Below are 57,671 nucleotides of genomic sequence, written 5' to 3'. Positions count from 1 at the left end.
CCGCCGGCACCGAGCGGCTGCCGCTGCTGACCTGCGACGAGGTCTGCGTGCTGCCGCAGGATCATCCGCTTTGCGCGCGCGCGGTGCTGACGCCGCGGGATTTCGCCGGAGAGAACTACGTCAGCCTGTCGCGCGCCGACAGCTATCGTCAGCTGCTGGATACGCTGTTTCATGAGCAGGGCGTGGAGCGCAGGCTGGCGCTGGAGACGCACAGCGCGGCGTCGGTGTGCGCCATGGTGCGTGCGGGCGTGGGGATTTCAGTGGTGAATCCGCTGACGGCGCTCGACTATGCCGACAGCGGCGTGGTTATGCGCCGCTTCAGCGTCGCGGTGCCCTTTACCGTGAGCCTGGTGCGGCCGCTGCACCGCCCCGCGTCGGCGCTGGTAGCTGCCTTTGTCGACCACCTGCAGGCGCAGGTGGCCGATTTTCCTCAGCGCATCGCCGAACGGCTGGCTTAAGCGCGCACTGCGGCGGCGTTGCCGCCCGATTTACGGAAGGTGATCAGGCAGATAATCAGGCCAATAGCGGCCAGCGCGGCGGCGGCCACCGGCACGGCGGTCAGGCCGTAGCCTCGACCGATCACCGCGCCGCCGACCCATGCGCCCAGCGCGTTGCCGACGTTAAAGGCGGAGATATTCAGCGTCGAGACCAGATTCGGCGCCTCTTTGCCGTGGCGCACCACGTTGATCTGCAGGCCCGGCACGGTGGCGAACGTCGCCATCGCCCACAGGAACAGCGTCACCTCCGCCAGCCACAGCGCATGGCTGGTCCAGCTAAACAGCAGCGAGAAGATGGCGATCAGCGAGAAGCTTAAAATCAGGCTGAAAGAGACTTTCCAGTCCGCCAGCTTGCCGCCGAGAATATTGCCGACGGTCAGACCGGCGCCGATCAGAAACAGCGTCCAGCTGACGCCGCGCGCGCTGATGCCGGTCACCTGCAGCAGCAGCGGCGCGATATAGCTGAACAGCGCAAACATCGCCGCGGCGAAGAAAACGGTCATCAGCAGCGAAAGCCACAGTTTGCCGTTGGCCAGCGCGCTGATTTCGCTCGCCAGATGCACCGGCTTCTCTTCTTTATTCGTAGGCAGGCTGACGATCAGCGCGATAAAGGCGAGTACGCCGATAATGGCGACGCCCCAGAAGGTGGCGCGCCAGCCGAACAGCTGACCAAACCAGGTGCCGAGCGGCACGCCCAGCACGTTCGCCAGCGTCAGGCCGGTGAACATCAGCGCCACCGCCGACGCCTGACGGCTCGGGGCCACCAGGCTCGACGCCACCACCGCGCCGATGCCGAAGAAGGCGCCGTGACAGAGCGCGGTTATCACGCGAGCCATCATTAGCAGGTTATAGGTGTAGGCGAGCGCGCAGAGCACGTTGCCGATAATGAAAATGCTCATCAGCAGGATAAGCGTCTTTTTACGCGGCAGCTTTGCGGTTAACAGCGCCATAATCGGCGCGCCGATGGCGACGCCCAGCGCATAGCCGCTTATCAGCCAGCCCGCTGACGGGATCGAGACCTGCAGATCGCCCGCCACGTCGGGCAGCAGGCCCATGATGACGAACTCGGTGGTTCCAATCGCAAACGCACTCAGCGCCAGCGCCAGTAAAGCAACAGGCATAACACACTCTCCCAATCGATATGCAGGTGAACGCCGCAGCGGACGCCGGGCGCGGACGGTTATAAAAATTTGAACTTCGTCACGGCGAGTATTAAATCATAGCCGTCAGCCTGCATACACCCTGCGGGCGGCAAGGATCTTTTGCCGCAGATGCAACAATGGCGCGCCGTACGCGTGATGGAATCTTAACAATCCCCTCCCTTTTCACGCGCTACGCTTGACGGTAAGCGTCAGGCGCGTGGCGCGAAGGGGGGCTTTGCGTGTAGATTCAATCAGGTAAAGGAATAGCGCGCGCTGCCGATACCCCAGTTGCCCTATCCGGTAATGTGAAGCCATTCTTATGCGGGGAGAGACTATGCAGCGGCTAATCGCCCTGACGGCGCTCTGTCTCAGCGGCTGCTCCGTCGGCCACTACGAGTACAGCAGCGAAGCGCAAAAGCGCGTCGATATGACCTATACCGGAATTCCTACCGCGCTCGGTCTGGGGACGCTGGGCACCACGATTCCGCTGACGGCGGAGTACAGCCTGACCGCCGCGCACGTCGCCAAATTTTCGCTCTATCGCGTTAAGGCCTGGCATCCAGAGTGCGATATTGCCGTGGTGTACCACAAGAATGCCGAAGCGAATTTGCCGCCGCGTTTTCGCAACAGCCACATCGGCGACAAGGTGAATCTTTACGGCTATAGCTTTATTAGCGCGATGCCGGTCAGCTCCAGCGGCGAGAATCTGATTAATACTTCGCTGGCGAACAGCTGGAACAAGGCGCAGTGCGTGGTGGTGGCGGCCAGTGCGGGCGTGGTGAAAGGCATGTCGGGCGGCGCGGTTTATAACGCGTCGGACGATACCCTGGCGGGCGTGATTGTCGGCTACAGCAGCCGCATTGATGATAACCGGAGCGGGAAGACGCTCTATCGCGACGTCGCGCTCTACGTGCCCTATGCGCGTTTTGAGGCCTGGCTGAACGGCGTAGTGAAGTCTTAAAGAAAAGGCCGGGAAAGCGGCCTTAGTGGCTGTTAGCCTGGTGCTGACGCGGCTGGCAGGGCCAGATCGCAAAGACGCAAAAAGCGGCATCCCTGCCAGCTCGGCCCGCGTAATTACGCACCTCATCCTTGAGGTGCGCCCGTAAACGGGCCAACGCGCCGCGTTGTTCAAAAACGCTCCCGGCGTTTTTGTCCATGGCGCGGGACGCTTTGCTCCTCTGCCCCTGCCAGCCGCGTTTTAAGCTTATGCGCCGTCTGGAAGGATCAGAAGGTTCGCGTGCTTTTACTTCGCGGTCGGACGCAGCGCCGGGAACAGGATCACGTCGCGGATGGTATGGCTGTTGGTGAACAGCATCACCATGCGGTCGATGCCGATGCCCAGACCCGCCGTCGGCGGCAGACCGTGCTCCAGCGCCGTCACGTAATCTTCGTCGTAGAACATCGCTTCGTCGTCGCCTGCGTCTTTGGCGTTGACCTGCTGCTGGAAACGCTCCGCCTGGTCTTCCGCGTCGTTCAGCTCGGAGAAACCGTTGCCGATTTCGCGGCCGCCGATAAAGAACTCAAAGCGATCGGTGATTTCCGGATTCTCGTCGTTGCGGCGCGCCAGCGGCGACACTTCCGCCGGGTACTCGGTGATAAAGGTCGGCTGGATCAGATGCGCTTCCGCCGTCTCTTCGAAAATCTCCGTGACTACGCGGCCCAGACCCCAGCTCTTCTCGACCTTGATGCCGATAGCATTGGCGATCGCCACCGCCTTATCGAAATCATCCAGGTCGGCCAGATCGGTTTCCGGACGGTACTTTTTGATCGCTTCGCGCATGGTCAGCTGCTCAAACGGCTTGCCGAAATCGAACTCCTGGTCGCCGTAAGGCACTTTCGTGGTGCCGAGAACCTCCTGCGCCAGGGTGCGGAACAGGCTTTCGGTGAGCTCGATCAGGTCTTTATAGTCCGCATAGGCCATATAGAGTTCCATCATGGTGAACTCAGGGTTATGGCGCGGCGAGATGCCTTCGTTACGGAAGTTGCGGTTGATTTCGAACACGCGATCGAAGCCGCCGACCACCAGACGCTTCAGGTAGAGCTCCGGCGCGATACGCAGATACATATCGATATCGAGCGCGTTGTGATGGGTGATAAAGGGACGCGCGGAGGCGCCGCCCGGGATCACCTGCATCATCGGCGTTTCGACTTCCATAAAGTCGCGGCCGACCATGAACTGACGGATGCCGGCCATGATCTGCGAACGAATTTTAAAGGTGTTGCGTGACTCGTCGTTAGCGATAAGGTCCAGATAACGCTGACGGTAGCGGGTTTCCTGATCGGCCAGGCCGTGGAATTTGTCCGGCAGCGGACGCAGCGCTTTGGTCAGCAGGCGCAGCTCGTGACAGTGGATCGACAGCTCGCCGGTTTTGGTTTTGAACAGCTTACCGCGCGCACCAAGGATATCGCCGAGATCCCACTTTTTGAACTGCTCGTTATAAAGGCCTTCCGCCAGATCGTCGCGCGCAACGTAGAGCTGAATGCGGCCGCCCACGTCCTGCAGCGTGACGAACGACGCCTTGCCCATAATGCGGCGGGTCATCATACGACCAGCAACGCTGACCTCCACGCCTAAATCTTCCAGCTCTTCGTTGCTCTTCTCGTCATACTGCGCGTGCAGCGCATCCGAGGTGGTGTCGCGGCGGAAATCGTTAGGAAACGCCACGTCGTTTTCACGCAGCGCGCTGAGTTTTTCGCGACGCGTTTTCAGTTCGTTATTTAACTCAAGGGCGGCATCAGCGCTCTGCGGTTGTTGTTCAGACATGTCGGTTCCTTATAGCCCGGCTTTTAAACTTGCTTCGATAAAACGGTCGAGATCGCCATCCAGCACCGCCTGGGTGTTGCGGGTTTCAACGCCGGTGCGCAGATCTTTGATGCGGGAGTCGTCCAGCACATAGGAGCGGATCTGGCTGCCCCAGCCGATGTCGGACTTGTTATCCTCCAGCGCCTGCTTCTCAGCATTTTTCTTTTGCATCTCAAGCTCGTACAGCTTCGCCTTCATCTGTTTCATCGCCTGGTCTTTGTTTTTATGCTGAGAGCGGTCGTTCTGACACTGCGTCACCGTGCCGGTGGGAATATGGGTGATACGCACCGCCGATTCCGTACGGTTAACGTGCTGACCGCCCGCGCCCGACGCGCGGTAGACGTCAATGCGCAGATCCGCAGGATTGATGTCGATATCGATATCGTCATCCACTTCCGGATAAATAAACGCAGAGCTGAATGAGGTGTGGCGGCGGCCGCCGGAGTCAAACGGACTCTTACGCACCAGGCGATGCACGCCGGTTTCGGTACGCAGCCAGCCAAAGGCGTAGTCGCCTGAGACGCGAATGGTAACGGACTTGATGCCGGCCACTTCGCCTTCTGACTCTTCGATGATTTCGGTCTTAAAGCCTTTGGATTCGGCCCAGCGCAGATACATACGCATCAGCATGCTGGCCCAGTCCTGCGCTTCGGTGCCGCCAGAACCGGCCTGCAGATCGATATAGCAGTCGGCGCTGTCATACTCGCCAGAGAACATGCGGCGGAATTCCAGCTCGCCCAGCTTGCTCTCCAGCTGATCGAGCTCAGCGACCGCTTCGTCGAATGTCTCTTCGTCTTCTGCTTCTACTGCCAGCTCAAGCAGACCCTGCACATCTTCCAGGCCCTGCGACATCTGATCCAGCGTCTGCACGATCGCTTCCAGCGACGAGCGCTCTTTGCCCAGCGCCTGGGCGCGTTCAGGCTCGTTCCAGACGTCTGGCTGCTCCAGTTCGGCGTTTACTTCTTCGAGGCGTTCTTTCCTGGCATCGTAGTCAAAGATACCCCCTAAGAACGGCGCTGCGCTCGGTGAGGTCCTGGATGCGGTTTTTAACCGGATTAATTTCAAACATGGCTTCGGGTCTTTTCGCTGAATGTCGGGATGGAAACCCCGCAGTCTAACTGAAATAGCCGTGAGATTGTAGGGTTTCAGTCGCGCGCCGGCGGCGGCGGATCGGCAGCAGATCCGCCGCTAAGGCCCGTTAACTCAGCGGCCAGAGGTGATCGATAATCAGCTGCACCGAGCGATTGCCGCGGTATTCGTTGATATCGAGCTTAAAGGCCAGCTCGACCTGACGCACGCTGTTGTCGGGCCACAGGGTGGTGTCGACGTTAAAGGCGATGCCGTCGATCAGCGGGCCGCCGCCGAGCGGCTCCAGCATCACTTTCAGATGCCGCTCGCCCACCAGCCGCTGCTGCAGCAGCTTGAACTTGCCGTCGAAAGCGGGCTCGGGAAACGCCTGTCCCCAGGGGCCCGCTTCGCGCAGCAGTTCGGCGGTCTGCAAACTGAACTCGCCCGGCTGCAGCGCGCCGTCTGACCAAATAACGCTCTGCAGCGACTCCTCGCTCAGCCACTCGCCCAGCAGGTCGGCGAAGCGCTGGCGAAACGCCTCAAACTGCGTCTCTTCCAGCGACAGGCCCGCCGCCATGGCGTGCCCGCCGAACTTCAGCATCATGCCGGGATAGAGCGTATCGAGCCGCTCCAGCGCGTCGCGCAGGTGCAGACCGGGAATCGACCGTCCAGAGCCTTTTAGCGTGCCGTCGCCCGCAGGCGCGAACGCGATAACCGGGCGATAAAAGCGCTCTTTCAGCCGCGAGGCGAGAATGCCTACCACGCCCTGATGCCACTCGGGATGGTAAAAAGCCAGCCCCAGCGGCAAATCGGTCTGCTTGCGCTCCAGCTCCATGCAGAGCGCCAGCGCCTCGCTCTGCATGCCCTGCTCAATCTCTTTGCGCGTCTGATTGAGGGCATCGAGTTCGTTGGCCAGCATGCGCGCCTGGGTAATGTCGTCGGTAAGCAGCAGCGCGACGCCGACCGACATATCGTCGAGCCGTCCCGCCGCATTAAGGCGCGGACCGAGGGCGAAGCCGAGATCGCTCGCGACCAGCTGGCGCGCGTCGCGATTGGCGATCTCCAGCAGCGCGCGAATGCCGGGACGGCATTTTCCGGCGCGAATGCGGCTCAGCCCCTGCCATACCAGGATGCGGTTATTGACGTCGAGCGGCACCACGTCGGCGACGGTGCCGAGCGCCACCAGATCCAGCAGCTCCGCCAGATTCGGCTCCGCGCGCGTGGCGCCGAACCAGCCCAGCTTACGCAGATGCGCGCGCAGCGCCATCATCAGGTAGAAGGCGACGCCGACGCCTGCCAGGGCGCGCGACGGGAATTCGCAGTCGCGCAGATTGGGGTTCACTATCGCTTCTGCCTCAGGCAGGGTGTCGCCAGGCAGATGGTGATCGGTGACCAGCACCGGAATGCCGTGCTGATGGGCGCAGGCGACGCCGCTATGGGACGAGATGCCGTTATCCACCGTCAGGATCAGCTGCGCGCCGCGCGCGCGCGCCTGCTCCACCACTTCCGGGCTCAGGCCGTAGCCGTCGTCGAAGCGGTTAGGCACCAGATATTGCACGTTGTGGCCGCCCATGCTGCGCAGCGCCAGCACCGTCAGCGCGGTGCTGGTGGCGCCGTCGGCGTCGAAATCGCCCACCACCATAATGCGGCGTCCGTCGAGCAGCGCCTGATGCAGCAGCTCGACCGCGGCATCCAGCCCGTTGAGCGAGGAGAACGGCAGCAAATGCTTCGCGCCGCGCTCCAGCTCGGCCGCGCTGCGCACGCCGCGCTGCAGATAAAGGCGTTTAAGCAGCGGCGGGAGATCTGCCGGGAGCTGGTCCTCGACGCCGATCTCGCGCCGCCGCAGTTCTACTGTTTTGATCACGGCCAATTAGCCACCGCGCTTCTGCTGATCCAACACCTGCTTCAGCTCCTGCGGCCCCTGATAGCCCGGGATCATCATGCCGGAGTCGGTCAGGATCGCCGGAGTGCCCTGGATGCCGTAAAGAATGCCCAGCTTGTAGTGCTGATCGAGATCGATTTTGCAGCTGTCCGGCGCGCTCATCTGCGGCGCGTTGCCCTTCATCGCTTCGTCGAACGCTTTGTTGCGATCGGCGGCGCACCAGATCGCCTTCATGGCGTTTTCCACCTGGCCGTGCAGCCCTTCGCGCGGGAAGGCGAGATAGCGCACCGTAATGCCCAGCGCGTTGTAGTCGGCCATCTGCTCATGCAGCTTGCGGCAGTAGCCGCAGGTGATGTCGGTGAAAACGGTAATGACGTGCTGCTCTTTCGCCGCTTTATAGACGATCATCTGCGGTGCCAGCGCCTCGACCTTTTTGTCGAGCAGCTGGTTGGTGACGTTGACCGGCTGCGCGCCGCTAACGTCGTAGAGCGGCCCCTGAATCATGTGCTTGCCGTCTTCGGTAACGTAAATTACGCCGCTTTCCGTCAGCACGGTTTTAAATCCCGGCAGGGGCGACGGCACGATTTCCGTCTGCTTCAGTCCCAGCTTTTTCAGCGACTGCAGGATCGCGCCGTCATCGGCCTGAGCTACGCTGCTAAAGGCGCCAGCCAACAGGGCCAGCAGGAGAAATTTCTTCATCTTCTTTCCTTAATGTCCGCGTCAGGCGCGCGGATGATGCTGTTGATGCAACTGACGCAGCCGCTCGGTCGCGACGTGCGTATAAATTTGCGTGGTAGAGAGATCGCTGTGTCCCAGCAACATCTGTACGACACGCAGGTCGGCGCCGTGGTTCAACAAATGGGTGGCGAAGGCGTGCCGCAGCACGTGCGGCGACAGTTTTTCGCTGTCGATGCCCGCCAGCACGGCGTAGTGCTTGATGCGGTGCCAAAACGTCTGGCGCGTCATCTGCTGCGCACGGCTGCTGGGAAACAGCACGTCCAGCGTCTGCCCGTTGAGCAGCCAGGGGCGGCCGTGTTCCAGGTAGTGCTCCAGCCAGTAAACGGCCTCTTCGCCCAGCGGCACCAGACGCTCTTTATTGCCTTTGCCGATGACGCGCACCACGCCCTGGCGCAGGCTGACGTCGCTCAGGGTCAGGCCGACCAGTTCAGAGACGCGCAGACCGGTGGCATAGAGCAGCTCCAGCATCGCCTTGTCGCGCAGCTCCAGCGGAATATCGGCGCTGGGCGCCTGCAGCAGCCGTTCCACCTGCGCTTCGCTGAGATCTTTCGGCAGCCGCTGCGGCAGTTTCGGCGCGGCCAGCAGCGTGCTGGGATCGTCGCTGCGCAGCTTCTCACGGTAGAGATACTGAAAAATGCGGCGCATGGCGCTGAGCAGCCGCGCCGAACTGCTGGCTTTATAGCCGCCCTCCAGCCGTTCGGCGAGAAACTGCTGCAAATCCTCGGCCTGCAGCGTCAGCAGCGTCAGCCCGCGATGCGTCAGCCAGTCGGTCAGAGTTTTTAAGTCCTGACGATACGAAGACAAGGTATTTTGCGCCAGATTGCGTTCAATCCAGAGCGCATCCAGAAACTGTTCTGTCAGATCGCTGTCTTGCACGGTATCCCCGCCTTGAGGTGAAATCGTGCTCATTATGCCTGAATCCGCCCTGCTTCTGATACAATTGCGCCAAAGTCAGTCTTAATCCGAGCATTATCTGCATGAAAATTGGTCTTTTTTACGGCTCAAGCACCTGCTATACCGAAATGGCCGCTGAGAAAATCCGCGACTTTATCGGCGCTGAGCTGGTCACGCTGCACAACGTGAAAGATGACGATCCGCTGCTGATGGAGCAGTACGACCTGCTGATTTTAGGCATCCCTACCTGGGATTTCGGCGAGCTGCAGGAAGACTGGGAAGCGATCTGGCCGCAGCTGCCGACGCTCAACCTACGCGGAAAAATCGTCGCGCTCTACGGCATGGGCGATCAGCTTGGCTATGGCGAATGGTTTCTCGACGCGCTGGGCATGCTGCATGAGCTGCTGCAGCCGATGGGCGTGAAGTTTGTCGGCTACTGGCCGCTGGAAGGTTATGAATTTACCAGCCCGCGTCCCCTTAGCGCCGACGGCACGCAGTTCGTCGGCCTGGCGCTGGACGACGTGAATCAGTTCGACGTCACCGACGAACGTATCGAACAGTGGTGCGAGCAGATCCTGACCGAGACCGCCGCGCTACTGTAGCGCCCGTCCTATTGCCTCTCGGCGCGGCAGAGCAAACGGGCGCGCAGCTGACGCCACCGCGCGCGCGGCATCATATCCTGCATCAGCCAGAGCCTGCGCGTCTCTCCTCTCTCGCTGCGCAACACCAGCAGCGCCGCGCCCGGCAGCCAGCGTATCGGTCCGCTGATGCGCCAGCGCGCGCCCTGCCAGCGCCAGCTGTCGTCGCTTTTATGCTGCAGCATGCCGCGCCGCTGCGCCAGTTGGCGCTGCTGCCGCCCATTCTCGCGCAGCATCAGCAGCAAAAGCGGGATTTTAATCAGCCAGAACGCGGCGGGCAGCGGCGCGCTCGCCACGATCAATAGCGCGCAAGACGCCAGCGCGCCGTGCAGCAGGCGCGCCTGGCGCGACGGCCGCAGCTTACAGTGCCACGGGGCCGCGTTCACGGTTGCGCTGCTGGATCAGCTGAACGATGCGCTTCAGCTCCGGGTCGGCCGGTTCGCCGTGATTCATCATCCAGTTGAAGAGATCGGGATCGTCCGCCTTAAGCAGCGCGACGAAAGCCGTTTTGTCGCTGTCGCTGAGGCTGTCATATTCATATTTGAAGAAAGGCATAATAGCGACATCCAGCTCCAGCATGCCGCGGCGGCAGGCCCAGTGAATGCGCGATTTATCATGAATATCCATGTGTGTGATTTCCGCATTTCAGACAGGCGGCTAGTGTAACCTGGTTTTCTCACGCCTGCAGGCACCCGTTGCGGGGCTGTGCGACGCGCCGCGCGCGTCGGCCTGGCGTTGCCGCGCCGGCTCGCGATTTGTGCGCCCGATTCCGTAAACCTGTTGCAAAGCCAGTGCGCTCTTTTAACATTGGGTTCAGGATTCACCTTTTAATCAGGACAGCCAATGCCTATTTTCAGCTTACCTCCGCGCCAGCCCGTGGCCGCCTCTCGCCTGCCGTTAACCCTGATGTCGCTGGACGGCTGGGCGCTGGTCTCGGTGCAGGGCGCCGACAGCACCTCTTATCTGCAAGGCCAGCTCACGCTGGACGTCGCCGCGCTGGGCGCGGATCAGCATCGCCCGGCGGCGCACTGCGACGCGAAAGGCAAGATGTGGAGCAACCTGCGCCTGTTCCATCGCGGCGAAGGTTACGCCTATCTGGTGCGCCGCGAACTGCGCGACACGCAGCTGACGGAACTGAAAAAATATGCGGTGTTTTCGAAAGTGACGCTGGCGCCGGACGACGACGCGGTGCTGCTCGGCGTGGCGGGGTTCCAGGCGCGCGCGGCGCTGACCAGCCTGTTCGACGCCCTGCCGGACGGCGATCATCCGGTGGTGCAGCAGGCGGAGAGCACGCTGCTGTGGTTCCCGACGCCCGCGGAGCGTTTCCTGATCGTGACCACGCGCGAGCAGGCGCAGGCGCTGCAGCAGAAGCTGGCCGACGACGCGCAGCTGAACGACAGCGCGCAGTGGCTGGCGCTCGATATCGAAGCGGGCATCCCGGTCATCGAGCCGGCGACCGCCGCGCAGCTGATTCCGCAGGCCGCTAACCTGCAGGCGCTTGACGCCATCAGCTTCAAAAAAGGCTGCTATACCGGCCAGGAGATGGTGGCGCGCGCCAAATTTCGCGGCGCTAACAAGCGCGCCCTTTACTGGCTTGCCGGTCAGGCGAGCCGGGTACCCGCGGCGAACGATTCGCTGGAGCTGCAGATGGGCGAGCGCTGGCGCCGCACCGGCACGGTGCTGGCCGCCGTTCAGCTCGACGATGGCGAAGTGTGGGTGCAGGTCGTGATGAACAACGATCTGGAAGCGGACAGCGTACTGCGCGTCGAGGGCGATGAAGGTGGACGGCTGCTGATTAAGCCGCTGCCCTATTCGCTGGAGGAGTAATGCCCGGCCGCGCCCGGCTCCCGCCGTCAGGGTGCCGGGCGCGCCAGATTAGGTCACGTAAAAGTAGATGGCGCAAAAGTGGCAGGCGCTGCCGCCCAGCACAAAGGCGTGCCAGATAGCGTGGTTATAGGGGATACGCCGCGCCACGTAGAAAATGACGCCGAGCGAATAGATAATGCCGCCGGCCGCCAGCAGCCAGACGCCGCCCGGCGAAAGCGTTAGCGCCAGCTGATAGATCACCACCAGCGACAGCCAGCCCATACAGAGATAGGTCACCAGCGACAGCGCCTTGAAGCGGTGCGCGATGGTGAGCTTAAAGATAATGCCCGCCAGCGCCAGCCCCCAGATCACCGCCATCATCCCATGCGCCAGCGGCGACTTCAGCCCCACCAGCAGAAAAGGCGTATAGGTGCCGGCGATCAGCAGATAGATGGCGCAGTGATCGAGCTTTTTCAGCCAGCGTTTGGCGCGCTGGTGGGGAATAGCGTGATAGAGCGTAGAGGCGAGAAACAGCAGTATCATGCTGCCGCCATAGAGGCTGTAGCTGGTGATGGCGATAGCGTTAGCGCCCGCTTCGGTCGCCTGCGCCAGCAGCAGCACCAGACCGACAATGCCGAACAGGCAGCCGAGACCGTGGCTGACGCTGTTGGCGATCTCCTCAGCGAGCGAGTAGCCCTGAAGGGCTAAGCGATTTTTCATGATGGCGCGTTCCTCAACGTCGTGATGGGTGCGGATTTTCTGACCTCCAGCATAGCCAGGAATATTTTGAGAGTACACGTGTACGCCAAAATTAATCTGTGAATGCGTGTTACCGTCTGCGCAGCGCGCAAATCTGCTACACTGCGCGCAGTTTCGTTTTTTATGAGCGCGCCCGCAGATGTTCTCTCATCACGATCTTGCCAGCCTGAATGACCTCGAGATGCAGGTTTATCACGACATCATTAAACACCCGGAAAGCGTCAGCTATATGACCATCCGCGAGCTGGCGGAACGGGCGGGCGTTTCGACCACCACCGTGCTGCGTTTCTGCCGCAAGATGCAGTGCGACGGCTGGTCGGAATTTCGCATTCGTTTCCGACTGGCGCAGCAGCAGGCGCAGCCCGCGCAGGCGAGCGTCGGCGTCAGCGAAATGCTGAGCTTTTTCAAAAGTATTAATAACGACGAATTCAGCGAGCTTATTTCCCGCGCCGCGCAGATGATTAATCGCGCCGACCAGCTTTTCTTTATCGGCGCCGGCACCTCGGGCAGCCTGGCGAAATATGGCGCGCGCTTTTTTTCTAACGTCGGGAAATTCAGCCACTCTATCGACGATCCCTATTATCCCGTCAGCGGAAACGTGGATGAAAATACGCTGGCGATATTGCTCTCCGTCTCCGGCGAAACGCCGGAAATATTGCGCCTTGCCAGCCAGTTCAGCCTGCGGCGCTGTCAGATCATGGCGATAACCCACTCAGAGAGCAGCTCGCTGGCGAAAATGAGCGATTTTACTCTCGCCTATCATGTGCCGGTAATCCGCCTGAGCGACAATTCCGACATCACGACGCAGGTGCCGGTTATGTATATTCTCGAAGCTATCGGCCGCCTGCTGAATAAATAAAACAGGCTGTTTTACCGGCGTAACATATTACTCTGGCGTGCCGGTGTTATAGCGTGACTTCCTTTTTCGCTTTGCTACACTCGCGGCAAGATCTATTTCGCTGAGAGGGACGTATGCATAACGAATCAGGCTTTCCGCAACACTTTTTATGGGGCGGCGCGGTGGCGGCGCATCAGGTCGAGGGCGGCTGGGATCAGGGCGGCAAAGGCGTCAGCATCGCCGACGTGTTGACCGGCGGCTCGCACGGCGTCAGCCGCGTTATCACCGACGGCGTGCAGCCGGGGAAGCACTATCCCAACCATCAGGGCGTGGAGTTCTATTCGCGCTACAAAGAGGACGTCGCGCTGTTTGCCGAGATGGGCTTTAAATGTTTTCGTACCTCTATCGCCTGGACGCGCATCTTCCCTGAGGGCGACGAGCAGGAGCCGAACGAGGCGGGCCTGCAGTTTTACGACGATCTGTTCGACGAACTGCTGAAGTATGGCATCGAGCCGGTTATCACCCTCTCCCACTTCGAAATGCCCTATCATCTGGTGAAACAGTATGGCGGCTGGCGCAGCCGCAAAGTGGTGGATTTCTTCGTGCGCTTTAGCGACGTGGTGATGCGCCGCTATCAGCATAAAGTGAAGTACTGGATGACCTTTAACGAGATCAACAACCAGCGCAACTGGCAGTATCCGCTGTTTGGCTACTGCTGCTCCGGCGTGGTGTTCACCGATCATGAGAAGCCGGAAGAGGTAATGTATCAGGTGATGCATCACCAGTTTGTCGCCAGCGCCAAAGTGGTTAGCCTCGGCCACGCCATCAATCCCGATTTCCAGATCGGCTGCATGATCGCCATGGTGCCGATTTACCCCTACTCCTGCCATCCTGACGACGTGATGCTGGCGCAGGAAGCGATGCACCAGCGCTATGTCTTTAGCGACGTGCAGATGCGCGGCGCCTGGCCGGCCTATACCCTGAAAGAGTGGGCGCGCAAAGGCTATCAGATTCAGATGGATGCGGACGACGCCGAGACGCTGCGCAACGGCTGCGCCGATTACGTCGGATTTAGCTACTACATGAGCAACGCGGTAAAACATGACGCCAGCGGCGTTGACGATCCCATTACCGGCTTTGACGGCGTGGTAAAAAATCCGCACGTCGGTGCGTCGGACTGGGGCTGGCAGATCGATCCGACCGGGCTACGCTATGCGCTGAACGCGCTTTATGAGCGCTACCAGAAGCCGCTGTTCATCGTCGAAAACGGCTTTGGCGCTATCGACAAACCGAATGAGAACGGCGTGATTGAGGATGACTACCGCATTGACTACCTGCGCGCGCATATCGCCGAGATGAAAAAAGCGGTGGCGCACGACGGCGTCGAGCTGATGGGCTATACGCCGTGGGGCTGCATCGACTGCGTCTCGTTTACTACCGGTCAGTATGACAAGCGCTACGGCTTTATCCACGTCAATAAAAACGACGACGGCAGCGGCGACTTCGCCCGCTCGCGCAAGAAGAGCTTCGGCTGGTATCAGCAGGTTATCGCCAGCAACGGCGAAACCCTCTGATCCTCGAGGGCCGCGCCGCAAGGGGCGCGGCCTCGCGGTTAGCGGCCGCCGGCGGCGTCGATAAAGGTGCCGGTAATATAGGACGCCGCTTCGCTCGCCAGCCAGGCAATCGCTTCAGCAATCTCTTCCGCTTCTCCGCCGCGCCCCATCGGGATGACGCCCGCTGTGGCCGCCACGCGATCGACGCGTCCCGGCTCGCCGCCGTCCGCATGCATTTCGGTATAGATAAAACCGGGCCTGACGCTGTTGACGCGAATGCCCTGCGCCGCGACCTCCAGCGATAATCCTTTCGTCAGCGAATCCATCGCCCCTTTCGACGCTGCATAGTCGACATACTCTCCCGGCGCGCCAAGACGCGACGCGGCGGAAGAGACGTTGATAATCGAACCGCCCTGGCCGCCGTGCTGCGTGCCCATGCGTTTCACCGCTTCGCGGCAGCAGAGAAAGGCGCCGGTGACGTTGGTGGCGAAGACGCGCTGCAAACGATCGGCGCTGAGATCCTCAACCCGACACTGCGTAAAGAGGATGCCCGCGTTGTTGACCAGCACGCCAAGCGGCATCGCCTCCTCATCCAGCCGCTGAAACAGCGCCATAACCTGCGCCTCCTCGGCGATATCCGCCTGCACGGCAAAGGCTTCGCCGCCCTGCTCGCGGATCTGCGCCACCACCTGCTGCGCCTCGTCTGCGCGCTTCAGATAGTTAACCGCCACGCGATAGCCCTGCTGCGCCAGCTTCAGCGCCGTCGCGCGGCCAATTCCCCGGCTTGCGCCGGTCACCAGTGCCAGTGTCATCTTTTCTCCATAAAAAAGGGCCGGCTAAGCGGCCCTTGAAAACAGCGTTGCGCGGCGTTTACTGATAATCGCTCATCGGCACGCAGGAACAGAACAGGTTGCGATCGCCGAACACGTCGTCGAGGCGCTTCACCGTCGGCCAGTACTTATTGTCGCTGCCCGCCGGGAAGACCGCCAGCTCGCGGCTATAGGGATGGCTCCACTCGCCAATGATTTCGACCTGGGTATGCGGCGCGTTCACCAGCGGGTTATCGTCCGCCGGCCATTCGCCGTCGGCCACGCGATCGATCTCCATGCGGATAGAGAGCATCGCGTCGATAAAGCGATCCAGCTCGATTTTGCTCTCAGACTCGGTCGGCTCGACCATCAGGGTGCCGGCGACCGGGAAAGACATGGTGGGCGCGTGAAAGCCGTAGTCGATGAGTCGTTTAGCGATATCCAGCTCGCTGATGCCGGTCTGCTCTTTCAGCGGACGAATGTCGAGAATACATTCGTGCGCCACGCGGCCGTCGCGGCCGGCATAGAGGATCGGATAAGCCGACTGCAAACGGCTGGCGATATAGTTGGCGTTGAGTATCGCCACCTGGCTGGCGCGCTTCAGCCCCTCCGCGCCCATCATGCGGATATACATCCAGCTAATCGGCAGAATAGAGGCGCTGCCGAACGGCGCCGCCGATACTGCGCCTTGCTGCGTCAGCATCTCCTCGATCTGCACCACGCTGTGGCCCGGCACAAACGGCGCCAGGTGCGCTTTCACGCCGATCGGGCCCATGCCCGGGCCGCCGCCGCCGTGCGGGATGCAAAAGGTTTTGTGCAGGTTGAGGTGCGACACGTCCGCGCCGATATAGCCTGGCGTGGTAATGCCCACCTGCGCGTTCATGTTGGCGCCGTCGAGATAGACCTGGCCGCCGTGCTGATGCACGATCTGGCACACTTCGCGGATGGTCTCTTCATAGACGCCGTGCGTCGAGGGATAGGTCACCATAATGCAGGAGAGCTGCTCGCCCGCCTGCGCCGCTTTTTCGCGCAGGTCGCCGAGGTCGATATTGCCCTGCTTGTCGCAGGCCACCACGACCACTTCCATGCCCGCCATCTGCGCCGAAGCGGGGTTAGTGCCATGCGCGGAGCTGGGGATCAGGCAGAGGTTGCGCGCGCCTTCGTTACGGCTTTCATGATAGCGACGGATCGCCAGCAGCCCGGCGTATTCGCCCTGTGCGCCGGAGTTCGGCTGCATACAGAGCGCGTCATAACCGGTGAGCTGCACCAGCCACTGCGACAGCTGGCCAATCATCTGCAGATAGCCCGCAGCCTGCTCCGCCGGACAGAACGGGTGAAGTTCGGCGAACTCCGGCCAGGTGATGGGGATCATCTCCGCAGCGGCGTTCAGCTTCATGGTGCAGGAGCCGAGCGGGATCATCGCCTGGTTCAGAGCCAGATCCTTTTTCTCCAGGCTGTGCATGTAGCGCATCATCTCGGTTTCGCTGTGATGGCGATTAAAGACCGGATGGGTCAGGATGGCGCTCTGACGCTGCAGCGCTGCGGGAATCGCCTGGCTGTCGGCCGCAACGGCGGCGTCCAGCTTGTCGATATCCTGCCCGTGCTCGTCGCCCAGCAGAATGGCGAACAGCGCCTGCACATCTTCGCGGCGCGTGGTTTCGTCCAGCGTAATGCCGACCGCGTGATGAATATCGCTGCGCAGGTTAACGCCGAAGCTCTGCGCGCGGTTGAGCACCGCGCCTTTATCCTCCACCTCGACCGTCAGGGTGTCGAACCAGCTGCTGTGACGCAGCTTCAGCCCGCCGTTTTGCAGCCCGGCCGCCAGAATAGTCGTCAGACGATGGATGCGAGAAGCGATACGCTTCAGCCCTTTGGGGCCGTGATAAACCGCATAGAGTCCGGCGATATTGGCGAGCAGCACCTGCGAGGTGCAAATGTTGGAGTTCGCTTTCTCACGACGGATATGCTGCTCTCGCGTCTGCATCGCCATACGCAGCGCGGTATTGCCTGCGGCGTCGCGCGACACGCCGATAATGCGGCCCGGCATTGAGCGCTTATGCTCATCGCGGCTGGCGAAAAAGGCGGCGTGCGGACCGCCGTAGCCCATCGGCACGCCAAAGCGCTGCGCCGATCCGAACACGATATCCGCCCCCTGCTTGCCGGGCGCTTCCAGCATCACCAGCGCCATAAAGTCCGCGGCGACGCTGACTACGATTTTGCGGCTTTTCAGCTCGGCGATCAGCGCGCTGTAGTCGTGCGCTTCGCCGGTGGTGCCGACCTGCTGCAGCAGCACGCCGAACAGCGCGTCGTGATCCAGCGCTTTCTCGGCGCGGTCGATAATCAGCTCAAAGCCGAAGGTTTCGGCGCGGGTGCGCACCACGTCCAGCGTTTGCGGATGGATATCGTCCGCGATAAAGAATTTACCGGCGTTTTTAAGCTTGCTGACGCGCTTCGCCATCGCCATCGCTTCCGCCGCCGCCGTGGCTTCATCCAGCAGCGAGGCGGAGGCGACGTCCATGCCGGTCAGATCGAGCGTCACCTGCTGAAAGTTAAGCAGCGCCTCCAGGCGGCCCTGCGACACTTCCGGCTGATAGGGGGTATAGGCGGTGTACCAGCCCGGGTTTTCCAGCATATTGCGCAGGATCACCGGCGGCGTGATCACCGCGCTATAGCCCATGCCGATCCAGGATTTGTAACGCTGATTTTGACCGGCGATCGCCTTGAGCTCGGCCAGCGCCTGCTGCTCGGTCGCCGCATCGCCGACGGCGGGCGGGCCAGGCAGCTGGATGTCGGCCGGCACAATGGTGCCGATCAGCGCGTCCAGCGAGCTGGCGCCGATCGCCTCCAGCATCAAAGCCTGTTGTTCCGGCGAGGGACCGATATGGCGTTCAATAAAGGCGCCGTTATGTTCGAGCTGGCTCAAAGTCTGGGTCATTTGCAGTCAATCCTGAATCGGGCTGGAGTACAGAGAAAGCAAGGGATAAAAGCGGCCAGCGAGGTCTGGCCGCCCTGTCGCTTATTCGTCGATGGAGGCTTTATAGGCGTCCGCGTCCAGCAGCGAATCGAGCTCGGATTCGTCGCTGGGTTTGATTCTGAACAGCCAACCGGCTGCGTAGGGCTCGCTGTTGACCAGCTCCGGCGCGTCGCCGAGCGCGTCATTGACGGCGACGACCTCGCCGCTGACGGGCGCGTAGATATCGGACGCGGCTTTGACCGATTCCGCGACGGCGCATTCGTCGCCGGCTGAGTAGCTGTTGCCGACATCCGGCAGATCGACAAAGACCATGTCGCCCAACAGCTCCTGAGCGTGCTCGGTAATGCCGACGGTAAAGGTGCCGTCCGCTTCCTTACGCACCCACTCATGGCTGTCACGGTATTTCAATTCGTTTGGCACATTGCTCATCGCCCTTTCTCCTGAAAATAGATTACTGAACCGGCTTGCCGCCGCGTACAAAAACAGGTTTGGTTACTTTTACCGGCATTACGCGCTGGCGGATTTCGACGATAGCGCTTTCGCCAATGCCTGCCGGCACGCGCGCCAGCGCGATGCTGTAGCCGAGCGTCGGCGAGAAAGAGCCGCTGGTGATCACGCCCTGCTGCGGCTGGCCCTGCGCGTCGGTGAAGCGCACCGGCTGGCCGCCGCGCAGCACCCCTTTCTCCGTCATGATCAGGCCAACCAGCTTGTCCGTGCCTCTTTCACGCTGCATCTCCAGCGCTTCACGCCCGATAAAATCGCGATCGGCCGGCTCCCAGCAGATCGTCCAGGCCATATTGGCCGCCAGCGGCGAGACGCCTTCGTCCATCTCCTGACCGTAAAGGTTCATGCCCGCTTCCAGACGCAGCGTGTCGCGCGCGCCCAGTCCAGCCGGTTTGACGCCCGCTGCCAGCAGACGCTGCCAGAAATCCGCTGCGGCGGCGGCTGGCAGCGCGATTTCATAGCCCGCCTCGCCGGTGTAGCCGGTGGTGGCGATAAACAGGTCGCCGGACTGCACGCCGAAAAAGGGTTTCATCCCGGCGACCGCCTCGCGCTGCTCTGCGCTGAACAGCGTCTGCGTCTTCTGCTGCGCCTGCGGCCCCTGTACGGCGATAAGCGCCAGGTCGTCGCGCTCGGTCAGCGCCACGCCATAGGCCTGAGCGTGCTTGCCGATCCACGCCAGATCTTTTTCGCGCGTCGCCGAGTTGACCACGAGGCGGAAAAAGTCTTCGGTCATAAAGTAAACAATCAAATCGTCAATGACGCCACCGGAGGCGTTCAGCATGCCGGTGTAGAGCGCTTTGCCGGGCTGCGTCAGGCGAGCGACGTCGTTCGCCAGCAGATGCCGCAGAAAGTCGCGCGTCTGCGCGCCGTGCAGATCGACGATAGTCATATGCGACACGTCGAACATGCCGGCGTCCTGACGCACGGCATGGTGTTCGTCAATTTGCGAACCGTAGTGCAGCGGCATCATCCAGCCGTGGAAGTCGACCATGCGGGCGCCGCAGGCCTGATGCTGTTCAAACAAAGGGGTTTGCTGAGTCATAACCATCCTGTCGCGAAGCGGGTAAGTTTCGGGCGGGCGTCAGCCTGCTTATCGCCCGGCGCAAACGTTCTCTTTTCCCTGACGTTATCATTGAAAAGACGATTTAACCATAAGCTGTACAGGGTCGAATTGAAGCATGCCTCTTTAGCGACGCGCAAAGATGACAGCATAATTAACTGCATTTTTGTGATTTACCACGCAGGAAAGAGGCGCATCCCGGTTATGCGCAGCAAGATAATCAGCGATGGCGCGCAAAATGTTAACAACGCACTCGTCAGACGCCGACAAGGAATAAATAAAACTAATGCGAAGAGAGGGGTGAAATTAGAATAAATCAAACGAGGCTCGCTAAAGGTGCAGCCCCGATCGCTTTTGGTGCAGAGCGACCAAAAGGCGTAAAAAAGCCAGCACAAGGCTGGCTCGACGAAAGCGACGCGAGGCTTAGCGCAGCCAGTCTGGCATATCCTGCAGCCCCATCGCCTGACGCAGCATCTTAGGTTTGACGCCGGGCAGACTGTCCGCCAGCTTCAGCCCCAGATCGCGCAGCAGCTTTTTCGCCGGATGGCTGCCGGCGAACAGCTCGCGAAAGCCTTGCATGCCCGCCAGCATCAGCGCTGCGCTGTGTTTGCGGCTGCGCTCGTAGCGACGCAAATAGAGATGCTGACCGATATCCTTGCCCTGCTGGTGCAGGCGGCGGATTTCGCCAATCAGCTCTGCGGCGTCCATAAAGCCGAGATTCACGCCCTGACCCGCCAGCGGATGAATGGTATGCGCGGCGTCGCCCACCAGCGCCAGGCGATGCGCCGCGAAATTGCGGGCGTAGCGCGCCATCAGCGGGAAGGATTTACGCTCGCTCGCCAGTTCACAGAGGCCGAGGCGCATATCGAACGCCACCGCCAGCTGCTGATTGAACAGCGCCTGCGGCATGCTCTCCAGCCGGCTCGCTTCCTGCGGCGAAAGCGACCAGACGATAGAGCTCAGGTGCGGATCCTGCATCGGCAGGAACGCCAGAATGCCGTCGCCGTGGAAAACCTGGCGCGCCACCGCATCATGCGGCTGCTCGGTGCGGATATTCGCTACCAGCGCATGGTGATCGTAATCCCAGAAGGTTAAAGGAATATCGGCTTTGTTACGCAGCCAGGAGTTGGCGCCGTCCGCGGCGATCAGCAGGCGCGCAGTCAGCATGGTGCCGTCCTGCAGGGTCACAAAGGCTTCATTTTCGCCGAACGCCACCTGCTGCAGCTGCGAAGGCGCCATAAGGGTCACGTCGCTGCAGCGGCTGGCGCGCTGCCAGAGCGCGCTGTGAATCGCCGGGTTTTCGACAATGTGTCCCAGATGGGTCAGCCCCTGCTGTTCGTCATCGAAGCTAATGGCGCCGAAACTGTCGCGATCCCACACCTCCATGCCGTGATAAGCGCTAGCGCGCCTCGCCAGAATATCGGACCAGACGTCCAGCTTCTGCAGCAGCCGCTCGCTGGCGGCGTTGATTGCCGATACGCGAATCGACGGCGCAGCGCTGGCGTCGAACTGCGGCTCCGCCGTTTTTTCCAGCACGGCGACGCGCAGCCCGCTGCCCTGCAAACCGCAGGCGACCGCCAGTCCTACCATGCCGCCGCCGGCGATAACCACATCAAAACTTTGCATCGGTGCCCCTTAGTTAACGCTTAACCCAGCCAAGCGTGCGCTCGGCCAGTTGATTACGCAGCCACGGCAGATGATCCATCGCCATCAGCCCCAGATTTCGTCCCGCCACCAGCGGCGCATAGCGATTGGCGAACAGCCGCACCAGCCCGTCGGTAATGCCTATCGTCGCCGCGCGATCGGGCTGACGTCGCTGCTGATAGCGATGCAGCACGGCGTAGCTGCCCACATCCTGTTGCTGACGATGCGCGGCCGCGAGGGTCTCCGCCAGCGACATCACGTCGCGCAGCCCGAGGTTGAAGCCCTGTCCGGCGATCGGATGCAGCGTCTGCGCCGCATTGCCGACCAGCGCCAGCCGATGCGACATCTGCTGCCCGGCGCTTTGCAGCGCCAGCGGATAACTCTCGCGCCGGCCCGTATGGGTAAAACGCCCCAGCCGCCAGCCGAACGCGCGCTGCAGCTGCGCCAGAAATTCGTCGTCGCTCCAGCGTGCTATTTTTTCACGCGCCGAGAGCGGGTGGCACCACACCAGCGACAGGCGATTGTCCGACATCGGCAGCAGCGCCAGCGGGCCGTGCTCGGTGAAGCGCTCAAAGGCGCGTCCCTGATGCGGTAACTGAGTCGAGACGTTGGCGATCACCGCCAGCTGCTGATAATCCTCGCGCTGCCATTGAATGCCGAACGAGGCGGCGAGCGGCGAGCGAGAGCCGTCTGCGGCCACCAGCAGCGCCCCTTCTAGCTGTTCGCCGCTCTCCAGCGTCACCTGCACGCTCTCCTGATGGCGCTGCGCGTCGATGACGCGCGCCGGACAGCGTAGCGTCACGCCCGGCGCGCCTTTCAGGCGCTCGAACAGCCGCTGCCCCACATCGAAAAGCTCGACGACATAGCCGAGTGCCGGGATCTGATAGGCCCCGGCGTCCAGGGTGACGAAACCGGCATGGCCGCGATCGGAAACGTGGATGTCGGTAATGGGCGTGGCGTATTTCTCGATGCTGCGCCAGAGATCGATATCGAGCAGCTGTTGACGCGTGCCGGCGGCCAGCGCGATGGCGCGGCCGTCGTAACCTGGATGGGCGCGGCTGTCGGGCGCGCTGTTCTCAATCAGCGTCACCGGCAGCTGCCCTTGCGTGAGGTGGGAAATAGCCAGCGCCAGAGTCGCGCCGGTCATGCCGCCTCCGGCGATAATCACCGTCATGCCTGACGCGCCGCTGCCATCAGCGCCTCGATCGCGTCCGCGTCCTTGACCACGCTGTCGGTCAGGTTCTCGTTGCCCGTTTCAGTGATCAGGATGTCATCTTCAATGCGAATGCCGATGCCGCGATATTCCGCAGGCACGTCGGCATCCGGCGCGATATAGAGACCCGGCTCAACGGTCAGCACCATGCCCGGCTCCAGAATACGATCGCGCGAAGGCGTGCCGTAGTGGCCGACGTCATGCACGTCGAGGCCCAGCCAGTGGCTTAGCCCATGCATAAAGAACTGCCGGTGCGCCTCTTCGGCGATCAGCGTCTCTACCTCGCCCTGCAGAATGCCCAGTTCCACCAGGCCGCTGACCATAATGCGCACCACCTCTTCGTTGACGTCGCGAATGCTGACGCCGGGACCAAAGAGCGCCAGCGCTTTATAAAGCGAGGCGAGCACGATGTCGTAAATGGCGCGCTGCGGCGCGGAGAATGTGCCGTTGACCGGGAAGGTGCGGGTGATATCGCCGGCGTAGCCGTGAAATTCGCAGCCCGCGTCAATCAGCACCAGATCGCCGTCGCGCAGCTCGCTCTCATTTTCGGTGTAGTGCAGGATACAGCCGTTTTCGCCCGAACCGACGATGGTGTTATAGGAGGGAAAGCGCGCGCCGTGGCGGTTGAAGAGGTAGTGAATTTCGCCTTCCAGATGGTATTCGAACAGGCCGGGACGGCAGGCTTCCATCGCGCGGGTATGCGCCAGCGCGCTGATCTGCCCGGCGCGGCGCAGGATGGCGATCTCTTCCTCGTCCTTGAACAGACGCATTTCATGCACCCAGGGGCGCCAGTCGGTGAACGTCGCCGGCGCGCTGAAATTCTGACGGAAACCGCGGCGCAGCTTCTCCAGCGCCGCGAACACCAGCGCATCCGCTTGCGCGTATTCGCCCTGCGCGTGATAAACCACGTCAAGCCCGTTCAGCAGCAGGTGCAGCTGCTGGTCGATATCATCCCAGGGCAGCGCGCGATCGACGCCTAACTTTTCAGGCGCGGCATCCTGCCCCAGCCGACGGCCGAACCAGATCTCAGCGGTAAGATCCCGCACGCGATTGAACAGCACGCTGTGGTTGTGCGTTTCATCGCTTTTGATCAGCACCAGCAGCGCCTGCGGCTCGTTGAAACCGGTGAAATACAGGAAGTCGCTGTTTTGCCGGAACGGATATTCGCTGTCGTTGCTGCGGGTCACTTCCGGCGCAGCAAAGATCAAGGCGGCGCTGCCGGGGGCCATTTTCGCCAGTAGCGCCTGACGACGCTGCTGGAAAGTATCCAGAGAAATCATGTTTGCACTCCCTGTAGAAACGGGCGCGTTCGCGCCCTGAGATATCTGGCTTAGTGTAGCGTCGGTTTTTTCACTTCGGGGGCGGTAGGTTGCGGACGCGTGAAGGTGTCGTGGCACAGCAGCGCCGCCACGCGCACATATTCAATCACCTCTTCCAGCGACTGCTCCAGCTCTTCCTGGTCTTCATCTTCGTCATAGCCGAGCTGGGCGATGGTGCGCAGATCGTCAATCGCCTCGCCGGTTTCGCCGGTGACTTTCTCCAGCTTCGGCTGCGTGACGCCCAGGCCGAGCAGGAAGTGGTTAACCCAGCCCGCCAGCGCGTCGGCGCGGTCGAAGACGCTGATATCGTCGTCATCCGGCAGCATCAGCTGAAACAGGTAGCCCTCTTCTTCCAGCGTATTGGCGGTGCTGTCGTGCAGCGCCTGAAGCGGTGACGCCAGGCTCTGCGAGAAGGCCATGCCTTCGTTGGTGAGATCCTGTACCAGCGCTTTCCAGCTGGCATCCTGATTGCCGCCGCACAGAATGCCGCTGAGCAGGCCATGCATTTCAGCTGGCGTCATCCCCACGCCCTGTTGAGAGAGCGCTGAAGCCAGCGCGTTGTAATCGGGGGTTACGTTCTGTAAAGACATAAGGATTCGTCGTCGTTGGCAGAATAAGTTCGTGTTATGCTACCACTAGCTGCCTCAAGGTTTCCAGAAAAGGGGTTGTAAGTTATTTCGCGGGTCTATATAGTTGCCCGCCTCCCAAGGCATTGAGCCCAAAGGGAGCTGCGGGCGAAGTAATCAGTCAGGAAGGTGGCATGTCTGCACAACCGGTAGATATACAAATTTTTGGTCGTTCATTGAGAGTGAATTGTCCGCCTGAACAGCAAGATGCGCTGAATGCGGCTGCCGATGACCTCAATCAACGGTTGCAAGATTTAAAAGTTCGCACTAGAGTCACAAATACCGAGCAACTGGTGTTCATCGCCGCGTTAAACATTTGCCATGAACTGGCACAAGAGAAAATGAAAACGCGCGATTATGCTGCTAATATGGAACAACGCATTCGTATCCTGCAGCAGACGATTGAACAGGCTCTTGTTGAGCAAGGTCGCATAACCGACCGCCAGGGTGCGAAGTTCGAATAATACTTTATGGTTGCTGCGCAGCGGCAACGGTAAAGTCCATTTTCTCTGAGATGTTTGCAAGCGGGCCAGTCCCCTGAGCCGATATTTCATACCAACAGAGTGTGGCGCTCTGTAACCTGTGAGCATGCTCGGTTCGTCCGAGAAGCCTGATGGTTGCGACGGCACATTCACCTTGAACCAAGGGTTCAAGGGTTACAGCCTGCGGCGGCATCTCGGAGATCTCCTTCTGTTCTGCATCTGTCTTTCCCCGTTGTGAATGATATAGTCGCTTAATCAGCGACTATATCAACGGGGTTCTCGTGTCCCAGCCCTCTCTGCTCGATCGCCACCATATCCGCCAGCACGTACGCCACCTGCGCCGCGCCCTGACGCCTGAGCAGCAGGAACAAGCCGCCGCTCTGATGGCGGAACACGCCGTTAACTTCGCCCCTCTCGCCAGCGCCAGCCATATTGCGCTCTTTTTATCGGTAGACGGCGAGCTCAATACCCGTCCGCTTATCGCTAAGCTGTGGCAGCAGAAAAAGCAGGTTTATCTGCCGGTCCTGCATCCTTTCTCCGCTGGCCAGCTGCTGTTTCTGCGCTATACGCCGGAAACGCCGCTGACGCCGAATAAACTGCGGATTCCCGAGCCGCCGCTCGATATCCGCCAGCTGATTACGCTGGATCGGCTGGACGTGATGATGGTGCCGCTGGTGGCCTTCGACAGCGCCGGGCAGCGACTCGGCATGGGCGGCGGCTTTTACGACCGCACCCTGCAGAACTGGCGTCGGCACGGTTTTTTACCGGTGGGCGTGGCGCATGACTGCCAGCAGGTGGAGCGGCTGCCCGCAGAGGAATGGGATGTGCCCCTGCCCGCCGTGCTGACGCCGTCGCGCCTGTGGCAGTGGGAATAGCGGGCGTGAGTCAGGGACGGAAACAGACGGGCCGTCTGCGAAAGAGGCAGACGGCCCGGTTTCAGTAAAGCGGAATCAGTAGAGCAGACGGGCGCGAATGGTGCCCGGAATCGCCTTCATCAGCTGCAGCGCTTTGTCCGCCAGATCCTGCGGCGCATCAATATCGATTACCACGTAACCCATCATCGGCGAGGTTTGCAGGAACTGCGCAGCGATGTTGATGCCCTGTTCGGCAAAGATCTGGTTGATTGCCGTCAGCACGCCGGGACGGTTTTCATGAATGTGCAGCAGACGGCTAGCGCTGGCGCCGTGCATCGGCAGCGATACCTCCGGGAAATTGACCGCGGAGAGCGTTGAGCCGTTATCGGAATATTTAGCCAGCTTGCCCGCTACTTCGATACCGATATTCTCCTGCGCCTCCTGGGTGGATCCGCCAATGTGCGGCGTCAGGATCACGTTATCGAACTCGCACAGCGGCGAATTAAAGGGTTCGCTGTTGGTCGCCGGCTCAAGCGGGAAGACGTCGATCGCGGCGCCCGCCAGGTGTTTGCTCCCCAGCGCGTCGCACAGCGCCGGAATATCGACCACGGTGCCGCGCGAAGCGTTGATCAGCAACGCGCCCTTCTTCATCTGCGCCAGCTCCTGCGCGCCGATCATATCCTGCGTGGAGGGGGTTTCCGGCACGTGCAGGCTCACCACGTCGCTCATATTCAGCAGGTCGGCCAGGTGGCGAACCTGCGTGGCGTTGCCGAGCGGCAGTTTGTTTTCAATATCATAGAAAAAGACGTGCATGCCCAGGCTTTCAGCCAGCACGCCAAGCTGCATGCCGATATGGCCATAGCCGACGATGCCGAGCTTTTTGCCGCGCGCCTCAAACGAGCCGACAGCGTTTTTGTTCCAGATGCCGCGATGCGCTTTGGCATTCGCTTCGGGAATGCCGCGCAGCATCAGCAGCATTTCGCCGATAACCAGTTCGGCGACCGAGCGGGTATTTGAGAACGGCGCGTTGAACACTGGAATGCCGCGCGTCGCCGCCGCGTTAAGGTCGACCTGGTTAGTGCCGATGCAGAAACAGCCTACGGCGACCAGTTTTTCCGCCGCGGCGAAGATCTCTTCCGTCAGTTGGGTGCGGGAGCGGATGCCGATGAAATGCGCATCCCGAATGGAGGCTTTCAGCGCTTCGTCATCCAGCGCGCCTTTATGGAATTCGATGTTGGTATAACCCGCCGCGCGCAGGTTTTCCAGCGCGCTCTGGTGAACGCCTTCCACCAGCAGGAACTTAATCTTGTCTTTTTCCAGTGATACCTTTGCCATTTCCCCGACCCTATTGTGATTTCAACAATGGGCGCCATAAGCGCGCCTTCTGTCAAAATATCAAAATTTACGCCTGCGGCAATACAACCGATTGCCTTGCGGCCAGCACGGGGAAGCCTGTGCCCAGCACATTGCCGCACAAAATCGGGAGCTGAACCATGAACAAAGAACGAAACTGCTGTGGATGACGGTTATGTGACATAAGTCACCGAATTTAGGCAGCGAAAGAAAAGATGTTTTGCGCAGGGAAATAACCGGCGCGTTTATCGCGCCGGACAGATCATTTTTCGATGGTTTTTACGCCGTCTGGCGTGCCGATCAGGGCGATATCGGCGCCGCGCGTAGCAAACAGGCCGACGGTGACCACGCCGGGCAGCGCGTTGATGCTTTTCTCCAGCGCGACGGGATCGAGAATCGTCAGGTTATGCACGTCGAGAATAATGTTGCCGTTATCGGTGACGACATGCTGGCGATACTCCGGCAGGCCGCCGAGCTTGACCAGCTCGCGGGCGACGAAGGCGCGCGCCATCGGGATCACCTCGACCGGCAGCGGGAAATGTCCCAGCACGTCCACCTCTTTCGAGGCGTCGGCGATACAGATGAACTTGCGCGCGACGGCCGCCACGATCTTCTCGCGCGTCAGGGCCGCGCCGCCGCCTTTGATCATCTGCATCTGCGGGTTGATCTCATCCGCGCCGTCGACGTAGATCGCCAGATCGTCAATCTTATTGAGATCGAAGACCGGAATCCCGAGCGCTTTCAGCTTCAGCGTCGAAGCTTCCGAGCTGGAGACCGCGCCTTCAATCTGATGTTTCATCGTGGCGAGCGCGTCGATAAAGTGCGCGGCGGTGGAGCCGGTGCCGACGCCGACGACAGTACCCGGCTGCACATATTTCAGTGCGGCCCAGCCTACGGCTTTTTTCAGTTCATCCTGGGTCATGATATGTTTAAAACCTGTGCGACAACGAAGTGCGCGTAGTATAAAGCAACGCCCGCCGAATGTGCGCGGCTGTTTCCGCTGGCGTTATCGCTTTGGAAGCCAGCCCGCAAAAAAGGCGACGCGCGGCGCAGGGAAAGCGCCTTCGACGCGCGCCAGATGAATTTTTTGTGGCATAGTATCGTCCACCCTGAAGGAGAGAGAACAACAATGAAACGCCCCGATTATCGAACGCTTCAGGCGCTGGATGCAGTGATTCGCGAACGCGGCTTTGAGCGCGCCGCACAGAAGTTATGCATTACGCAGTCGGCCGTATCGCAGCGTATCAAGCAACTGGAGAACCTGTTCGGACAGCCGCTGCTGGTGCGCACCGTGCCGCCGCGCCCTACCGAACAGGGACAGAAGCTGCTGGCGCTGCTGCATCAGGTAGAGCTGCTGGAAGAGGAGTGGCTGAGCGACGAGAACGGCGGCACCACGCCGCTGCTGCTGTCGCTGGCGGTTAACGCCGATAGCCTGGCGACCTGGCTGCTGCCTGCGCTGAAAGATGTGCTGGCGGACTCGCCGGTGCGCCTTAATTTGCAGGTTGAAGATGAAACCCGCACGCAGGAACGGCTGCGCCGCGGCGAAGTAGTAGGCGCGGTCAGTATTCAGCCGCAGCCGCTGCCGAGCTGCCTGGTCGATCAGCTTGGCGCGCTCGACTATCTGTTCGTCGCCTCGCCGGAGTTCGCCGCGCGCTACTTTCCCAACGGCGTCACCCGTTCGGCGCTGCTCAAGGCGCCAGCGGTCGCTTTCGACCATCTCGACGATATGCACCAGGCCTTTTTACAGCAGAATTTCGATCTGTCGCCGGGCAGCGTGCCCTGCCATATCGTTAACTCTTCGGAAGCCTTTGTGCAGCTGGCGCGTCAGGGGTCGACCTGCTGTATGATCCCGCATCTGCAGATTGAGCGCGAGCTGGCGGGCGGTGAGCTGCTCGACTTGACGCCGGGCCTTTGCCAGCGCCGCATGCTCTACTGGCACCGCTTTGCGCCGGAGAGCCGCCTGATGCGCCGCGTCACCGACGCGCTGATCTCCCACGGCCATCGCGTGCTGCGTCAGGATGATTTAGCGGCCTGAGTCAGTGCGCGCCTTCAGCGAGGGGCACACTGCTCTTCGATTTGCGCCACCCGCGCTTTGACTTATTTGTTGCCTGACAAATGTCCAAAAAAAAGGGCGCTTAGCGCCCCTTTTCCATTACTGCTGCGTGCCTGCCGCATTCGGCTTGATATCGAAGACCACGTCTACCTGATCGTCGAAGTGAATGCTCTGCTGCTCGTAGGTCTGCTGCGCGGAGGTATCCGCAGCCGGGGCGGCGGCTTTATACATGCGCGCCATCGGCATCGGCTGATAGTTGGCCACGTGATAGCGAATGCTGTAAACCGGGCCAAGCTTCGCGTTAAAACCTTCCGCCAGCGCTGCGGCCTGCTGCGTCGCGTTATCAATGGCCGCCTTGCGCGCCTGTGCCTTGTAGCTGTCGGGATTGGTGACGCCCAGCTCGACCGAGCGGATCTCGTTCAGGCCGCTTTTCAGCGCGCCGTCCAGCAGCTCGTTAAGCTTATCCAGCTGACGCAGGGTCACCTGCACCTGACGCACCGCGCGGTAGCCTTTCAGCACCGACTTGCCCTCTTTGGTATAGTCATATTCCGGCTGCGTGCTGAGGTTTGCGGCATCAATATCTTTCTTCTCGATACCGTTTTTATTCAAAAAATCAAAATATTGCGCAACGCGGTCGTCGGCCTGCTTTTTCGCGTCTGCGGCGTCTTTAGAGGAGACGTTGACCACGATAGAGAGCGTGGCGATATCCGGGCGCGCATCGACGGTTGCCTGGCCGGACGTCACGACATGCGGGCCGTTCGGCAGTTCGTCGGCTAATGCGCTTAACGGCAGCGCTAAAGCGCCTGTCATGGCGACCAGCGCCAGTGCTTTCAGTTTCACGAAAGTCCTCCTTGGAATCTCTGTTTTGCTGCGGCATCAAAAGCCAGAGCCTGAACGGAATAGTATGCACTGCTAAGAGCGTGTTATACCGCAAAAGTTCGCGTTTTGCTTATCCTGTTCTGCCGCTTTAGGACAATTCAAATCAGAAATTCGCTATTCCCTGCAGCGCCAGCTGGCTGGCGATGATCCACATCACCGCGCCGACCAGCAGATTGATTGCGCGCTGCGCCCTGCCGGTGCGCAAGCGAGGCGAGAGCCAGGCCGCCATCAGCGCCAACCCGAAGAACCAGAACACCGACGCGCTGACGGTGCCCAGCGCGAACCAGCGGCGCGCCTCCTGCGTCGGCAGCTGTCCGCCCAGGCTGCCCAGCACCACGAACGTATCGATATAGACGTGGGGATTAAGCCAGGTGACCGCCAGCATGGTGGCGATAATGCGCCAGCGGCTCTGCTTAAGCTCGCTGTCGCTGGCCAGGTCGACATCGCCGCTAAAAGCGCGGCGCAGCGCATTCCAGCCGTACCACAGCAGAAAAGCCACGCCGGCCCAGGTGATTAGCATCAGCAGCAGCGGCGACTGGTGCAGCAAGGCGCTGCCGCCGAAGATGCCACCGCAGATCAGCGCGATATCGCTCAGCGTGCAGAGCGACGCCGTCATTAGATGGTACTGGCGTTTAACGCCCTGATTCATCACGAACGCATTCTGCGGCCCCAGCGGCAAAATCAGCGAGGCGCCAAGCGCAAGCCCCTGTAAATACATTGATAACACGACGTTTTCCTTACATCAGCGAGATGCAAAGGAGTATAAAGAGGCGAGGATATTAGCGGAAATTGAAAGATTTAATCTGCTATTAGGCAGATTAATAAGGACGGCGCAGGCGCCGTCCTGAGAGGCTTATTCTGCTTTCGCTTCCGCGTCAGGCTGGCTGACGCGATGCAGATGCACGTCCATTTGCGGATAGGGAATGCCGATGCCTTTCGCGTCCAGCGCGCGCTTGAAGTTCTTCAGCAGATCCCAGTAAACGTTCTGCAGATCGCCGCTGTTGCTCCAGCAGCGCACCACGAAGTTGAGCGACGAGGCGGCCAGCTCGTTAAGGCCGATCTGCACGCCCATATCCTGCAGCACGCGCGGATCGCTCTTTACCACCTCGTCCAGCAGCGCAATCACCTCATCCACGTCCGCGTCGTAGGCGACGCCGATGATGAACTCGTTACGACGCACCGGTTCGCGTGAAAAGTTAACGATGTTGCCGGCAATAATTTTACCGTTCGGCACCACGACGATTTTACCGTCCGCGCTTTTCAGCGTGGTGGAAAAGATCTGGACGTTGAGCACCGTGCCCATCACGCCGCCGAGGTCGACGAATTCGCCCGCGCGGAAAGGACGGAAGGTCACCAACAGCACGCCCGCCGCCAGGTTAGAGAGCGATCCCTGCAGCGCCAGACCGACCGCCAGACCGGCGGCGCCCAGCACGGCAATTACCGAAGCCGTCTGCACACCGACGCGCCCCAGCGCCGCGATCAGCGTAAAGGCAATAATGCCGTAGCGTACCAGCGCGGAAAGAAAATCTGCGACCGTTTTGTCGATATGGCGCGCGACCAGTACGCGGTTAATGCCTCGGGAAATAACGCGCGCAACGATCATCCCCAGGATCAGGATCACGATAGCCGCTACGATATTGACCGCGTAGCTGAGGATTAACGCCTGATTACGCACCAGCCAGCCACCGGCGTTATGAATGCCGTCTACGACGTTTAAGTCTTCCATTTGAGAGCCCTGTTGTTGAATTCCCTGCCGGGAAAGTCAAATCACAGCCAGAAAATTCCGGCAAACCAGATAACAAGGGTAATAAACATTGGAGGGATATGCCAAATTCCCGTTGAATTTGTTGTAAATTTAGGCGGAATAGCTCAACAGCGTCATAAAAAAAGGCCAGATCCGAAGATCTGGCCTTTGTTGCAAACCGCGAAGCGGATTACAGACGATCGATGGCGTTCAGCTCTTTGAAAGCCTGCTCAAGGCGCACGACCATTGAGGCCTGCGCCGCACGCAGCCAGACGCGCGGATCGTAGTATTTCTTGTTCGGGCTGTCCGGACCCTGCGGGTTGCCGAGCTGCGCCTGCAGATACTCTTCGTTCTTTTTGTAGTACTGCAGAATACCGTCCCAGGTTGCCCACTGGGTGTCGGTATCGATGTTCATTTTGATCACGCCGTAGCTGATCGACTCTTCGATTTCCGCTGCGGAAGAACCGGAACCGCCGTGGAAAACGAAGTCCAGCGCGTTGTGCGGCAGACCATGTTTTTCACAAACGTATTTCTGCGAGTCGCGCAGAATGGTCGGGGTCAGCTTAACGTTGCCCGGCTTGTAAACGCCGTGCACGTTGCCGAAAGAGGCGGCGATAGTGAAGCGCTTGCTGATTTTGCTCAGCTCGGTGTAGGCGTAGTCTACGTCTTCCGGCTGGCTGTAGAGGGCGGAAGCGTCAACGTGGCTGTTGTCCACGCCGTCCTCTTCACCACCGGTCACGCCCAGCTCGATCTCCAGCGTCATGCCCATTTTGTCCATGCGCGCCAGGTATTTGCTGCAAATCTCGATGTTCTCTTCCAGCGACTCTTCAGAAAGGTCGATCATGTGAGAAGAGAACAGCGGTTTGCCGGTTTTCTGGAAGTGCGCTTCGCCTGCGTCCAGCAGACCGTCGATCCACGGCAGCAGTTTTTTCGCGCAGTGGTCGGTGTGCAGGATAACCGGCACGCCGTACTGTTCAGCCATCAGGTGCACATGGTGCGCGCCTGAGATCGCGCCGAAAATCGCCGCGCCCTGCGGCTTGTCGGTTTTGAAACCTTTGCCGGCGATAAACGCGGCGCCGCCGTTAGAGAACTGGACGATAACCGGCGCTTTTACTTTCGCAGCGGCTTCCAGTACGGCGTTGATGGAGTCGGTGCCGACGCAGTTTACCGCTGGCAGCGCGAATTTGTTCTCTTTCGCTACCTGGAAGATCTTCTGAACGTCATCACCAGTGACAACGCCGGGTTTAACGAAATCAAAAATTTTAGACATGATTGTGTCCTGTTTCGTGACCGACTATCCCCTGCGGGGACAGCGCTTTAAACGCCCAACGGGGCAAGTCTTCAGGCGACGCGCCAGGCGTCGCCCCCAAAGGATTACTGCTTAGCACGCTCTTCCAGCATGGCGACCGCAGGCAGTTTTTTGCCTTCGACGAATTCCAGGAACGCGCCGCCGCCGGTAGAGATGTAAGAGATCTTGTCTTCGATGCCGAACAGGTCGATAGCCGCCAGGGTATCGCCGCCGCCTGCGACAGAGAAGGCTTCGCTGTCTGCAATGGCGTTCGCCACGATCTCGGTGCCCTTACGGAAGTTCGGGAACTCGAATACGCCGACCGGGCCGTTCCACAAAATGGTTTTCGCCTCTTTCAGCACTTTCGCCATTGCCTGCGCGGTTTCGTCGCCGAAGTCCATAATCTCTTCGTTATCCGCGACTTCGGAAACCTTTTTCACGGTTGCCGGGGCAGTTTCAGAGAATTCCGTGCCGACGCGTGAGTCGGTCGGAACCGGAATGCCGTACTGGTCACGCAGGCCTTTCGCCGCTTCAACGAAGTCCGGCTCGTAGAGCGATTTGCCGACCTTGTTGTCGATAGCGACGAAGGTGTTGGCGATGCCGCCGCCGACGATAACGGTGTCAGCGATTTTCACCAGCGACTGCAGCACGTCGAATTTGGTCGACACTTTTGAGCCGCCGACCACCGCCACCAGCGGACGCTCCGGGTTGCTCATCACTTTGCCCAGCGCTTCCAGCTCGGCCGACAGCAGCGGGCCTGCGCAGGCGATCGGCGCGAATTTGCCGACGCCGTGCGTTGAGGCCTGCGCGCGGTGCGCGGTGCCGAAAGCGTCCATTACGAAGACGTCGCACAGCGCGGCATATTTTTTCGACAGCGCTTCGTCGTCTTTCTTCTCGCCTTTGTTAAAGCGAACGTTTTCCAGCACCACCAGCTCGCCCGCGCCGACTTCAACGCCGTCGAGATAATCTTTCGCCAGGGTAACGTTGGTGCCGTTCAGTTTCTCTTTCAGATAGTTAACAACGGGCAGCAGGGAGAATTCTTCGTTGTATTCACCTTCGGTCGGGCGACCCAGGTGAGAGGTGACCATCACTTTTGCGCCCTGTTTCAACGCCGATTCGATGGTAGGCAGAGAAGCACGGATACGTGCGTCTGACGTCACTTTCCCTTCTTTTACTGGTACGTTGAGATCGGCACGGATCAGAACGCGCTTACCAGCCAGATCCAAATCGGACATCTTAATTACAGACATTGTGAACCCTCTCGTTGATTCTCATAAGTTTTGCCAGGCGCAAACCGCGCCTTACCTGAAACCGCTTGCGGCCATCGCTAACGTCGTGTCGAGCATTCGGTTAGCAAAGCCCCATTCGTTGTCGCACCAGACCAGGGTCTTGATCAGGTGCTGACCGCTGACCCGCGTCTGCGTGCCGTCCACAATGGCACTGTGCGGATCGTGGTTAAAATCTACTGAGACTAACGGTAATTCCGTATAGTCAACTATACCACGAAATGCCCCTTCTGACGCGTTTTGCAGCAGCGCGTTGACCTCGCAGGCCCTTACCGCCTCACGTACGGAGACGCTGAGATCGATGGCCGTAACGTTGATAGTAGGCACGCGCACCGCAATCGCTTCGAAGCGATCGGCGAATTTCGGAAAAATACGGGTAATCCCGGCGGCCAGTTTGGTGTCGACCGGAATAATCGACTGACTGGCAGCGCGCGTGCGGCGCAGGTCGCTGTGATAGGCGTCAATGACCTGCTGGTCGTGCATCGCCGAGTGGATGGTGGTCACGGTGCCCGATTCGATGCCGAAGGCGTCGTCCAGCAGCTTGATCACCGGGATAATGCAGTTGGTGGTGCAGGAAGCGTTGGAGACGATGCGATCGGTTTGTTTAAGAGCCTGTTCGTTCACGCCGAACACCACGGTGGCGTCGAGATCGCTGCCGCCTGGATGGGAGAAGAGCACCTTCTTCGCGCCTGCCTGCAGATGCGCCTCGCCGTCCGCCCGGCTGCCGTAAACGCCGGTGCACTCCAGCACCACGTCGACGTTAAGCTCGCGCCACGGCAGCGCGTCGATAGCGGCGTGATGCAGAATGCGGATGGTATCATCGCCCACCCACAGCAAATCGCGCTCCTGACGCACGTCGAAGGCGAAGCGGCCGTGGCTGGTGTCGTACTTCAGCAGGTGCGCCATGCCGGCCGCCTCCGCCAGTTCGTTAATCGCCACCACGGTAATTTCGGCGCGACGCCCGGTCTCATAGAGGGCGCGCAGTACGTTGCGCCCAATGCGGCCAAAGCCATTTATCGCCACCCGAATGGTCATCTTTTCTGCCACTTCCTGCTAATAAACGTGCCGATAGCCTGAGCGTTTCACGCGGGTTTGTACAGGAGATTTTCGCGCGGTCCGCGTCGAAATTGCTGCTAAAAAACGGCTAACTGAAACGGTTCAGCTACAATAAAGCATGGAAGGAATAACAGGAATGACTGCGATCAAATGCGCCGCTGATTATTGGATCTACGTCACATTTTTGCCAATGCGAAGGCGATTACTTGAAGAATAATTCAGCCGGCCATAAAAAAGGGACGCCCACTGGCGTCCCTCGCTCTTCCGACTAAGGGCTTACGATGCCAGCACCGCTTTCGCCTGTGCCACAACGTTGTCGACGGTGAAACCAAACACCTCGAACAGCTTCTCGGCCGGCGCAGATTCACCGAAGGTGGTCATGCCGACCACCGCACCGTGCAGGCCGGTATAGCGCTGCCAGTAGTCGGCGATGCCCGCTTCGATAGCGACGCGCGCGCCGATCGCTTTCGGCAGCACCGCTTCGCGGTAGGCAGCATCCTGCTTGTCGAAGGCGTCGGTAGAGGGCATGGAAACCACGCGCGCTTTGATGCCTTCGCTGCTCAGCCTGTCGTAGGCCGCGACCGCCAGCTCGACTTCAGAACCGGTGGCAATCAGGATCAGCTCCGGCTGACCGTCACAATCTTTCAGGATATAGCCGCCGCGCGCGATGTTCGCCAGCTGCTCAGGGGTGCGATCCTGCTGCGCCAGGTTCTGGCGAGAGAAGATCAGCGCGCTCGGGCCATCTTTGCGCTCGATAGCATATTTCCACGCCACCGCTGACTCAACCTGATCGCACGGACGCCAGGTGCTCATGTTCGGCGTGGTGCGCAGGCTGGCCAGCTGCTCGACCGGCTGGTGCGTCGGGCCATCTTCGCCCAGACCAATGGAGTCGTGGGTGTAGACCATGATCTGACGGATCTTCATCAGCGCCGCCATACGCGCCGCGTTGCGCGCATACTCCACGAACATCAGGAAGGTGGCGGTGTAAGGCAGGAAGCCGCCGTGCAGCGCAATGCCGTTGGCGATAGCGGTCATACCGAACTCGCGCACGCCGTAGTGGATATAGTTGCCCGCCAGGTCAACGTTGATCGGCTTAGAGCCGGACCACATGGTCAGGTTGCTCGGTGCCAGGTCGGCAGAGCCGCCCAGATATTCCGGCAGCAGCTTGCCGAACGCTTCGATAGCGTTCTGCGAGGCTTTACGGCTGGCGATTTTTGCCGGATTCGCCTGCAGCTGTTCGATGAACTTCTGCGACTCTTCCTGCCAGTTGGCCGGCAGCTCGTTGCTGACGCGACGTTTGAACTCGGCGGCCAGCTCCGGAAACGCCTGCGCGTAGGCGGCGAATTTCTCGTTCCACTGCGCCTCTTTCGCCTGACCGGCTTCTTTCGCGTCCCACTCGGCGTAGATCTCCGACGGGATCACGAACGGCGCGTGCGCCCAGCCCAGCTGTTTGCGGGTCAGCGCCACTTCGTCGTCGCCCAGCGGCGCGCCGTGCGAGTCATGGGTGCCGGCTTTGTTCGGCGAGCCGAAGCCGATAACGGTTTTGCACATCAGCAGCGAAGGTTTGTCGCTTACCGCTTTCGCTTCGTCAATCGCCTTCGCGATAGCGTCCGCGTCGTGGCCGTCTACGCCGCGCACCACGTGCCAGCCGTAGGCTTCAAAGCGCTTCGCGGTATCGTCGGTGAACCAGCCGTCGATATGACCGTCGATAGAGATGCCGTTGTCGTCATAGAAGGCGACCAGTTTGCCCAGCTTCAGGGTGCCGGCAAGCGAGCAGACTTCGTGCGAGATACCTTCCATCATGCAGCCGTCGCCCATAAAGACATAGGTGTTGTGATCGACGATATCGTGGCCTGGACGGTTGAACTGCGCCGCCAGCGTGCGCTCGGCGATGGCGAAGCCGACCGCGTTGGCGATGCCCTGGCCCAGCGGGCCGGTAGTGGTTTCCACGCCTGGGGTGTAGCCGTATTCCGGGTGACCTGGAGTTTTTGAATGCAGCTGGCGGAAGTTCTGCAGCTCGCTCATCGGCAAATCGTAGCCGGTGAGGTGCAGCAGGCTGTAAATCAGCATCGAGCCGTGGCCGTTGGAGAGCACGAAGCGGTCACGATCGGCCCACAGCGGGTTGGTCGGGTTATGGTTCAGGTAGCCGCGCCACAGCACCTCGGCAATATCTGCCATACCCATCGGGGCCCCCGGATGTCCCGATTTGGCTTTCTGTACTGCGTCCATACTTAACGCGCGAATGGCGTTGGCAAGCTCTTTACGAGAGGGCATTTTCTACTCCAGGTCGGATTAATGATTCGCCTATTTAACTCATTGTTATTAATGATTTATCGGGCAAAACAAGGAAAAAGTCGCTCATCAATGTACATGAAAATCGGGGCAAAAGTACATGCCGCGCCGTGCTAAATGTCGCCGCTCCGTCTGGCATTTACAGCAATGTCTGCTAGCGAAGTGGCCGACGACAGGCTATAACCCACTCTTTACCGTATCTGACCCTTTTTCAGATACCTGCTTTTCTGACCTTGTTACCCACAGGATGTACGCATGACAATCAAGACAGGCATCATGGCAATCAGCCTCGCGGCGCTTCTGAGCGGCTGCCAGGGCATGGACAATAACGCGCTGCTGCAGTCGGGCGCGCAGGCTTTTCAGGCCTACACCCTCAACGACGCGCAGGTGAAGCAGCTCAGCGATCAATCCTGCGCGCAGATGGATAAAGAGAACCAGCTCGCGCCAGCCGACAGCACCTACCAGCAGCGCCTGAACAAAATCGCCGCCGCGCTGGGCGACAACATCAACGGTACGCCGGCCAACTACCGCGTCTACCTCACCAAAGATGTCAACGCCTGGGCGATGGCCAACGGCTGCATCCGCGTCTACAGCGGCCTGATGGATATGATGGACGACAACGAGGTCGAAGGCGTGCTGGGGCACGAGATGGGCCACGTCGCTCTGGGCCATACGCGCAAGGCGATGCAGGTCGCTTTCGGCACTACGGCGGCACGCACCGCGGCCGCGTCTGTCGGCGGCGTGATCGGCTCGCTGTCGCAGTCGCAGCTGGGCGATCTGGGCGAGAAGCTGGTCAACGCGCAGTTCTCGCAAACGCAGGAGTCGCAGGCGGATGATTACTCCTACGATCTACTGAAGAAACGCGGCATCAATCCGATGGGGCTGGCGACCAGCTTTGAAAAGCTGGCGAAAATGCAGCAGGGCCAACAGAGCAGCCTGTTTGATTCGCATCCCGACTCCGCGGCGCGCGCGCAGCATATTCGCGAACGCATCGCGGCAGACGCCGGAAAATAAGCGAGCGCGCGCCGCCTCAGGGCGGCGCGCAGAGAAACTAGCGCTTAAAAAGCTGATCGACCATCGATCCCAGATCGCGCTGCTTGTCGTGCAGGGATTGATCGTCCATCTGGCCCTGCGGCGTCATGCGGTCAACCAGGTGCGGCAACAGCTCCGCCAGTTTGCCGGAGGCGCCGTTTACATCGGTGCCCAGCTTCTGCGCCAGCGACTGCATCGCCTCTTCGCCAAACGCCGACTGCAGCTGCCCGCCGCTGACTGACTGATTGCTTCCGGTGCCGATCCATGAACTTAAGATTTCGCCCAGGCCGCCCTGCTGGAACTTCTGCAGCAGCACCTGCACCCCGCCCTGCTCCTGCACCCAGTTCCAGACCGCTTGCAGTTCACCTAAGGTATTGCGTCCGTTGCCGTTGCCTAAAGCGCCGACCAATTCATCAAGTAAGCCCATCATGCTCTCCGTTACGGTTAAAACCGGGCGCGCGATTGCACCCGGTTTGAAGGATTATTCGCCTTTGTTCGCTGCCTGCACGTGCAGCATATCAAGCGCCAGCGTCGCGGCGGCCAGCGAGGTGAGATCGGCGTGATCGTAGCCGGGAGCCACTTCCACCAGATCCATGCCGACAATATTCAGGCCCTGCAGGCCGCGCACCAGTTTGGTCGCCTTATCGGTCGTCAGGCCGCCGATTACCGGCGTGCCGGTGCCGGGGGCGTGCGCCGGATCCAGACAGTCGATGTCGAAGGTCAGGTACACCGGCAAATCGCCAACGGTGCGCTTCACTTCCGCCAGGATATCGTCGACGCTGCGATCGTTGACCTGCGCCGCATCCAGCACGTTAAAGCCGAGGCTCTTGTCGAACTCGGTGCGGATGCCGATCTGCACCGAATGTTGCGGATCGATCAGCCCCTCTTGCGGCGCGGTAAAGAACATGGTGCCGTGATCGAACGTCGGGCCGTTGGAGTAAGTATCGGTATGGGCGTCGAAATGCACCAGTGCCAGCTTGCCGAAATGCTTCGCATGGGCGCGCAGCAGCGGCAGCGTAACGTAGTGATCGCCGCCGAAGGTGAGCATGCGCTTGCCGTTCGCCAGCAGTTTTTCCGCGTGCGCCTGTAATTTGTCAGAGAGATCCTGCGAATCGCCGAAGGCGTAAACCAGATCGCCGCAGTCCACCACGTTGAGACGCTGACGCAGATCGAACTGCCACGGCCAGCGGCACCCTTCCCAGGCGAGGTTGGTGGAGATCTGACGGATCGCGCCCGGTCCCAGACGGCTTCCCGGACGGCCAGAGGTCGCGGCGTCGAAAGGCACGCCGGTGATGACCCACTCGGCGTCGCTGTCGTAAGGCTGGAAGTTGACCGGAAAACGCATGAAGCCGAAGGCGTTTGAAACCAGTGAATTGTCGTACTGATTGCCCAGGGTGTTATACATAAATCATCCTCGCTGCCGCATGGCATTAAGTTACAGGTGAAGGCCAGATAAAAAAAATCCCCTCCGCGTCGTTAAGCCCGACGAGGAAGGGATGTTTGCGTTGCCGCAGTTTACGCAATTATTGCGGAGTTCGGCGCGCGCTGCAATGCGCGACGCGCCGGAAACGCGTTTGTTGGGATCGCATTAACGTTCTCGCAGCGCCTCTTTGGCGCGGTTAAACGGCTTGACCAGATAGTCCATCACCGTTTTCTCGCCGGTCTTGATATCGACCGTAGAAACCATGCCGGGGCTGATTGCGAAGCGGCGTCCCGCTTTGTTCTGCACGTAGTCGGTATCGGTGCGGATAAAGACGCGATAGTAGTAGATCTCCGGCTTCACCTCATCCTGAATGGTGTCGGGCGAGATGCTCTCCACCACGCCGTGCAGCCCGCCGTAGATCGCGTAATCATAGGCGGAGATCTTCACCAGCGCCTTCTGGCCCGGATGGATAAAGGCGATATCGCGCGGCGAGAGGCGCGCCTCGATCAGCAGGCGGTCATCCATCGGCACGATATTCATCAGTTCGCCGTTGGGCGGGATCACCCCGCCGACGGTGGTGACCTTGATGTTTTTCACGATGCCGCGCATCGGCGAGCGCAGGGTCAGGCGGCTGACGGTATCTTCGCGCCCCTTCACCGTTTGCGCCAGGCTGTCCGCTTCCGCCGACGCCTTCGCCAGATCCTCGCGCGCCTGCACGTAATACTGCGAGCGCATATCGGTGAGCTTCAGCTCCAGATCGGACTTGTCGCGCTGCAGCCGCAGCACCTCGACGCTGCTGGCAGCGCCGCTTTTCGCCAGCCGCTGAGTAATGCCCAGCTCGCGGTTGGCCAGCCCCAGGGACTGCTGGATCTGCGCCGTCGCGTCTTTTAACTGCGCGCGTCGGGTGGTGTAGAGGCGAGTTTCCGAAGCGATCAGATCGGGGAAGGCCTTCAGCTCGTCGGGAAAACGCAAAGGCTGATCGTTCACCTCGGCGTAGAGCCGCGCGCTGGCCGCCAGCGCGGCCCGGTAGCGCGCCGCGCTTTCGCCGACGCTGGAGACAGATCGCGTCGGATCGAGCTTCGCCACTATCTGTCCCGCCTCGACCCGATCTCCTTCGTGCACGTTAAGCTCGGCGAGGATCCCGCCTTCCAGCGAGCTCAGCACCTGATCGCGCGAACTGGGGATCACTTTGCCGGTGCCGGTCGACACCTCGTCCAGCACGCCGAACCATGCCCAGATCAGGCCCGCCATCAGCAGAAAAAAACTGATGACGATCAGGCGCACCGAGCCGCTGTAGTAGGCTTCCGAGCGCAGATCGCCGTTAAGATCGTCTGAAGTCTCCGCTTCGGGCGCCACCAGCCGCAGTTTTGTCGATAGCTCGCTCATGCCTGATCCTCCGGGCGATTGAGCGCCTGCCGCGCAGGCGGCAGCGCGCTCTCTTTCGGGCTGTCCATCACCAGCTGTCCCTCTTTTAATACCAGCACGCGATCCACCAGCGCGAGAATGGCGGCGCGGTGGGTCGCCACTACCAGCGTGCGGCCGTTGAGCCACTGGCCGAGCCGTTCGATAAACTCTTTTTCGGTATGGTCGTCCAGCGAGGCGGTCGGCTCGTCCAGCAGCACGATATTGGGATCGCGCAGCAGCATGCGCGCCAGCAGCACCGACTGCCGCTGTCCGCCGGACAGCCCGACGCCGCCCTCCATCACCGGATGATCGAGGCCGAGCGGCAGCCGGCGAATAAAGTCCGCGCCGCCGCTCACCGTCAGCGCGGCGAAGATCGCTTCGTCGCTGGCGTGCGCCGCCCCCATCGTCAGGTTTTCGCGCAGCGTGCCGTGGAACAGCCGCGCGTTCTGCGTCATCAGGCCGACATTGCGCCGCACGTCGGCGAGATCGATATGCGGCAGGCTCAGGTTGTCGAGCCGCAGTTCGCCGCCCACCAGATCCATGCCGCCGATCATCGCCTGCAGCAGCGTCGACTTGCCCGATCCGTTGCGGCCCAGCACGGCGACGCGCTCGCCCGGCTTGATGGTCAGGCTTTTGATGCGCAGCGCGATGGTGGCGGAGTCGCTGTAGTAGCGAAACATCGCCTCGCTAAACTGGTAGTGGCCAAACAGCACCGGGCAGTGAATGCGGGTTTCGTCTTTGCTGTTCTCGACCGGCAGCGCCATCAGCGCGTCGAGGCTGGTTTTCGCCGCCTTGACCTGCTGCCAGCGCGCCAGCACGCCGCACAGGGTGCCCATCGGCGCGATCATGCGCGACGAGAGCAGCGACGCCGCGACGATGGCGCCGGTGGTGATGTCGCCGTTGATCACCATCGGCGCGCCGATCACGATCACGCTGGCATAGACCAGCCCCTGCACCGTTACGCCCCAGCTGATCAGCGAGTGCATGACTTTGCGCATCTCCACGCCGGACTGCGCCGTGATGCGGATATAGCTGTTCCACTGCTGCAGAAAGCGATCCTCCGCCTGCATCAGCTTGATATCCTCCAGCCCCTGCACGCTCTCTACCAGCACCGCATTGCGCAGGGTCGACTCTTTCAGCGACTGGTGCGCCAGCCTCGCCAGGGTTTTCTGCTTCAGCACGCCGGGCAGGATCATCAGGATCACCGCCACCGGCGCGATCCACGCCAGCTGCGGCGCGATAATCGCCATGACCAGCATAAACAGCAGGAAAAACGGCATATCGACGATTGAGCTGACGGTGGTCGAGGTCACCATTTCGCGGATCGCCTCCAGCTCGCGCAGCTGAGAGATAAAGGTGCCGGTGGATCGCGGAATCGCGCTGTTGCGCAGCCGCAGCGCATGGCCGAACACCCGATCGGAGACGCGCATATCGGCGCGCTTGCCGAGTATATCGGTCACGTGATCGCGCCCGACGCGCAGAATATAGGTAAAGATCACCGAGATAATCACCCCGCCGTAGAGCACGTAGAGCGTGGGGTAGGACTGCGCCGGGATCACCCGGTCATAGACCTGCATCGAGAAGATAATCCCCACCAGCGCCAGCAGGTTGATAAGGAAGGATCCCAGCATTACGTAGCCGTAAGGGCGCAGATCGCGCAGTACCAGGCGCCGCAGCCAGTCGGGCTTCAGGGTCTCCAGATAGCGGTCGACGCGGCTATCTTTGGCGGCGGTGAGCGGGCGAAAAGCGGCGGCGAAGCGGATGTCGGGCAAGAGCGTTCCGAGCGCCAGCGGCGTCGGCTGCTCGTCGCCGCTGAAGTGCACCCGCACTTCGTCTTCGCCGTCGAAGCTGACGATGACCCCGACCTGGCCGTCCGCCAGCTCCACCGCCAGCGGCAGCCGCCAGTGGTTAATCTCCCACTTATTATCCTGGTAAAGCTGCAGCGACATGCCCGCCTGGCGCGCCAGGTGGCGCAGCGCCTTGTCGCGCGTCTGTTTGCCCTGCCACTCGCTGGCGGCGAGGATCATGCCCGGCGAACAGGGCAGACGATAGTGCGCGGCGATCAGGATAATGGCTGTGGCCCAGCCCTGGAGCGGCACCCCGCCTTCGGCCCCCTCGGCCTTGCCGGCGGGCGAATCTGGAAGCTGCATTTGCGTCATGGCTGGATCTCCACGGACTGGATCCGCTGATTATTCAGGGCGAACGCCGACCGCATATGGCCGGTGCTGTAAAGGCAGTCGAGCTGCAGCGCGCGCAACTGGCTGATGGTTTGCTGCAGCGTAAAGCGCGTCTGGAACACCTCCTGCTCGGCGTTGAGCACGTCGAGCAGCGGACGGGTGCCGAGCTGCAGATATTGATCCTGATAAAGCGCCTGCGTTTTCTCGCCCAGCCGCTGCTGGCGCGCCTGAATCGCCAGGCTGAGCGCCAGGCTTTGCGACTGGCTCTGCGATTCGTTTAGCTGCTGGCGCGCCTTCAGCCGCGCCGAATTGACCGCCGCGTTGGCGGCGGTCAGCGCGTTGGCGGCGGCGTTGCGGCTGGCGGTCATGCCGCCGCCCTGATAGAGCGGCATCTCGACTTTGACCCAGGCGGAATATTGCGTGCGATCCAGCGTCTCGCTGCTGGCGTAGTGATTGTTGAGGTAGTGCGTTACCTGCGGCTCCAGCGAAATGGTAGGCAGCATCTGCGCGTTGGCGTTGTCCAGCTTCGCCTGCGCCTCGTTGGCCTGCGCCCAGGCGGCGAGCACCGCCGGAATGGTGCGGTCGTCGCTTTTCGCGGCATCGCATGAACGCGCCAGGCTGGCGGGAAAGTCGTCGCTGACCTCTTTCACCAGCGGCCAGCCGAGATAGGTCGCCAGCGTGGCGCGCCAGCGGTCGAGGTTGGCCTGATACTGCGTCAGCACGGTGCGCGCCCCTTCGATACGCGCGTCGGTTTGCGTCGCGTCGGAGAGCGAGGCGGCGCCTTCATTGTTGCGCTGACGCGCGAGATCGCCGATTTTCATCAGCGCCGATAGCTGCTCCTGCGCGATCTTCACCAGCTGCTGATAGCCCTGCACCTGCACCAGCGCGGCGGCCGTATCGTGCGCCACGGTGTCGATGCTCACCAGCACGTTGGCCTGCTGCTGGGCGACGCCCGCCTCGGCGGAGCGCACCGAGCTGCTGACCTTGCCGAAGTCGTAGAGCATTTGGGAGACCGACAGCACGAACGAGGGGCTGTAGCCCTTCTCGCTGTAGCTGTTGCTGTAACCGTTATTCATGCCGCCGCTGATCTGCGGATAGTATTTGGCTTTCGCCACGTCCACCTGATCCGCCTGCTCAAGCAGCTTTCCCACCGCTTCGGCGATATCGGGATGCCACTGGATCGCCCGCTGCACCGCCTGATTGATAGTCAGAGAGTCGGGCACGCGCGCCAGCGCCGGTTCGGCGCTTTCGCCGGTCAATGAAGGGAGATCCTGCTGTTGCGCCAGGCCGGTGGCGGTGATCTGGCTGGCCGACTGCATCAGGTCGCTGCCGGCCGCCAGAGAGGAAGTTGTAAAAAAAGCGATGCCAGCACAGAGAACGCTGAGCTTAAAAGAACGGCGATATGTTGCGCTTGATTGCATCCGATCCATCGTTTTCCACTCGTCAGTTAGAGAAAGGGGCGCATCCCTGCGCCCGATAATGCTTCCCTGCCAGACATCACGGCGATCAGACCGTGTGATTCTGGTGCGGCTGTTGCAGTAGCTCCTCCAGTGAAACGTTAACCCCTTCCAGCGTGACCAGCTGCGTACTGCTGTAGGCGGTGCCGGTGCCGTCGCGGTCGATCGACAGGACGGTATTGCCATCGGCGGTATGGTCTACCTTCACGAAGTCGTTGACGTTGCTGGTCGCGTCGTTCCAGCCAACGAGCAAGCTGCTGATATCGATCTTGTCGCCGCTGGCGACAGAGAAATCGGTCCAGGTGTCATGCCCGTTGCCGCCGACGGCATCCGCGCTGTTGAGCAGGTGATACACCAGGGTATCGGCGCCCGCTCCGGCAGTGATGGTGTCGTCGTAGGCGCTGCTGGTCAGCGCATCCGCCCCTGCGGTTCCGGTGATAAGCGGATGCAGGTCGATGGTGAAGCTGTTGGTGGTAATGGTGCCGTCGGCTGCCGCCAGGCTATAGCTGAACACCTCTTTATGCGCGATATCCTGCACGTTAACCGCTGAGTTCAGGGTGTAGGTGTAGTGACCGTCGGCAGAGATGCTCAGGGTGCCGTAGTCGCCCGCCACCAGCGTGATGCCTGTGCTGCTGACGGCGGTGGTCAGCCCCGCCTCGTTGGTGATGCTCAGCGCGCCGGTGTGGGCCGCGCTGCTGTCGCCGTAGATGCTGCCGCTCGCCGCGGTGCCGTCATCGACGTGCGCTTCGGCAAACAGGCTGTTTACCGAGAAGAGCGTTGCCGCCGGGCCGTTGTGCAGGTTCACGGTCAGGGTGGCCGAGGTCACCGCGCCGCTGGCGTCGCGCACCGAGTAGGTAAACACATCCGTGGCCGGCACCGTATCGACATCCAGGCCCGCTTTCAGCGCATAGGTGTAGTTACCTCTGGCGTCGATGGTCAGGGTGCCGTAGGTGGTGTTGATCACCGTATTGCCGGTCGCTGAGATGGCGCTGCTGCCTATCGTGGTCACCTGCGTGCCTGCCGGAATCGTGCCGGCCACCGAGCTGGTGTCGTTCGCCAGCAGGTTGCCCGTTACGGTCGCCGCCACCGTGACGGCCAGGGTGGTGATATCTGACGTCGTGGTAATGGTGGTGGCAGGCAGGACGCTTACGCCAGTACTGGTGCCCAGCAGCACCGCGTAGTTGCCGGTGCCAAGGTTGCTATAGGTGACGTTGCCGCCCGTCTGCGTCCCTATCGTCAGGAAGGTAGAGATGTAGTTGGCGTTGCTCGATTTCACCACCCAGGTGCCGTTCGCCTGCTGCTGATAGAGGTAGAGCGTATAGGTCGAGGTCAGCGCCGCCAGGCTGGTGGCCGAGGCGTGCAGCGTCACCGTACGGGTGTCGCCCGCGCCGACGCTGAACTGATAGGCGCCCGCGCTCCTCAATACGTCAAGGGTGACCGCGCCGCCCAGGTTAACGTTTAGCAACGCCACGCCGCTGGTGCTGGTATTGGCGTTGGTGAGGGTGCCGGTCTGGGTGGCGTAATCCACTTCGGTGGTGTCATTGGCCGCCACCACGCGGATGGCGCCCAGCACCGTGGCGGCAGGCGAGACGTTGCCCGCACGGTCGGCCTGAGTGACCGACAGCGAGGCGCCGGTGGTCTGCGCGGTGGTCAGCGTCAGCGAGAAGCTGCCGTTGGCCGCCACGGTGCCGCTGCCGATGGCGTTGCCGCCCGCGTCGCGTACCGTCACCGTCGCGCCCGCTTCGCCGCTGCCGGTTAACGTAGTGCCTGCCGAATTAATCGCCAGTCCGGTCACCGCCGTCGGCGCCACGCTGTCGATGGTGACGTTCGCGGTCGTCGTGCCGCTGACGTTGCCGGCCGGATCCGTCACCGTCACGCTGAGCGGATGGACGCCCTGCGTCAGGGTAGAGGTGGTGAAGCTCCAGGCGCCGCTGTTGCCTGCGATCGCCGTGCCCAACAGCGTCGTACCGTCAAAGATACTCACCGTTGCGCCCGCTTCCGCCGTGCCGCTCAGCACCGGCGTGGTGTCGCGCGTCGCCCCGCCGCTCGGCACCGTGACGGTCGGCGTTACCGAGTCGTTGGTGATCACCAGGGTGCTGGCCGCCGGCGCCGTGGTGTCGATGGTGAGGGTGGCGTTAACGCCTGGACTCACGTTGCCCGCCGCATCGGTCGCGGTGACGGTCAACGTGTGCGGGCCGCTGGCCAGCGTCGGGCTAATCAGGCTCCACTGGCCGTTGCTGCCCACCGTAGTGGTGCCCAACAGCGTGGCGCCTTCATAGACGCTGATCCGCGCGCCGACTTCGCCGCTGCCGCTCAGCAGCGGGGTATTGTCGTTGGTGACGCCGCCGTTCGGGATGGTCACCGGCGTGCTGCCGTTGTTGTTACTCACCGTCAGCGCGCTAACCGCCGCTGGCACCGTGGTATCGACAATGACTGTAGCCGCCGTTGCACCGCTGACGTTGCCTGCCGGATCGGTCACCGTGACGCTCAGCGGATGGGTGCCCTGCGTCAGCGCGCTGGTAGTAAAGCTCCACGCGCCGCTGGCGCCTGCCGTTGCCGTGCCCAGCACGGTGGTGCCGTCAAAGATGGTGACGCGGCTGCCCGCCTCCGCCGTGCCGCTCAGGGTTGGCGTATTGTCATTGGTCGATCCGCCGTTCGCCACCACCGTGCCGGTGACGTCGTTGAGGATCTGCAACGTCGACGCGGCTGGCGGCACGGTGTCCACGGTGACAGATACCGTGGCGGATGCCGTACTGGTATTGCCCAGCGCGTCACGCACCGTCACGCTCAGCGGATGGACGCCGTTGCTCAGCGCGGCGGTAGTGAAGCTCCATGCGCCGTCGGCGCCCGCCGTGACCGAACCGAGCGCGGTGGTGCCGTCATAAACGATAACGGTCGCGCCCGCCTCCGCCGTGCCGCGCAGCGTCGGCGTGTTGTCATCGGTTACCGCGCCATTCGCCAGATCGCCCTGAATGGTGCCGACGTTGTCGCTAATCGCCAGATTGGCGACCGGCGCTGGCGCGGTGGTGTCGATGTTGAGCGTTACCGTAGTCGGCGCGCTGGTATTGCCAACCGCGTCGGTGGCGGTGACGCTGAGGGTGTGCGGGCCGTCCGCCAGGGTCGGCGTAACGAAGCTCCACTGCCCGTTGCTGCCTGCGGTCACGCTGCCGAGCACCGTGGTGCCGTCAGTAATGGTGACGCGGCTGCCCGCCTCCGCCGTGCCGGTGAGCGCTGGCGTGTTGTCGTTGGTGCTGCCGTTATTGGCGATCGGCACCGGCGTGGAGCCGTTGTTGTTGCTTGCCGCCAGCGTCACGGCCGCAGGTGGCGTGGTATCCACCACGATGCTGGCCGTGGTGGAGCCGCTGACGTTGCCTGCCGGATCCGTTACCGTCACGCGCAGCGCATGCGCGCCTTCAGCGAGCACCGCTGAGGTAAAGCTCCAGGCGCCGCCTGTGCCGACGGTCGCGGTGCCCAGCGTGGTGGTGCCGTCATACAGCGTGACCACGCTGCCCGCCTCGGCAGTCCCGCTCAGAACCGGCGTATTGTCGTTAGTGGTGCCGCCGTTCGGTACCGTCACGTTGGCGGCATCGTTGGTGACGACCAGGGTTGACGCCGCTGGCGCAACGGTATCCACCGTCAGGTTGAACGGCGTCGCCGCGCTGGTGTTGCCCGCGGCATTGGTCACCGTCACGTTCAGGGTATGCGCGCCGTTGCTCAGCGCGCCGGTCGTAAAGGTCCAGACGCCGTTTGTGCCTGCCGTCACGGAGCCAAGCAGCGTGGTGCCGTCATAGACGGTCACGATGTTACCCGCGCCGGTGGTGCCGGTGAGGGTTGGCGTAGCGTCGTCAGTGACGGCGCCGTTTGCCAGGCCGCCCTGCACGCCGCCCACGTTATCGCTAACGGTCAGGTCAGCAACCGGCGCCGGCGCGGCGGTGGCGACCGTCAGCGTCAGCAGCACAGCTTCGCTGGTGTTGCCCGCTGCATCGGTGGCGGTCACGCTCAGGGTATGCGGGCCGTCGGCCAGCGTCGGCGTGGTGAAGCTCCACTGACCGTTGCTGCCCGCCGTGACGCTGCCCAGCACCGTGTTGCCGTCGGAGATAAGGATACGGCTGCCCGCTTCCGCCGTTCCTGTCAGCAGCGGCGTGCTGTCGTTGGTAGTGCCGTTACTGGCGATCGGCGTCGCCGTCGAGCCGTTATTATTGCTGGCGGCCAGCGTTACCGGCGCCGGCGCCGCCGTGTCGACCACCACCGTCGCGGTGCTGGACGGCGCGCTGACGTTGCCCGCCGCGTCGGTAACGCGCGCGCTCAGCGTATGCGTGCCCTGGGAGAGGGCCCGGGAGACGAAGCGCCAGCTGCCGCCAGCGTCCGCCGTGACGGAACCGAGCGCCGTGGCGCCGTCATAGATGGTCACCAGGCTGCCTGCTTCGGCAGTGCCGCTCACCACCGGCGTGTCGTCATTGGTGAAACCGCCGTTCGGCACCGTGGTATCGGTAGCGTCGTTAGTGATGACCAGGCTGGCGGCCGGGGCCGGCGTAATGGTATCGACAGTAAAGGCGACGGCCTCCGAGCGTCCGCTCAGGTTGCCCGCCGCATCCGTTACCGTCACGCTCAGCGCGTGCGGCCCGTTAGTCAGCAGCGGCGAAACGAAGCTCCATGCGCCGCCGGCTCCCGCCGTGGTAGAGCCGATAACGGTGTCGCCGTCATAGACGGTGACCAGCGCGCCCGCTTCGGTGGTGCCGCTCAGCTGCGGCGTGTTGTCGTTGGTAGCGGTGCCGTTGGCGATCTCTACCGGCGTGGCGCCATTGTTGTTGTTCAGCAGCAGCGCGGTAGCCGCGGCTGGCGGCGTGGTATCGATGGTGATGGCGATCGGGCCAGCCGACGCGCCCGGGTTGCCTGTCGCATCTACCGTGGTGATGTTAATGCTGTGCGGCCCTTCCGCCAGCGCTGCTGGCGTAAAGCTCCACACGCCGCCCGCTCCCACGGTAACGCTGCCCAGCGTGGTGGTGCCATCAAGGATGGTCACCACGGTGCCAGCGCTTGCCGTGCCGCTCACCACCGGCGTGGTGTCATCGGTAAACGCGCCGTTCTCCAGGTTAACCAGCGTGCTGCCCGCATCGTCAGCGATCTGAAGCGTACTGGTGGTCGGCGGCAGGCCATTCTCAATGGTGATAGCGAAAGGCGTGCTCGCCTCGCCGACGTTGCCGGCCACATCGGTCTGCGTCACGGTAAAGCTGTGCGGACCGTTGCTCAGCGCGCCGGTGGTAAAGCTCCATGCGCCGCCGGCGCCTGCCGTTACCGAGCCCAGCAGCGTATCGCCGTCATAGATGCTGACGAGGCTGCCCGCCTCCGCCGTGCCGCTCAGCGTCGGCGTGTTGTCGTCGGTGACCGCGCCGTTGGCCAGCGGGCCGCTGGTGGCGCCCGCATCGTCGCTTACCGCCAGATCGGCGATGGCCGCAGGCGGCGTGAGATCGACGTTAATGGTGTAGGGCTGCGCCTCGGTACTGACGTTGCCCGCTGCGTCGGTGACCGATACGGTAAAAGTGTACTGCCCGTCGGTCAGCGTGCCGGTCTCAAAGCGCCAGACGCCGTTCTGGTTCACCGTAGCGGTGCCGAGCAGCGAGTCCCCCTCATAGATATTGACCGTCGCGCCCGCCTCGGCGGTACCGCGCAGCACCGGCGTATCGTCGTTGGTATAGCCGTCGCTGGCGATCAGCACCGGCGTCGCGCCGTTGGTATCGTAGATATCAAAGGTCGCCACCGGCTGCGGCGCGATAGTATCCACCGTCAACGTGGTAGAGATCGTGGCGCTGATATTGCCCGCCGCGTCGGTGACCGTCACGTTCAGCGTATGGAGGGCATCGGAAAGCGCGGTGGTCGGCGTCAGGCTCCAGGCGCCGCTGTTATCCGCTATCACCGAGCCGATCGGCGTCGTGCCGTCATAGACGGTAACAATGCTGCCCGCCTCCGCCGTGCCGCTGATGGCTGGCGTACTGTCGCTGGTAATGCCGCCATCGGCGATGGCAGCGCCAGCGTTGTTGCTCAGCGTCAGCGCAGCCACCGGCTCCGGCTGCGTGACATCCACCTGAATCGTGAAGGTGTCAGATCGCGGACTGACGTTGCCGATCTCGTCGGTAACCGTGGCGCTCAGCACATGGGTGCCGTCCGCCAGCGTCGGCGAGGTAAAGTTCCATTCCCCCTGCTCGTCTGCCGTCGCAGAGCCAATCACCACGTCGCCGTCATAGATGGTCACCAGGCTGTTGGGTTCCGCCGAGCCGTTTAGCAGCGGCGTACTGTCGCTGGTGGCGGCGTTTGGCGTCAGCACCACCGGCTCAGGGCCGTTGTCGCTGCTGACCGTTAACGCAGTCACGTTCGGCGCTACGGTATCAACCCTAAAGTCGATGGCCGCTGAAGGTGCGCTGATGTTGCCCGCCGCGTCGGTGAGGGTCACCGTCAGGCTATGCAAGGCGTCGCTCAGGGTCGGCACGGAGAAGCTCCACAGGCCGTTGGCACCGACCGTAGTGGTGCCGAGCGCGTTAGCGCCGTCATAGACGGTGACGATGCTGCCCGCCTCGCCGCTGCCGCTCAGCAGCGGCGTGCTGTCGCTGGTGGTGTCGCCGTCGGCGATCGCGACCGGCGTCGCGCCGCTATCGCTGTTGAGAGCGATGTCCAGCGCCGCCTCCGGCGCGGTGGCGTCAACCACCACGCTAATAGCGGCCGAGGCGCCGGCGTTGCCCGCCGCATCGGTCGGCGTCACGGTGAAGGTATGGGTGCCGTCGTCCAGCGCGGACGGGGTAAAGCTCCAGCTGCCGTCATCGTTAACCGCCACGCTGCCCAGCAGCGTAGTGCCTTCGTAGACGGCGACCGTGCCGCCCGCCTCCGCCAGGCCGCTCAGCACTGGCGTGCTGTCGTCGGTCAGGCCGCCGTTCGGGATGGCAACCCCCTCGGTGCCGCTGTCGTTGGTCAGCGCCAGGCTGGTTACCGCCGCTGGCGGCTGAGTATCGACGTTAAGCGCAATCGCTTCGCTGGCCGCGCTGGCGTTGCCCGCCGCGTCAGTCACGATGGCGCTCAGGCTGTGCGCGCCGTCGTTAAGCGTCGGCGTAGTGAAGCTCCAGCTGCCGTCGTCCGCCACGGTGGCGCTGCCGAGCACCGCCGTGCCGTCCAGCACGGTGACGATGCTGCCTCCCGTCGCCGTACCGCTCAGCACCGGCGTGTTGTCGTTGGTCAGGCCGCCCGCCTGGATCGCCGCACCGGTAAGGTCGTTGGTCAGCGCCAGTTCCGTCGCCGCCTCCGGCGCGGCGGTATCAACGGTAAAGCTGATAGCAGGGGTATTGCCGCTGCTGTTGCCTGCCGCGTCGGTGACGTTAACGCTCAGGCTGTGCGGCCCGTCGGCCAGCTCTGGAGTGATAAAGATCCAGCTGCCGTCCGATCCGGCGGTAACGGAGCCAAGCGCCGTATCGCCGTCAAACACGGTAACGATACTGCCCGCCTCGGCGGTGCCGGTCAGCTCCGGCGTGGCATCGTTAACGGTGCTGCCTTCTGCGATCGGCACCAGCGTCTGACCGGCGTTGTTGTTGACCACGACATCATCCGGGAGTGTCGGCGCAGTAGTATCTACGCTGAAGTTAAAGGCGTCGGAGGTCGGGCCAACGTTGCCTGCCGCGTCGGTCACCACGGTGGTGAGGCTGTAGCTGCCCTCGGCCAGCGTCGGCAGCGTATAGCTCCAGCTGCCGTCGGCGGCGACCGGCACCGTCGCCAGCAGCGTTGCGCCGTTAGAGATGCTGACCGTGCCGCCTGGCTCTGCGGTGCCGCTCAGCACCGGCGTGCTGTCGTTGGTGGTGCCGCCCGCCGCGATAGCCGTGTCGCTGGCATCGTTGGTGAGCAGCAGGTCAGCCGCCGCCGCAGGCGCGCCGGTGTCGATACTAAAGCCGATCGACTCGGATGGCGCGCTGCTGTTGCCGGTGGCGTCAGTGACGGTTGCGCTCAGGCTGTGCGCCCCTTCGCTCAGGGTCGGCGCGGTAAAGCTCCAGTTGCCGTCGGCATCGACCGTCGCGGTGCCGAGCACCGTGGCGCCATCGAGAACGGTCACCGTGCCGCCTGCCGCCGCCGTGCCGCTCAGCACCGGCGTGGTGTCATTGGTCTGGCTGCCCGCCGCGATGGACGTATTGCTGCCGTCATTAGTCAGCAGCAGATCCGCTGGCGCGGCTGGCGCCGTCAAATCGACGCTGAAGAGATAGGCCGCCGACGCGTCGCCGGTATTGCCCGCCGCATCGGTCACGGTGGCGGTCAGACTGTGATCGCCCGACGCCAGCGTCGGGATGGTAAAGCTCCAGTTGCCGTCCGCATCCACCGCCACGGAACCCAGTTCGGTCGCGCCGTCAAAAATGGTGACGACCCCGCCCGGCTCCGCCGTGCCGCTCAGCACCGGCGTCGTGTCATTGGTCGCGCCGTTTGCCGGGATCGTCGCCCCGCTTTGATCGTCAACCAGCGTCAGGCCGAGAGCGGCCGCTGGCGGCAGCGTGTCTACCGTGAAGTTCAACGGCGTGGTCGGCGCGCTGGCGTTGCCTACCGAATCGGTCACGGTAGCGCTCAGGCTGTGCGGGCCGTCGTCAAGCTGCGGCGAAGTGAAGCTCCAGCTGCCGTCATCAGCGGCGGTGACCGAGCCGAGCACCTGGTCGCCGTCAGAAACGACGATCAGGCTGCCCGCTTCGGCAGTACCGCTCAGCACCGGCGCGGCGCTGTTGGTCACACCGTCTGCGGCGATAGCCGTGCCGCTTTCATTCGTGAGCAGCAGGTCGCCCGCCCCGGCTGGCGGCGTAGTATCAACGGTGATGGCAACCGCTTCCGATGCCGGACCGGCGTTGCCCGCCGCGTCGGTCACCACGGCCGTCAGGCTGTGATCCCCTTCGCTCAGGGCGGGTGCGGTAAAGCTCCAGCTGCCGTCACTGCCTACCGTCGCGGAGCCAAGCGCCGTGTCGCCGTCGTAAACGGTGACAAAGCCGCCCGCTTCGGCGGTGCCGCTCAATACCGGCGTCGGATCGTTGGTGACGGTGCCGGCGATCGGTACAGGGGTGCCGCTCTGATCGCTGCTGAGCAGCAGATCGCCTGCCGCGGTCGGCGCGACGGTATCGATGCTCACCAGCACTGGCGTCGTGGCGCTGCTGCTGTTGCCCGCCGCGTCGGTGGCCACCGCGCTCAGGCTGTGGTCGCCCTCGCCCAGCGTCGGCGTAGTGAAGCTCCAGTTGCCGTCATTGCCCACCGTTACGCTGCCCAGCGGCGTGTCACCGTCGGAAATGGTAACGATGCTGCCCGGCTCGGCGCTGCCGCTCATGACCGGCGTGGCGTTGTTAATCAGGCTACCGGACGCGATCGGCGCGCCGTCATTGCTCAGCACCACATCCGCCGGCAAGGATGGCGGTAATGTGTCGACGGTGATGGCGACAGGTTCAGAAGCGGGACTCGCGTTACCGGCCGCATCGGTGACCACAGCGGTGAGGCTGTGATCGCCGTCGGCCAGGGTCGGCGTGGTGAAGCTCCAGCTGCCGTCGGCGCCTGCCGTGGCCGTGCCCAGCACCTGGTCGCCGTCGGAAACCGTCACGATGCTGCCCGGTTCAGCGCTGCCGCTCAGCGTCGGCGTACTGTTGCTGGTCGGCGCATCCGTGCCCACCGGGTCGCCGTTGGCGTCGGTCAGCGCGATGTCTGCCGCTGCGGTCGGCGCAACGGTGTCGATAGTCAGCGTGAGCGGCGTAGATTCAATCAGGTTGCCGGTCGCGTCGGTATAGCTGGCCAGGAAGGTGTAGGTGCCATCCGCCAGCGCCGCAGGCGTGAAGTTCCACTGCCCGTTGGCATCGGCGGTGACGCTGCCCAGCGCGTCGCCGTTGCTGAAGAGGGTCACCAGCGCGCCCGCCGTGGCCAGACCGCTGAGGATCGGCGTGGTGTCTTGCGTGCTGGCGCCGTTGGCCAGCGGCAGCAGCGGACTGCCGCTATCGTCGATCGCCTCCAGCGAGACGGTGGCCGGCGGCAAGCCTGCCTGAATGTTCAGGTTAAAGGCTGGCGTCGCCAGACTGACGTTGCCCGCCGCATCGGTGACGACCACCGTCATGCTGTGGTTGCCGTTGCTCAGCGCGATGGTGGTGACGCTCCAGTTGCCGCTGCCGTCAGCGACGGCGCTGCCCAGCAGCACGTCGCCTTCGTAAACGTTGACCAGCGCACCCGCTTCAGCCTGGCCGCTCAGCGTCGGGGTGTTGTCATCGGTGGTGTCGCCGGAGGCCAGCGTCCCCTGGCTGCCGCCAACGTCGTCAGTCACCACCAGATTGCTGGCGGCGGCTGGCGGCGTGGTATCGACGGTAAAGCTCAGCGGCGCGGAGGCCGGGCCGACATTGCCAGCGATATCGGTAACGGTGGTGGTCAGGCTGTGCGGCCCTTCCGCCAGCGCCGGCGTGGCAAAGCGCCAGTTGCCGTTATTATCGACTGTGGCAGTGCCCAGCAGGTTGCCGTTGTCGGAAACAGAGACGGTGCTGCCCGGCTCGCCCGTGCCGCTCAGTACTGGCGAAGGGTCGCTGATGGTGCTGCCGTCGCCGATCGGCGCGCTGGTGCTGCCGTTGTCGCCGGTGAGCTGCAGGTTATCGGCCGCGCTCGGCGCAACGGTATCGACGGTAATGTTGAGCGGACCGGCGTTGCTGGTCGCGCCGTCAGGCCTGACGATAGTGGCATAAAACGCATGCAGGCCGTTCGAAAGCGAGAAGAGCCGGAAAGACCACTGGCCGCTGCCATCTGCCGTCGTGCTGCCTATTAGCGTCTGGCCGTCATAGAGCGTCACCACGCTGTTCGGATCGGCGAGGCCGCTCAGCACCGGGCTGTCGTTATTGGTCGTGGCGCCGTCGTTCAGCGGCGCGGCGGTAGAGCCGGTTTCATTGATGGCCTCCAGCGGCGTGCTCGCTGGCGGCAGAGTGCCGTCAACGGTGATCGCGAAGGCGTCAGATGCCGGGCCGACGTTGCCTGCTGGATCGGTGAGAGTGGTCGTCAGGCTGTGCGCGCCGCTGCTCAGGGTCGGCGTAGTGAAGCTCCAGCTGCCGTCGGTGTCGACGGTGGTGTAACCCAGCACGACCTGGCCGTCATAAATCGTCACCAGCGCGTTTGGCTCGCCCTGACCGCTGAGCGTCGGGGTGCGATCGTCCGTGGTGTCGCCCGAGGCGAGCTGGCCTGTGGCATCGCCGTAGTTATCGGTGATCACCAGGTTGCTCACCGCCGCAGGCGCGACGGTATCCACGTTAAAGGCCAGCGGCGCGGAGGCCGGGCCGCTGTTGCCCGCTAAATCGGTTACCGTGGCGGTCAGGCTGTGGCCGCCCTCGCCCAGCGCGGGACTGATAAAGCTCCAGCTGCCGTCGGCGTTGACCGTTGCGCTGCCCAGCACCCGATCGCCGTCAGCGACGGTAACCACGCTGCCCGGTTCAGCGCTGCCGCTCAGGGTTGGCGTGGTGCTGCTGGTGGATCCGCCTGCCCCTATTGGCTGTAGCGTGCCGCCGCGGTTATCGCTCAGCACCAGATCGACGATCGTCGCTGGCGGAGTGCTGTCGACGTCAAAGGTTATCGGCGCAGAGGCGCCGCTCGCGTTGCCCGCTGCATCGGTCACGGTGGCGCTCAGGCTGTGCGCGCCCTCGCTCAGCGCTGGCGTGGTAAAGCTCCAGCTGCCGTCTGGACCAACGGCGGCGCTGCCGAGTACGTTGCCGCCGTCGGAAACGGTGACAATGCTGCCCGGCTCCGCCGTGCCGCTCAGCACAGGCGACGTATCATTGGTCGCGCCCGTGGTGACAGGCACCAGCGCGCCGCTGGCGTCGCTGCTCAGCTGCAGCCCGCTTACCGCATCCGGCACGACGCTGTCGATAGTGATAGTCAACACGGGAGAAGGCGTTACGCTGCCGTCCGCGTTAGCGGTGTCGGCACGGAAGGCGTAGCTGCCATCGTCCAGCGCCGCTGGGGTAAAGCTCCACTGGCCCGCCGCGTCGGCGGTGACGCTGCCGATAACCGCGTCGCCGTTATAGAGCGTCACCAGCGCGCCCGCGGTGGTCAGGCCGCTCAGCACCGGCGTGGCGTCGCGCGTGGTGTCGCCGTCGGCCAGCTCTACAAA

General features: G+C 62.1%; 42 protein-coding genes and 1 other RNA gene (1 of these 43 running past the window's edge). 11 read left to right on the top strand and 32 right to left on the bottom strand.

Annotation, left to right across the window (positions count from 1 at the left end; translation table 11 throughout):
• Positions 1 to 458: the end of a LysR family transcriptional regulator gene (locus tag HA46_RS03150; RefSeq protein ID WP_084882202.1), read on the top strand. Its footprint begins 463 nt before the window's first position; the window shows 458 of its 921 coding nt (coding positions 464-921); the start codon falls outside the window, past its left edge; it ends in the stop codon at positions 456 to 458.
• On the opposite strand, the gene HA46_RS03145 is transcribed toward HA46_RS03150, so the two are convergent.
• Positions 455 to 1,618 (bottom strand): MFS transporter, encoded by a 1,164-nt coding sequence (locus HA46_RS03145; protein ID WP_084882140.1) that lies wholly within the window; start codon positions 1,616 to 1,618, stop codon positions 455 to 457. The two genes, HA46_RS03150 and HA46_RS03145, sit on opposite strands and share 4 nt — an antisense overlap.
• Before the next feature lie 355 nt (positions 1,619 to 1,973).
• On the opposite strand from HA46_RS03145, the gene HA46_RS03140 reads away from it, so the two are divergent.
• Positions 1,974 to 2,600, top strand: a complete 627-nt coding sequence (locus tag HA46_RS03140; protein WP_033792093.1) for a hypothetical protein — start codon at positions 1,974 to 1,976, stop codon at positions 2,598 to 2,600.
• A gap of 282 nt (positions 2,601 to 2,882) precedes the next feature.
• On the opposite strand, the gene lysS is transcribed toward HA46_RS03140, so the two are convergent.
• The 5 genes from lysS to xerD all read right to left on the bottom strand — a co-directional run bounded on the left by lysS (position 2,883) and on the right by xerD (position 9,039).
• Positions 2,883 to 4,403, bottom strand: coding sequence for a lysine--tRNA ligase (lysS, locus tag HA46_RS03135; protein ID WP_084882139.1), 1,521 nt, complete (start codon positions 4,401 to 4,403; stop codon positions 2,883 to 2,885).
• A 9-nt stretch (positions 4,404 to 4,412) separates the two neighbouring features.
• Positions 4,413 to 5,511, bottom strand: a protein-coding gene (gene prfB / locus HA46_RS03130) for a peptide chain release factor 2 (protein ID WP_143807576.1) whose coding sequence is annotated in 2 segments (ribosomal slippage) — positions 4,413 to 5,435 and positions 5,437 to 5,511 — 1,098 coding nt in all. Because the reading frame shifts where the segments join, the coding sequence is not laid out codon by codon here.
• 129 nt (positions 5,512 to 5,640) lie between these two features.
• Positions 5,641 to 7,374, bottom strand: a complete 1,734-nt coding sequence (gene recJ, locus HA46_RS03125) for a single-stranded-DNA-specific exonuclease RecJ (protein ID WP_033752545.1) — start codon at positions 7,372 to 7,374, stop codon at positions 5,641 to 5,643.
• A 6-nt stretch (positions 7,375 to 7,380) separates the two neighbouring features.
• Entirely contained in the window at positions 7,381 to 8,091 is a 711-nt protein-coding gene (gene dsbC / locus HA46_RS03120; RefSeq protein WP_033752164.1) for a bifunctional protein-disulfide isomerase/oxidoreductase DsbC, read from the bottom strand.
• A gap of 21 nt (positions 8,092 to 8,112) precedes the next feature.
• Complete coding sequence (gene xerD, locus HA46_RS03115) at positions 8,113 to 9,039, bottom strand: site-specific tyrosine recombinase XerD (protein WP_162287534.1); 927 nt, start codon at positions 9,037 to 9,039, stop codon at positions 8,113 to 8,115.
• A 68-nt stretch (positions 9,040 to 9,107) separates the two neighbouring features.
• Between xerD and fldB the strand changes: the two genes are divergently transcribed.
• Positions 9,108 to 9,626, top strand: coding sequence for a flavodoxin FldB (gene fldB / locus HA46_RS03110; RefSeq protein WP_033792096.1), 519 nt, complete (start codon positions 9,108 to 9,110; stop codon positions 9,624 to 9,626).
• Positions 9,627 to 9,634: 8 nt separating this feature from the next.
• Here fldB and HA46_RS03105 read toward each other — a convergent pair whose 3' ends face one another.
• Both HA46_RS03105 and sdhE read right to left on the bottom strand, forming a co-directional pair.
• A complete protein-coding gene (locus HA46_RS03105) occupies positions 9,635 to 10,048 on the bottom strand; it encodes a protein YgfX (RefSeq protein ID WP_033792097.1) in 414 nt (137 codons plus the stop codon).
• Entirely contained in the window at positions 10,023 to 10,289 is a 267-nt protein-coding gene (gene sdhE, locus HA46_RS03100; RefSeq protein ID WP_033792098.1) for an FAD assembly factor SdhE, read from the bottom strand. Before sdhE ends, HA46_RS03105 begins: the two co-directional genes overlap by 26 nt.
• Before the next feature lie 216 nt (positions 10,290 to 10,505).
• On the opposite strand from sdhE, the gene ygfZ reads away from it, so the two are divergent.
• Positions 10,506 to 11,489 carry a tRNA-modifying protein YgfZ gene (gene ygfZ / locus HA46_RS03095; RefSeq protein ID WP_033752176.1) on the top strand — a complete coding sequence of 328 codons (984 nt, stop codon included), beginning with the start codon at positions 10,506 to 10,508 and terminating at the stop codon, positions 11,487 to 11,489.
• Positions 11,490 to 11,537: 48 nt separating this feature from the next.
• On the opposite strand, the gene trhA is transcribed toward ygfZ, so the two are convergent.
• A complete protein-coding gene (trhA, locus tag HA46_RS03090; protein WP_376746387.1) occupies positions 11,538 to 12,188 on the bottom strand; it encodes a PAQR family membrane homeostasis protein TrhA in 651 nt (216 codons plus the stop codon).
• 178 nt (positions 12,189 to 12,366) lie between these two features.
• On the opposite strand from trhA, the gene HA46_RS03085 reads away from it, so the two are divergent.
• Positions 12,367 to 13,086 carry a MurR/RpiR family transcriptional regulator gene (locus HA46_RS03085; protein ID WP_084882138.1) on the top strand — a complete coding sequence of 240 codons (720 nt, stop codon included), beginning with the start codon at positions 12,367 to 12,369 and terminating at the stop codon, positions 13,084 to 13,086.
• Positions 13,087 to 13,199: 113 nt separating this feature from the next.
• Positions 13,200 to 14,639 (top strand): 6-phospho-beta-glucosidase, encoded by a 1,440-nt coding sequence (locus tag HA46_RS03080; RefSeq protein ID WP_084882137.1) that lies wholly within the window; start codon positions 13,200 to 13,202, stop codon positions 14,637 to 14,639.
• A 38-nt stretch (positions 14,640 to 14,677) separates the two neighbouring features.
• Here the strand turns inward: HA46_RS03080 and HA46_RS03075 are convergent, their stop codons facing one another.
• The 8 genes from HA46_RS03075 to HA46_RS03040 form a co-directional block, all read right to left on the bottom strand.
• Positions 14,678 to 15,430, bottom strand: a complete 753-nt coding sequence (locus tag HA46_RS03075) for an SDR family oxidoreductase (protein ID WP_084882136.1) — start codon at positions 15,428 to 15,430, stop codon at positions 14,678 to 14,680.
• Between the two features lie 58 nt (positions 15,431 to 15,488).
• The gene (gcvP, locus tag HA46_RS03070; RefSeq protein WP_084882135.1) at positions 15,489 to 18,362 is read right to left on the bottom strand and encodes an aminomethyl-transferring glycine dehydrogenase; all 2,874 of its coding nucleotides are present in this window, start codon (positions 18,360 to 18,362) and stop codon (positions 15,489 to 15,491) included.
• A gap of 81 nt (positions 18,363 to 18,443) precedes the next feature.
• On the bottom strand, positions 18,444 to 18,830 hold the full coding sequence (gene gcvH / locus HA46_RS03065) for a glycine cleavage system protein GcvH (RefSeq protein WP_033792104.1): 387 nt from the start codon (positions 18,828 to 18,830) through the stop codon (positions 18,444 to 18,446).
• 22 nt (positions 18,831 to 18,852) lie between these two features.
• Positions 18,853 to 19,947 (bottom strand): glycine cleavage system aminomethyltransferase GcvT, encoded by a 1,095-nt coding sequence (gene gcvT / locus HA46_RS03060; RefSeq protein ID WP_084882134.1) that lies wholly within the window; start codon positions 19,945 to 19,947, stop codon positions 18,853 to 18,855.
• Between the two features lie 441 nt (positions 19,948 to 20,388).
• A complete protein-coding gene (gene ubiI, locus HA46_RS03055) occupies positions 20,389 to 21,591 on the bottom strand; it encodes an FAD-dependent 2-octaprenylphenol hydroxylase (RefSeq protein ID WP_084882133.1) in 1,203 nt (400 codons plus the stop codon).
• 13 nt (positions 21,592 to 21,604) lie between these two features.
• A complete protein-coding gene (gene ubiH, locus HA46_RS03050) occupies positions 21,605 to 22,783 on the bottom strand; it encodes a 2-octaprenyl-6-methoxyphenyl hydroxylase (protein ID WP_084882132.1) in 1,179 nt (392 codons plus the stop codon).
• Positions 22,780 to 24,102 (bottom strand): Xaa-Pro aminopeptidase, encoded by a 1,323-nt coding sequence (pepP, locus tag HA46_RS03045; RefSeq protein ID WP_084882131.1) that lies wholly within the window; start codon positions 24,100 to 24,102, stop codon positions 22,780 to 22,782. The genes ubiH and pepP overlap by 4 nt, the downstream gene beginning before the upstream one ends.
• A gap of 50 nt (positions 24,103 to 24,152) precedes the next feature.
• A complete protein-coding gene (locus tag HA46_RS03040; RefSeq protein ID WP_033792109.1) occupies positions 24,153 to 24,731 on the bottom strand; it encodes a YecA/YgfB family protein in 579 nt (192 codons plus the stop codon).
• A gap of 170 nt (positions 24,732 to 24,901) precedes the next feature.
• On the opposite strand from HA46_RS03040, the gene zapA reads away from it, so the two are divergent.
• From zapA to HA46_RS03025, 3 genes are all read left to right on the top strand, one after another.
• The gene (zapA, locus tag HA46_RS03035) at positions 24,902 to 25,231 is read left to right on the top strand and encodes a cell division protein ZapA (protein WP_033752202.1); all 330 of its coding nucleotides are present in this window, start codon (positions 24,902 to 24,904) and stop codon (positions 25,229 to 25,231) included.
• Positions 25,232 to 25,270: 39 nt separating this feature from the next.
• A non-coding RNA gene (gene ssrS / locus HA46_RS03030) (6S RNA) lies at positions 25,271 to 25,454 on the top strand.
• A 76-nt stretch (positions 25,455 to 25,530) separates the two neighbouring features.
• A complete protein-coding gene (locus tag HA46_RS03025; protein WP_084882130.1) occupies positions 25,531 to 26,124 on the top strand; it encodes a 5-formyltetrahydrofolate cyclo-ligase in 594 nt (197 codons plus the stop codon).
• 75 nt (positions 26,125 to 26,199) lie between these two features.
• On the opposite strand, the gene serA is transcribed toward HA46_RS03025, so the two are convergent.
• Positions 26,200 to 27,438: a phosphoglycerate dehydrogenase gene (serA, locus tag HA46_RS03020; RefSeq protein WP_033792111.1), complete on the bottom strand. Its 1,239-nt coding sequence runs from the start codon at positions 27,436 to 27,438 to the stop codon at positions 26,200 to 26,202.
• A 280-nt stretch (positions 27,439 to 27,718) separates the two neighbouring features.
• Positions 27,719 to 28,378 (bottom strand): ribose-5-phosphate isomerase RpiA, encoded by a 660-nt coding sequence (gene rpiA / locus HA46_RS03015; RefSeq protein WP_084882129.1) that lies wholly within the window; start codon positions 28,376 to 28,378, stop codon positions 27,719 to 27,721.
• Between the two features lie 207 nt (positions 28,379 to 28,585).
• Here rpiA and HA46_RS03010 point away from each other — a divergent pair, with 207 nt between their 5' ends.
• Positions 28,586 to 29,491: a LysR family transcriptional regulator ArgP gene (locus HA46_RS03010; protein WP_033752211.1), complete on the top strand. Its 906-nt coding sequence runs from the start codon at positions 28,586 to 28,588 to the stop codon at positions 29,489 to 29,491.
• A 117-nt stretch (positions 29,492 to 29,608) separates the two neighbouring features.
• On the opposite strand, the gene HA46_RS03005 is transcribed toward HA46_RS03010, so the two are convergent.
• The 7 genes from HA46_RS03005 to tkt form a co-directional block, all read right to left on the bottom strand.
• Positions 29,609 to 30,349, bottom strand: coding sequence for an oxidative stress defense protein (locus tag HA46_RS03005; protein ID WP_084882128.1), 741 nt, complete (start codon positions 30,347 to 30,349; stop codon positions 29,609 to 29,611).
• 142 nt (positions 30,350 to 30,491) lie between these two features.
• A complete protein-coding gene (gene argO / locus HA46_RS03000; protein WP_033792114.1) occupies positions 30,492 to 31,115 on the bottom strand; it encodes an arginine exporter ArgO in 624 nt (207 codons plus the stop codon).
• Between the two features lie 126 nt (positions 31,116 to 31,241).
• Positions 31,242 to 32,114 (bottom strand): small-conductance mechanosensitive channel MscS, encoded by an 873-nt coding sequence (mscS, locus tag HA46_RS02995; RefSeq protein ID WP_033792115.1) that lies wholly within the window; start codon positions 32,112 to 32,114, stop codon positions 31,242 to 31,244.
• Positions 32,115 to 32,322: 208 nt separating this feature from the next.
• Entirely contained in the window at positions 32,323 to 33,402 is a 1,080-nt protein-coding gene (fbaA, locus tag HA46_RS02990; protein ID WP_033752222.1) for a class II fructose-bisphosphate aldolase, read from the bottom strand.
• Positions 33,403 to 33,506: 104 nt separating this feature from the next.
• Entirely contained in the window at positions 33,507 to 34,670 is a 1,164-nt protein-coding gene (gene pgk / locus HA46_RS02985; RefSeq protein WP_033792116.1) for a phosphoglycerate kinase, read from the bottom strand.
• A 51-nt stretch (positions 34,671 to 34,721) separates the two neighbouring features.
• Positions 34,722 to 35,741 (bottom strand): erythrose-4-phosphate dehydrogenase, encoded by a 1,020-nt coding sequence (gene epd / locus HA46_RS02980; protein ID WP_033752227.1) that lies wholly within the window; start codon positions 35,739 to 35,741, stop codon positions 34,722 to 34,724.
• 297 nt (positions 35,742 to 36,038) lie between these two features.
• Positions 36,039 to 38,036, bottom strand: coding sequence for a transketolase (gene tkt / locus HA46_RS02975; RefSeq protein ID WP_033792117.1), 1,998 nt, complete (start codon positions 38,034 to 38,036; stop codon positions 36,039 to 36,041).
• A gap of 273 nt (positions 38,037 to 38,309) precedes the next feature.
• On the opposite strand from tkt, the gene loiP reads away from it, so the two are divergent.
• Complete coding sequence (gene loiP / locus HA46_RS02970) at positions 38,310 to 39,068, top strand: metalloprotease LoiP (RefSeq protein ID WP_033792118.1); 759 nt, start codon at positions 38,310 to 38,312, stop codon at positions 39,066 to 39,068.
• Between the two features lie 37 nt (positions 39,069 to 39,105).
• Here the strand turns inward: loiP and HA46_RS02965 are convergent, their stop codons facing one another.
• From HA46_RS02965 to HA46_RS02940, 6 genes are all read right to left on the bottom strand, one after another.
• A complete protein-coding gene (locus HA46_RS02965; RefSeq protein WP_084882127.1) occupies positions 39,106 to 39,513 on the bottom strand; it encodes a YidB family protein in 408 nt (135 codons plus the stop codon).
• Positions 39,514 to 39,567: 54 nt separating this feature from the next.
• Positions 39,568 to 40,491, bottom strand: coding sequence for an agmatinase (gene speB / locus HA46_RS02960; RefSeq protein ID WP_033792120.1), 924 nt, complete (start codon positions 40,489 to 40,491; stop codon positions 39,568 to 39,570).
• A gap of 183 nt (positions 40,492 to 40,674) precedes the next feature.
• Positions 40,675 to 41,895, bottom strand: a complete 1,221-nt coding sequence (locus tag HA46_RS02955) for an HlyD family type I secretion periplasmic adaptor subunit (RefSeq protein WP_048785538.1) — start codon at positions 41,893 to 41,895, stop codon at positions 40,675 to 40,677.
• Positions 41,892 to 44,072, bottom strand: coding sequence for a type I secretion system permease/ATPase (locus HA46_RS02950; protein ID WP_084882126.1), 2,181 nt, complete (start codon positions 44,070 to 44,072; stop codon positions 41,892 to 41,894). Before HA46_RS02950 ends, HA46_RS02955 begins: the two co-directional genes overlap by 4 nt.
• A complete protein-coding gene (locus HA46_RS02945) occupies positions 44,069 to 45,409 on the bottom strand; it encodes a TolC family outer membrane protein (RefSeq protein ID WP_244277496.1) in 1,341 nt (446 codons plus the stop codon). The genes HA46_RS02950 and HA46_RS02945 overlap by 4 nt, the downstream gene beginning before the upstream one ends.
• A gap of 187 nt (positions 45,410 to 45,596) precedes the next feature.
• Complete coding sequence (locus HA46_RS02940; RefSeq protein ID WP_084882200.1) at positions 45,597 to 57,662, bottom strand: Ig-like domain-containing protein; 12,066 nt, start codon at positions 57,660 to 57,662, stop codon at positions 45,597 to 45,599.
• Between the last annotated feature and the right edge of the window lie 9 nt (positions 57,663 to 57,671).

The organism is Pantoea septica, assembly GCF_002095575.1.
GTDB lineage: Bacteria > Pseudomonadota > Gammaproteobacteria > Enterobacterales > Enterobacteriaceae > Pantoea > Pantoea septica.
Note: the sequence above shows the minus strand (reverse complement) of the source record. Positions and strands in the feature narration are given on the sequence as shown.

Excerpts from the sequence above, each read along its gene's own strand:
- HA46_RS03145 (WP_084882140.1), bottom strand. The coding sequence starts at position 1,618 with ATGCCTGTTGCTTTACTGGCGCTGGCGCTGAGTGCGTTTGCGATTGGA.
- HA46_RS03140 (WP_033792093.1), top strand. The coding sequence starts at position 1,974 with ATGCAGCGGCTAATCGCCCTGACGGCGCTCTGTCTCAGCGGCTGCTCC.
- lysS (WP_084882139.1), bottom strand. The coding sequence starts at position 4,403 with ATGTCTGAACAACAACCGCAGAGCGCTGATGCCGCCCTTGAGTTAAAT.
- dsbC (WP_033752164.1), bottom strand. The coding sequence starts at position 8,091 with ATGAAGAAATTTCTCCTGCTGGCCCTGTTGGCTGGCGCCTTTAGCAGC.
- xerD (WP_162287534.1), bottom strand. The coding sequence starts at position 9,039 with ATGAGCACGATTTCACCTCAAGGCGGGGATACCGTGCAAGACAGCGAT.
- fldB (WP_033792096.1), top strand. The coding sequence starts at position 9,108 with ATGAAAATTGGTCTTTTTTACGGCTCAAGCACCTGCTATACCGAAATG.
- sdhE (WP_033792098.1), bottom strand. The coding sequence starts at position 10,289 with ATGGATATTCATGATAAATCGCGCATTCACTGGGCCTGCCGCCGCGGC.
- ygfZ (WP_033752176.1), top strand. The coding sequence starts at position 10,506 with ATGCCTATTTTCAGCTTACCTCCGCGCCAGCCCGTGGCCGCCTCTCGC.
- trhA (WP_376746387.1), bottom strand. The coding sequence starts at position 12,188 with ATGAAAAATCGCTTAGCCCTTCAGGGCTACTCGCTCGCTGAGGAGATC.
- HA46_RS03085 (WP_084882138.1), top strand. The coding sequence starts at position 12,367 with ATGTTCTCTCATCACGATCTTGCCAGCCTGAATGACCTCGAGATGCAG.
- HA46_RS03080 (WP_084882137.1), top strand. The coding sequence starts at position 13,200 with ATGCATAACGAATCAGGCTTTCCGCAACACTTTTTATGGGGCGGCGCG.
- HA46_RS03075 (WP_084882136.1), bottom strand. The coding sequence starts at position 15,430 with ATGACACTGGCACTGGTGACCGGCGCAAGCCGGGGAATTGGCCGCGCG.
- gcvP (WP_084882135.1), bottom strand. The coding sequence starts at position 18,362 with ATGACCCAGACTTTGAGCCAGCTCGAACATAACGGCGCCTTTATTGAA.
- gcvH (WP_033792104.1), bottom strand. The coding sequence starts at position 18,830 with ATGAGCAATGTGCCAAACGAATTGAAATACCGTGACAGCCATGAGTGG.
- gcvT (WP_084882134.1), bottom strand. The coding sequence starts at position 19,947 with ATGACTCAGCAAACCCCTTTGTTTGAACAGCATCAGGCCTGCGGCGCC.
- ubiI (WP_084882133.1), bottom strand. The coding sequence starts at position 21,591 with ATGCAAAGTTTTGATGTGGTTATCGCCGGCGGCGGCATGGTAGGACTG.
- ubiH (WP_084882132.1), bottom strand. The coding sequence starts at position 22,783 with ATGACGGTGATTATCGCCGGAGGCGGCATGACCGGCGCGACTCTGGCG.
- pepP (WP_084882131.1), bottom strand. The coding sequence starts at position 24,102 with ATGATTTCTCTGGATACTTTCCAGCAGCGTCGTCAGGCGCTACTGGCG.
- HA46_RS03040 (WP_033792109.1), bottom strand. The coding sequence starts at position 24,731 with ATGTCTTTACAGAACGTAACCCCCGATTACAACGCGCTGGCTTCAGCG.
- zapA (WP_033752202.1), top strand. The coding sequence starts at position 24,902 with ATGTCTGCACAACCGGTAGATATACAAATTTTTGGTCGTTCATTGAGA.
- serA (WP_033792111.1), bottom strand. The coding sequence starts at position 27,438 with ATGGCAAAGGTATCACTGGAAAAAGACAAGATTAAGTTCCTGCTGGTG.
- rpiA (WP_084882129.1), bottom strand. The coding sequence starts at position 28,378 with ATGACCCAGGATGAACTGAAAAAAGCCGTAGGCTGGGCCGCACTGAAA.
- HA46_RS03010 (WP_033752211.1), top strand. The coding sequence starts at position 28,586 with ATGAAACGCCCCGATTATCGAACGCTTCAGGCGCTGGATGCAGTGATT.
- mscS (WP_033792115.1), bottom strand. The coding sequence starts at position 32,114 with ATGGAAGACTTAAACGTCGTAGACGGCATTCATAACGCCGGTGGCTGG.
- fbaA (WP_033752222.1), bottom strand. The coding sequence starts at position 33,402 with ATGTCTAAAATTTTTGATTTCGTTAAACCCGGCGTTGTCACTGGTGAT.
- pgk (WP_033792116.1), bottom strand. The coding sequence starts at position 34,670 with ATGTCTGTAATTAAGATGTCCGATTTGGATCTGGCTGGTAAGCGCGTT.
- epd (WP_033752227.1), bottom strand. The coding sequence starts at position 35,741 with ATGACCATTCGGGTGGCGATAAATGGCTTTGGCCGCATTGGGCGCAAC.
- tkt (WP_033792117.1), bottom strand. The coding sequence starts at position 38,036 with ATGCCCTCTCGTAAAGAGCTTGCCAACGCCATTCGCGCGTTAAGTATG.
- loiP (WP_033792118.1), top strand. The coding sequence starts at position 38,310 with ATGACAATCAAGACAGGCATCATGGCAATCAGCCTCGCGGCGCTTCTG.
- HA46_RS02965 (WP_084882127.1), bottom strand. The coding sequence starts at position 39,513 with ATGGGCTTACTTGATGAATTGGTCGGCGCTTTAGGCAACGGCAACGGA.
- speB (WP_033792120.1), bottom strand. The coding sequence starts at position 40,491 with ATGTATAACACCCTGGGCAATCAGTACGACAATTCACTGGTTTCAAAC.
- HA46_RS02955 (WP_048785538.1), bottom strand. The coding sequence starts at position 41,895 with ATGAGCGAGCTATCGACAAAACTGCGGCTGGTGGCGCCCGAAGCGGAG.
- HA46_RS02950 (WP_084882126.1), bottom strand. The coding sequence starts at position 44,072 with ATGACGCAAATGCAGCTTCCAGATTCGCCCGCCGGCAAGGCCGAGGGG.
- HA46_RS02945 (WP_244277496.1), bottom strand. The coding sequence starts at position 45,409 with ATGCAGTCGGCCAGCCAGATCACCGCCACCGGCCTGGCGCAACAGCAG.